Origin of the sequence: Agarivorans albus, assembly GCF_019670105.1 — a bacterium.
GTDB classification, from domain to species: domain Bacteria; phylum Pseudomonadota; class Gammaproteobacteria; order Enterobacterales; family Celerinatantimonadaceae; genus Agarivorans; species Agarivorans albus.
This window is the reverse complement of the sequence record NZ_AP023032.1, coordinates 90,172-146,109: the sequence shown is the minus strand read 5'-3', so window position 1 is coordinate 146,109 and position 55,938 is coordinate 90,172. Positions and strand designations below refer to the sequence as shown.

General features: G+C 44.5%; 62 protein-coding genes and 1 pseudogene (2 of these 63 cut by a window edge). 16 read left to right on the top strand and 47 right to left on the bottom strand.

Annotated elements, in window-relative coordinates:
• The 3 genes in view from K5620_RS00730 to K5620_RS00720 are tightly spaced (at most 31 nt apart) and all read right to left on the bottom strand, a layout consistent with a single transcriptional unit that may run on beyond the window.
• On the bottom strand, positions 1-831 hold the 5' portion of the coding sequence (locus K5620_RS00730) for a DMT family transporter (RefSeq protein ID WP_016399960.1). The gene continues 54 nt to the left of window position 1, outside the view; the window shows 831 of its 885 coding nt (coding positions 1-831); its start codon is at positions 829-831; its stop codon lies off the left edge, out of view.
• On the bottom strand, positions 824-1,180 hold the full coding sequence (locus K5620_RS00725) for a VOC family protein (RefSeq protein WP_016399961.1): 357 nt from the start codon (positions 1,178-1,180) through the stop codon (positions 824-826). The genes K5620_RS00730 and K5620_RS00725 overlap by 8 nt, the downstream gene beginning before the upstream one ends.
• A gap of 31 nt (positions 1,181-1,211) precedes the next feature.
• Positions 1,212-2,003 (bottom strand): PhzF family phenazine biosynthesis protein, encoded by a 792-nt coding sequence (locus K5620_RS00720; protein WP_016399962.1) that lies wholly within the window; start codon positions 2,001-2,003, stop codon positions 1,212-1,214.
• 305 nt (positions 2,004-2,308) lie between these two features.
• Here K5620_RS00720 and K5620_RS00715 point away from each other — a divergent pair, with 305 nt between their 5' ends.
• Positions 2,309-2,509, top strand: coding sequence for a cold-shock protein (locus K5620_RS00715; RefSeq protein ID WP_016399963.1), 201 nt, complete (start codon positions 2,309-2,311; stop codon positions 2,507-2,509).
• A 110-nt stretch (positions 2,510-2,619) separates the two neighbouring features.
• Here K5620_RS00715 and K5620_RS00710 read toward each other — a convergent pair whose 3' ends face one another.
• Genes K5620_RS00710 through K5620_RS00700 form a run of 3 tightly spaced genes read right to left on the bottom strand, consistent with a single transcriptional unit; the run spans position 2,620 to position 4,112 of the window.
• Positions 2,620-3,312, bottom strand: coding sequence for an aspartate/glutamate racemase family protein (locus tag K5620_RS00710; protein WP_016399964.1), 693 nt, complete (start codon positions 3,310-3,312; stop codon positions 2,620-2,622).
• Between the two features lie 18 nt (positions 3,313-3,330).
• Positions 3,331-3,579, bottom strand: coding sequence for a DUF2164 domain-containing protein (locus K5620_RS00705; RefSeq protein ID WP_016399965.1), 249 nt, complete (start codon positions 3,577-3,579; stop codon positions 3,331-3,333).
• Between the two features lie 2 nt (positions 3,580-3,581).
• Positions 3,582-4,112, bottom strand: coding sequence for a GNAT family N-acetyltransferase (locus K5620_RS00700; protein WP_016399966.1), 531 nt, complete (start codon positions 4,110-4,112; stop codon positions 3,582-3,584).
• 230 nt (positions 4,113-4,342) lie between these two features.
• Here K5620_RS00700 and K5620_RS00695 point away from each other — a divergent pair, with 230 nt between their 5' ends.
• Positions 4,343-4,831, top strand: a complete 489-nt coding sequence (locus tag K5620_RS00695; RefSeq protein ID WP_215426314.1) for a hypothetical protein — start codon at positions 4,343-4,345, stop codon at positions 4,829-4,831.
• Positions 4,832-4,972: 141 nt separating this feature from the next.
• The gene (locus K5620_RS00690) at positions 4,973-5,488 is read left to right on the top strand and encodes a hypothetical protein (RefSeq protein WP_016399968.1); all 516 of its coding nucleotides are present in this window, start codon (positions 4,973-4,975) and stop codon (positions 5,486-5,488) included.
• A gap of 65 nt (positions 5,489-5,553) precedes the next feature.
• Here the strand turns inward: K5620_RS00690 and K5620_RS00685 are convergent, their stop codons facing one another.
• From K5620_RS00685 to K5620_RS00665, 5 genes are all read right to left on the bottom strand, one after another.
• Positions 5,554-5,976: a GNAT family N-acetyltransferase gene (locus tag K5620_RS00685; protein WP_016399969.1), complete on the bottom strand. Its 423-nt coding sequence runs from the start codon at positions 5,974-5,976 to the stop codon at positions 5,554-5,556.
• A 20-nt stretch (positions 5,977-5,996) separates the two neighbouring features.
• Positions 5,997-6,482 carry a GNAT family N-acetyltransferase gene (locus K5620_RS00680; RefSeq protein WP_051147541.1) on the bottom strand — a complete coding sequence of 162 codons (486 nt, stop codon included), beginning with the start codon at positions 6,480-6,482 and terminating at the stop codon, positions 5,997-5,999.
• A gap of 76 nt (positions 6,483-6,558) precedes the next feature.
• Positions 6,559-7,776, bottom strand: a complete 1,218-nt coding sequence (locus K5620_RS00675) for a quaternary amine ABC transporter ATP-binding protein (RefSeq protein WP_016399971.1) — start codon at positions 7,774-7,776, stop codon at positions 6,559-6,561.
• Positions 7,769-8,668 (bottom strand): ABC transporter permease, encoded by a 900-nt coding sequence (locus tag K5620_RS00670; protein WP_016399972.1) that lies wholly within the window; start codon positions 8,666-8,668, stop codon positions 7,769-7,771. The genes K5620_RS00675 and K5620_RS00670 overlap by 8 nt, the downstream gene beginning before the upstream one ends.
• A gap of 63 nt (positions 8,669-8,731) precedes the next feature.
• Positions 8,732-9,724, bottom strand: a complete 993-nt coding sequence (locus tag K5620_RS00665; RefSeq protein ID WP_016399973.1) for an ABC transporter substrate-binding protein — start codon at positions 9,722-9,724, stop codon at positions 8,732-8,734.
• A 145-nt stretch (positions 9,725-9,869) separates the two neighbouring features.
• Here K5620_RS00665 and K5620_RS00660 point away from each other — a divergent pair, with 145 nt between their 5' ends.
• Positions 9,870-10,361: a MarR family winged helix-turn-helix transcriptional regulator gene (locus tag K5620_RS00660; RefSeq protein ID WP_016399974.1), complete on the top strand. Its 492-nt coding sequence runs from the start codon at positions 9,870-9,872 to the stop codon at positions 10,359-10,361.
• 23 nt (positions 10,362-10,384) lie between these two features.
• On the opposite strand, the gene K5620_RS00655 is transcribed toward K5620_RS00660, so the two are convergent.
• A complete protein-coding gene (locus K5620_RS00655) occupies positions 10,385-10,957 on the bottom strand; it encodes a pyridoxamine 5'-phosphate oxidase family protein (protein ID WP_040306607.1) in 573 nt (190 codons plus the stop codon).
• Positions 10,958-11,145: 188 nt separating this feature from the next.
• On the opposite strand from K5620_RS00655, the gene K5620_RS00650 reads away from it, so the two are divergent.
• Positions 11,146-11,991: a type 2 periplasmic-binding domain-containing protein gene (locus K5620_RS00650; RefSeq protein ID WP_016399976.1), complete on the top strand. Its 846-nt coding sequence runs from the start codon at positions 11,146-11,148 to the stop codon at positions 11,989-11,991.
• Between the two features lie 3 nt (positions 11,992-11,994).
• Entirely contained in the window at positions 11,995-13,473 is a 1,479-nt protein-coding gene (locus K5620_RS00645) for a methyl-accepting chemotaxis protein (RefSeq protein ID WP_051147543.1), read from the top strand.
• Positions 13,474-13,805: 332 nt separating this feature from the next.
• Here the strand turns inward: K5620_RS00645 and K5620_RS00640 are convergent, their stop codons facing one another.
• Genes K5620_RS00640 through K5620_RS00625 form a run of 4 tightly spaced genes read right to left on the bottom strand, consistent with a single transcriptional unit; the run spans position 13,806 to position 15,687 of the window.
• On the bottom strand, positions 13,806-14,261 hold the full coding sequence (locus K5620_RS00640) for a YaiI/YqxD family protein (protein WP_016399978.1): 456 nt from the start codon (positions 14,259-14,261) through the stop codon (positions 13,806-13,808).
• A gap of 52 nt (positions 14,262-14,313) precedes the next feature.
• A complete protein-coding gene (locus K5620_RS00635; protein WP_016399979.1) occupies positions 14,314-14,862 on the bottom strand; it encodes a GNAT family N-acetyltransferase in 549 nt (182 codons plus the stop codon).
• Between the two features lie 34 nt (positions 14,863-14,896).
• Positions 14,897-15,226 (bottom strand): TfoX/Sxy family protein, encoded by a 330-nt coding sequence (locus tag K5620_RS00630; RefSeq protein WP_016399980.1) that lies wholly within the window; start codon positions 15,224-15,226, stop codon positions 14,897-14,899.
• Complete coding sequence (locus tag K5620_RS00625) at positions 15,226-15,687, bottom strand: RidA family protein (RefSeq protein WP_016399981.1); 462 nt, start codon at positions 15,685-15,687, stop codon at positions 15,226-15,228. Before K5620_RS00625 ends, K5620_RS00630 begins: the two co-directional genes overlap by 1 nt.
• Positions 15,688-15,853: 166 nt before the next feature.
• Between K5620_RS00625 and K5620_RS00620 the strand changes: the two genes are divergently transcribed.
• Positions 15,854-17,203: a DEAD/DEAH box helicase gene (locus K5620_RS00620; RefSeq protein ID WP_016399982.1), complete on the top strand. Its 1,350-nt coding sequence runs from the start codon at positions 15,854-15,856 to the stop codon at positions 17,201-17,203.
• Positions 17,204-17,234: 31 nt separating this feature from the next.
• Here K5620_RS00620 and folE read toward each other — a convergent pair whose 3' ends face one another.
• The 10 genes from folE to nirB form a co-directional block, all read right to left on the bottom strand.
• Positions 17,235-17,915, bottom strand: coding sequence for a GTP cyclohydrolase I FolE (gene folE / locus K5620_RS00615; RefSeq protein ID WP_016399983.1), 681 nt, complete (start codon positions 17,913-17,915; stop codon positions 17,235-17,237).
• Between the two features lie 64 nt (positions 17,916-17,979).
• Positions 17,980-18,714 carry a dihydromonapterin reductase gene (gene folM / locus K5620_RS00610; protein WP_016399984.1) on the bottom strand — a complete coding sequence of 245 codons (735 nt, stop codon included), beginning with the start codon at positions 18,712-18,714 and terminating at the stop codon, positions 17,980-17,982.
• Positions 18,704-19,129, bottom strand: a complete 426-nt coding sequence (gene folX, locus K5620_RS00605; protein ID WP_016399985.1) for a dihydroneopterin triphosphate 2'-epimerase — start codon at positions 19,127-19,129, stop codon at positions 18,704-18,706. The genes folM and folX overlap by 11 nt, the downstream gene beginning before the upstream one ends.
• A gap of 103 nt (positions 19,130-19,232) precedes the next feature.
• Positions 19,233-19,784: a DUF3833 domain-containing protein gene (locus tag K5620_RS00600; RefSeq protein ID WP_016399986.1), complete on the bottom strand. Its 552-nt coding sequence runs from the start codon at positions 19,782-19,784 to the stop codon at positions 19,233-19,235.
• Positions 19,785-19,862: 78 nt separating this feature from the next.
• Positions 19,863-20,069 (bottom strand): DUF3565 domain-containing protein, encoded by a 207-nt coding sequence (locus K5620_RS00595; protein WP_040306610.1) that lies wholly within the window; start codon positions 20,067-20,069, stop codon positions 19,863-19,865.
• A gap of 8 nt (positions 20,070-20,077) precedes the next feature.
• Positions 20,078-20,503, bottom strand: a complete 426-nt coding sequence (locus K5620_RS00590) for an Lrp/AsnC family transcriptional regulator (RefSeq protein ID WP_016399988.1) — start codon at positions 20,501-20,503, stop codon at positions 20,078-20,080.
• 57 nt (positions 20,504-20,560) lie between these two features.
• Positions 20,561-21,334, bottom strand: a complete 774-nt coding sequence (gene cobA, locus K5620_RS00585; protein WP_016399989.1) for a uroporphyrinogen-III C-methyltransferase — start codon at positions 21,332-21,334, stop codon at positions 20,561-20,563.
• A 160-nt stretch (positions 21,335-21,494) separates the two neighbouring features.
• Positions 21,495-22,307: a formate/nitrite transporter family protein gene (locus tag K5620_RS00580; protein WP_016399990.1), complete on the bottom strand. Its 813-nt coding sequence runs from the start codon at positions 22,305-22,307 to the stop codon at positions 21,495-21,497.
• A gap of 32 nt (positions 22,308-22,339) precedes the next feature.
• Positions 22,340-22,666, bottom strand: a complete 327-nt coding sequence (gene nirD, locus K5620_RS00575; protein WP_246612326.1) for a nitrite reductase small subunit NirD — start codon at positions 22,664-22,666, stop codon at positions 22,340-22,342.
• On the bottom strand, positions 22,666-25,224 hold the full coding sequence (gene nirB / locus K5620_RS00570; protein WP_016399992.1) for a nitrite reductase large subunit NirB: 2,559 nt from the start codon (positions 25,222-25,224) through the stop codon (positions 22,666-22,668). The genes nirD and nirB overlap by 1 nt, the downstream gene beginning before the upstream one ends.
• A gap of 348 nt (positions 25,225-25,572) precedes the next feature.
• Between nirB and K5620_RS00565 the strand changes: the two genes are divergently transcribed.
• The 4 genes from K5620_RS00565 (at position 25,573) to K5620_RS00550 (ending at position 29,591) form a co-directional block, all read left to right on the top strand.
• The gene (locus tag K5620_RS00565) at positions 25,573-26,355 is read left to right on the top strand and encodes a substrate-binding periplasmic protein (protein ID WP_040306612.1); all 783 of its coding nucleotides are present in this window, start codon (positions 25,573-25,575) and stop codon (positions 26,353-26,355) included.
• A 104-nt stretch (positions 26,356-26,459) separates the two neighbouring features.
• On the top strand, positions 26,460-27,725 hold the full coding sequence (gene yjeH / locus K5620_RS00560) for an L-methionine/branched-chain amino acid transporter (protein ID WP_016399994.1): 1,266 nt from the start codon (positions 26,460-26,462) through the stop codon (positions 27,723-27,725).
• Between the two features lie 342 nt (positions 27,726-28,067).
• Entirely contained in the window at positions 28,068-29,006 is a 939-nt protein-coding gene (locus tag K5620_RS00555) for a DMT family transporter (protein ID WP_016399996.1), read from the top strand.
• 81 nt (positions 29,007-29,087) lie between these two features.
• The gene (locus K5620_RS00550; protein ID WP_016399997.1) at positions 29,088-29,591 is read left to right on the top strand and encodes a M48 family metallopeptidase; all 504 of its coding nucleotides are present in this window, start codon (positions 29,088-29,090) and stop codon (positions 29,589-29,591) included.
• Positions 29,592-29,611: 20 nt separating this feature from the next.
• On the opposite strand, the gene K5620_RS00545 is transcribed toward K5620_RS00550, so the two are convergent.
• Positions 29,612-29,965 carry a DUF805 domain-containing protein gene (locus K5620_RS00545; protein ID WP_040306614.1) on the bottom strand — a complete coding sequence of 118 codons (354 nt, stop codon included), beginning with the start codon at positions 29,963-29,965 and terminating at the stop codon, positions 29,612-29,614.
• Positions 29,966-30,319: 354 nt separating this feature from the next.
• Positions 30,320-30,451, bottom strand: a pseudogene (locus K5620_RS21860) (methyl-accepting chemotaxis protein); the annotation flags it as partial.
• 242 nt (positions 30,452-30,693) lie between these two features.
• Between K5620_RS21860 and K5620_RS00540 the strand changes: the two are divergent.
• The 4 genes from K5620_RS00540 to K5620_RS00525 are packed head-to-tail and all read left to right on the top strand — an operon-like array spanning position 30,694 to position 35,435.
• Entirely contained in the window at positions 30,694-32,091 is a 1,398-nt protein-coding gene (locus tag K5620_RS00540) for a TolC family protein (protein WP_016399999.1), read from the top strand.
• Positions 32,092-32,099: 8 nt separating this feature from the next.
• Positions 32,100-33,086, top strand: a complete 987-nt coding sequence (locus tag K5620_RS00535) for an HlyD family secretion protein (RefSeq protein WP_016400000.1) — start codon at positions 32,100-32,102, stop codon at positions 33,084-33,086.
• Position 33,087: 1 nt separating this feature from the next.
• Complete coding sequence (locus K5620_RS00530) at positions 33,088-34,269, top strand: ABC transporter permease (protein WP_016400001.1); 1,182 nt, start codon at positions 33,088-33,090, stop codon at positions 34,267-34,269.
• Complete coding sequence (locus K5620_RS00525) at positions 34,266-35,435, top strand: ABC transporter permease (protein ID WP_016400002.1); 1,170 nt, start codon at positions 34,266-34,268, stop codon at positions 35,433-35,435. The genes K5620_RS00530 and K5620_RS00525 overlap by 4 nt, the downstream gene beginning before the upstream one ends.
• Positions 35,436-35,918: 483 nt before the next feature.
• Here K5620_RS00525 and K5620_RS00520 read toward each other — a convergent pair whose 3' ends face one another.
• The 10 genes from K5620_RS00520 to ohrR form a co-directional block, all read right to left on the bottom strand.
• On the bottom strand, positions 35,919-37,319 hold the full coding sequence (locus K5620_RS00520; RefSeq protein WP_040306616.1) for a sensor histidine kinase: 1,401 nt from the start codon (positions 37,317-37,319) through the stop codon (positions 35,919-35,921).
• Complete coding sequence (locus K5620_RS00515; protein ID WP_016400004.1) at positions 37,258-37,938, bottom strand: response regulator transcription factor; 681 nt, start codon at positions 37,936-37,938, stop codon at positions 37,258-37,260. Before K5620_RS00515 ends, K5620_RS00520 begins: the two co-directional genes overlap by 62 nt.
• A gap of 56 nt (positions 37,939-37,994) precedes the next feature.
• Positions 37,995-38,558, bottom strand: a complete 564-nt coding sequence (locus tag K5620_RS00510; protein WP_016400005.1) for a PepSY domain-containing protein — start codon at positions 38,556-38,558, stop codon at positions 37,995-37,997.
• Positions 38,559-38,765: 207 nt separating this feature from the next.
• On the bottom strand, positions 38,766-39,437 hold the full coding sequence (locus tag K5620_RS00505; RefSeq protein WP_016400006.1) for a substrate-binding periplasmic protein: 672 nt from the start codon (positions 39,435-39,437) through the stop codon (positions 38,766-38,768).
• A gap of 119 nt (positions 39,438-39,556) precedes the next feature.
• Positions 39,557-41,224, bottom strand: coding sequence for a glycoside hydrolase family 5 protein (locus tag K5620_RS00500; RefSeq protein WP_016400007.1), 1,668 nt, complete (start codon positions 41,222-41,224; stop codon positions 39,557-39,559).
• Positions 41,225-41,368: 144 nt separating this feature from the next.
• The gene (locus tag K5620_RS00495) at positions 41,369-41,686 is read right to left on the bottom strand and encodes a hypothetical protein (protein ID WP_215426315.1); all 318 of its coding nucleotides are present in this window, start codon (positions 41,684-41,686) and stop codon (positions 41,369-41,371) included.
• Complete coding sequence (locus K5620_RS00490) at positions 41,676-41,996, bottom strand: hypothetical protein (RefSeq protein WP_016400008.1); 321 nt, start codon at positions 41,994-41,996, stop codon at positions 41,676-41,678. Before K5620_RS00490 ends, K5620_RS00495 begins: the two co-directional genes overlap by 11 nt.
• Positions 41,997-42,066: 70 nt before the next feature.
• A complete protein-coding gene (locus K5620_RS00485) occupies positions 42,067-43,338 on the bottom strand; it encodes an O-acetylhomoserine aminocarboxypropyltransferase/cysteine synthase family protein (RefSeq protein ID WP_016400009.1) in 1,272 nt (423 codons plus the stop codon).
• Between the two features lie 214 nt (positions 43,339-43,552).
• On the bottom strand, positions 43,553-44,890 hold the full coding sequence (locus K5620_RS00480; RefSeq protein ID WP_016400010.1) for an MATE family efflux transporter: 1,338 nt from the start codon (positions 44,888-44,890) through the stop codon (positions 43,553-43,555).
• A gap of 132 nt (positions 44,891-45,022) precedes the next feature.
• Positions 45,023-45,469: a transcriptional regulator OhrR gene (gene ohrR / locus K5620_RS00475; RefSeq protein ID WP_016400011.1), complete on the bottom strand. Its 447-nt coding sequence runs from the start codon at positions 45,467-45,469 to the stop codon at positions 45,023-45,025.
• A 121-nt stretch (positions 45,470-45,590) separates the two neighbouring features.
• Between ohrR and ohr the strand changes: the two genes are divergently transcribed.
• A complete protein-coding gene (ohr, locus tag K5620_RS00470) occupies positions 45,591-46,013 on the top strand; it encodes an organic hydroperoxide reductase Ohr (RefSeq protein ID WP_016400012.1) in 423 nt (140 codons plus the stop codon).
• A gap of 46 nt (positions 46,014-46,059) precedes the next feature.
• On the opposite strand, the gene K5620_RS00465 is transcribed toward ohr, so the two are convergent.
• The 9 genes from K5620_RS00465 to K5620_RS00425 form a co-directional block, all read right to left on the bottom strand.
• Positions 46,060-46,266: a hypothetical protein gene (locus K5620_RS00465; RefSeq protein ID WP_016400013.1), complete on the bottom strand. Its 207-nt coding sequence runs from the start codon at positions 46,264-46,266 to the stop codon at positions 46,060-46,062.
• A gap of 110 nt (positions 46,267-46,376) precedes the next feature.
• Complete coding sequence (locus K5620_RS00460) at positions 46,377-46,847, bottom strand: GNAT family N-acetyltransferase (protein WP_016400014.1); 471 nt, start codon at positions 46,845-46,847, stop codon at positions 46,377-46,379.
• Positions 46,844-47,479, bottom strand: coding sequence for a cold shock and DUF1294 domain-containing protein (locus K5620_RS00455; RefSeq protein WP_016400015.1), 636 nt, complete (start codon positions 47,477-47,479; stop codon positions 46,844-46,846). The genes K5620_RS00460 and K5620_RS00455 overlap by 4 nt, the downstream gene beginning before the upstream one ends.
• Before the next feature lie 7 nt (positions 47,480-47,486).
• On the bottom strand, positions 47,487-48,128 hold the full coding sequence (locus tag K5620_RS00450) for an FMN-binding negative transcriptional regulator (RefSeq protein ID WP_016400016.1): 642 nt from the start codon (positions 48,126-48,128) through the stop codon (positions 47,487-47,489).
• Between the two features lie 160 nt (positions 48,129-48,288).
• On the bottom strand, positions 48,289-50,538 hold the full coding sequence (locus tag K5620_RS00445; protein WP_016400017.1) for an alkaline phosphatase: 2,250 nt from the start codon (positions 50,536-50,538) through the stop codon (positions 48,289-48,291).
• A gap of 328 nt (positions 50,539-50,866) precedes the next feature.
• The gene (locus K5620_RS00440) at positions 50,867-51,346 is read right to left on the bottom strand and encodes a DUF3299 domain-containing protein (RefSeq protein WP_016400018.1); all 480 of its coding nucleotides are present in this window, start codon (positions 51,344-51,346) and stop codon (positions 50,867-50,869) included.
• 45 nt (positions 51,347-51,391) lie between these two features.
• On the bottom strand, positions 51,392-53,626 hold the full coding sequence (locus K5620_RS00435) for an alkaline phosphatase (protein WP_016400019.1): 2,235 nt from the start codon (positions 53,624-53,626) through the stop codon (positions 51,392-51,394).
• 318 nt (positions 53,627-53,944) lie between these two features.
• Entirely contained in the window at positions 53,945-55,888 is a 1,944-nt protein-coding gene (locus K5620_RS00430; RefSeq protein WP_040306620.1) for a methyl-accepting chemotaxis protein, read from the bottom strand.
• Positions 55,885-55,938: the end of a hypothetical protein gene (locus K5620_RS00425; protein ID WP_040306621.1), read on the bottom strand. 861 nt of this gene lie beyond the right edge of the window; the window shows 54 of its 915 coding nt (coding positions 862-915); the start codon falls outside the window, past its right edge; the stop codon is at positions 55,885-55,887. The genes K5620_RS00430 and K5620_RS00425 overlap by 4 nt, the downstream gene beginning before the upstream one ends.

Sequence of the window (55,938 nt, the reverse complement as noted above, 5' to 3'; positions counted from 1 at the left end):
CAAAATACCCCCTAATACTAAACCTGCCGAGAGCATAAAGCTAAATCCAAGCGGCTCGCTGGCAAAAGCCCAGCCGCCCAAAGCTGCAATAAGTGGCACCAATAACTGCAACACAGCAGCTTGGCTAGCCGACAATCCACCCAAAGCAATGTACCAAATCCAATAACCGAGTCCCGATGCTAGCGCACCAGAGCTAAGTGCCAGTAGCAAGCCATAAGTACTTAAGGCTGATTGGGTCACCAACCAAGGCAGCAATACCACTAAAAAGGGCAAACTACGCCAAAAATTAAAACAGGTATCCCTACTAGGGCTTAACGAACCGCGACCATTCAAGGTATAGATACCCCAGGCGCAGCCTGCCACCACCATGAGTATAAAACCTAGCACCGATACCGACGCTTGCTCACTGGGTGCTAGCAAAATAATCAAACCACAAAACGCCAAAACAATGCCTGCCAGCTCGCCCAAACGTAAGCGTGCACCTTTAACTATCGATATACCCACCATGCTTAGCTGCACCGCGGCAAACAATATTAATGCACCGATGCCGGTGTCTAAATAAAGGTAAGCAAAGGAGAAGCATGCCGCGTAGCTAAACAACATTAAACCAGACCACCAACTGCCTTTACTTTGAACCTTGCCAGAAGATGGCCTAAGGCTAAGCAATATTGCTAAGGTAACGGCGCCCGCTAATAAACGCACTGCGGTAAAACTAGCAGCATCAATTTGCGACTCGCCGAGTGCTAAGCGACATAGCACCGAGTTGCCTGCAAATGCAATTAAGGCCACCACGGTAGCCAACCAAGTTGTTACAGGGGATGCTTTATTCACTGTCTGACCATACCGCAAACTCATTACCACTAGGCTCGCAAAAATGAAAACGTCGACCACCAGGGAAACTAAAAATGTCTTTTACTATTCTCCCACCTGCCGCTTCGACTTTAGCCAAGGTTTGCTCAAGCTGTTCACTATAAAAAACCAGTAAAGCAGCACCATTTTCAGTACTAGAAGCTAAAGGAGCGTGGAAAAAACCGCCATCTAAACCTTGACCAGAAAAGGCCGTATATTGCTCACCAAAGTCTTCAAATTGCCACGCAAAGGCTTGGCTAAAAAACTGTTTAGTCGCCGCTAAATCACTGCTGGGAAACTCAACATAGTTTAATTTTTCGTGCTGATTCATTACGCGTTCCTTGGCTATTTATTTGAATAAATTACAAAAACACAGTGCCTTCAAAATAGGTTTTGGCATGACCCGCAATAGTGACTCGATCGCCAAGCTGCTGACAATGTAATACTCCACCACGCTTAGAAGCTTGGTAGGCCTGTAGCTCATCTTTACCCAAGCGCTTAGTCCAAAACGGTGTTAGGCCCGCATGAATTGAACCAGTGACCGGATCTTCAGCACCGCCATTGGCTGGCCAAAAATAACGTGAAACAAAATCATGTTCTTCACCAGGGGCTGTCACTACAACATCATAAGGCGCTAAGGTTTTGAGCAGATCTAGATCAACCTCAAGGGCCTCAACTTGGGCTTGTTGTTGGTAGACCAGAAAATAGGCTTGTTGATTTCGCCATACTTCACTGGGTTTAACCGATACACCATCAAGCAACGCCGACGGCGTTTCAAACTCCATGTGTGGCGGGCAACTCGGAAAGTCCATTGCAATTAAACCATTATCACCACGGCGCGCTTTTAGTTCACCCACTTGCAAGGTAGTAAAGTGGAGTTCTTGCAGCGTGGGTTGTTGATTAAACAAAACATGAGCTGCTGCCAATGTAGCGTGGCCACAGAAGTCAATTTCGCAGATGGGAGAAAACCAACGAATAAGGTAGGAGCCCGGTTCGTCGGCTACTAAAAAGGCTGTTTCAGAAAGGTTATTTTCGATAGCAATGGCCTGCATTACGCTATCTTCTAACCAAGCTTCTAAGACAATAACCGCAGCAGGGTTGCCGCCAAAAAGATCACGGGTGAAGCTATCTACCTGATGCATTTTTAAGTTCATAACAGTCCTTGTTGATTAAACTAAAGTCTAATAGTTAGCAAGCCCGCGGGTATGCTTGGCTCAAGAGAAGTCACCCAACTGATCTGAACAGTTGACGAAAGATCACGAATACACCTTTACATTACCCCAATATACGTTACACTTCGCTCGCTGGTAAAGGTTACAGCGGATATTTATGCCCCATACAAATACGTTGATTTTTCGCAATTTCACCCTGTTTGTTCGTAAGTAATTTCTGCATCTTTCGGCACCCTAGATTTATCTATTTTTGGATAAATTTTATTTATTATTTTTGGAGATTACTCATGGCTACAGGTCGCGTAAAATGGTTCGACGAGCAAAAAGGTTTTGGTTTCATCGAGCGTCCAGACGGTAAAGATGTATTCGTACACTTCCGTGCTATTCAAAGCGAAGGTTACAAAACTTTAGCTGAAGGCCAAGAAGTTACTTTTGAAGTAGAAGAAGGTCCAAAAGGTCCTCAAGCTGCTAACGTAAAAGTTGCTTAATCTGGCTTTTAAGGCATAAGTCTCCAATTAGTCTTCAGATTAATTAGACACTAGCTTTAAGCTTAAAAAAACGGTCCCTACGGACCGTTTTTTGTTTTTCAGTCACTAGCTTATTTAGCTAAAGACTCTGCCGCAGCGGCTGCAACATGAATGGCCGTGGTATCGTATAAAGGCAAGTCACAATGGTTTTGTTGCACTAGTAAACCAATTTCTGTACAGCCCAAGATCACCGCTTCGGCACCTCGCGCTGCTAGCTCAGCAATTTCTGCCAAATACCGTTCTCGAGAGTCAGCATTGATATTACCTAAGCACAGCTCTTGGTAAATAATCTGATGAACTGTCTCAATGCCCTTTTCTTGTGGAACCAAAACTTCTAAGCCGCGCTGCTCTAGTCGCCCTTTATAAAAATCTTGCTCCATAGTGAAGCGGGTACCCAGTAATCCCACTTTCTTAATACCATCCTCCAGCAGTTTATTAGCAGTGGCATCGGCGATATGTAACAAAGGGATCTGCAGCGCTTGCTCCACTTCTGCCGCAACTTTATGCATGGTATTAGTGGCAATTAGTAGAAAGTCAGCACCCGAAGCTTGCACCGATAACCCAGCGTCCACCATTTTATTGGCTAAGGCAGCCCAGTTACCTTGATGCTGCAGGGCCTCTATTTCAGCAAAATCTACGCTCACTAAGTGAATCTTCGCCGAATGTAATCCACCCTTTGCCTGCTTAATGGCTAAATTTAACTGCTGGTAATAGCTAAGACTAGATTCCCAACTCATTCCACCAATAATGCCAATAGTTTTCATCGCTAACAGTTACTCCTGTTACCACTTAGTGGGTTTCTCTATTTCATAGAGCTCGTCGGCAATACTATCGATACGATTTTGTACTACTGCCTGAGCATCTTGTAAGCCTTGATTGTAGTAAAAAGCCCCTATTTCTTCAGAGAAGAAGTCCAACAAAAACTCTGCATCAAATTGGCCTATCTCAATGTCTAATTGCTGCTCGCAATAGCCTTGAATTTTGTTTACCAACGCTGTTTTCTGCTCACTAGAAAACTCTATTTTTGACATGACTAGTCCTTATTCAAGCACTGATTAATCTGCTCTTCAGTTTTTATCTGTTGCTGCCAATAGCCCACATTTATCCAGTTGCCAAACTTAAAACCCACACGTTCAAACTCTGCCACTTTATGAAAGCCCAAATACTCATGCAGTTTAATGCTTGCTGGATTTGGTAACGCTATACCTGCAATTACCGTGCTTATAGGATAGTCGGATAATCGCTCTAACAAGGCTTGATACAATCTCTTACCAATGCCTTTACCTGCTGCATTATTGGCAATGTAGATTGAGCTTTCTACGGAGAAACGATAAGCACTCCTCGGCTTCCAAGGGCTCACATAGGCGTACCCGAGGATCTCTCCAGATTCTTCAAATACCAACCAAGGCAGTTGTTTCTGAATACTGGCTATACGCTCCGCCATAACACCTTGACTCACTAGCTGCTCTTCAAACGTAGCACCACTAGTCTCAACGTAATAATTATAGATTTGGCAAATCTGCTGACTGTCACCCTCTCGAGCATCCCTAATACATTCTGTCATAAGCTAAATATCCTTACTTCTGCTCAACAATTGCTCAACTCCAGTCAAACTTACAACCTAAATAAGCAACGGTTTTTCAACACAATTACCTTTTTACATATAGGAATGACCTAATTATCTTAACTGTCACAATTATTGGCTTTAATATTATTAAATACCATTTAAGCAAACGCTTTAACGGAAGTTAATCAATGAGTTGGAATATTACTCTAGAATTTCAAGGACTAGACATGCGACTCACACTAATGCTTATACTTATAATAAGCTCAAACCCCAGCCTAGCGTTCAATAGTTACAAACTTCATCCTTTGCCTAATGAGCGAATCAATGAAAACGCCCAAGTTAACTATTTATATCAAAACACCAGCAAAGGGCCATTTAGGGTACGTATTGAAGGCTTAGTTGGACATGTTGAGAACTACGCAATCTTAAAGATCAATTGTGCGGCAGATGGCGGCGTTCAAGTACACCATAACCTAGTTAGCAATAACAACGCTCGACTAAACAACCAACAAGCTTTTCCACCTTTTAATCAAGTGTTTAGCCCTAAACAAACTAATGCCTTAAACAATCAAAAGAGCTTTCAGCTTACTCACGCAAGTATTAACATCGGCAACCTTAGCATTCCAGCATCTACCATTTCACTTGCCGGTTTTTCCGAAACTTACCAACGAGTAGAAACACTCTGCTCAGAGCAAAAAATCGCCTCAAAACGTTAGCGCTAACACAGTTTAATTAAAAAGCTCACGAATTTGTCATACAAACTTGAATGCACTTTTTAGCTTCTGTATATTCCAATCAAAACGGAAAAACAGGCTAATAATTAAACGAATTATAAAGATATTTATCAAGGAACTTTCGTGAGAACATTAGCAACAATGATTGGATTGCTTAGCACGCTGTCTTTTCAATCATGGGCATTTAATAGCCATTTGGTAGAAACCACTCCTGCGGAGTTTATCAATGCCAATGCCCAAATAAACTATCAAAGCTATAGCACTAGTAAAGGTAAGCGCCCAGCGGGAATCCGTGGCTTAGTTGGTATCGTCGATGGCTATGCAGTTTTAAAACTAAGCTGCGCCAATGATGGTAGCGTTTCGGTTAAACACAACCTACTAAATGGCCCAAGCCAGCATGTATCTGTTGATAACCAAGCACTTAAAACTACTCTTAGCCAAGTTAACTATAGCTTGAGCTCGATGGAGCAAGTTGAGCAACTAAAACAAGGCAGATACTTGTTATTTAGTGAGCAAGCTATTACCACTGGAAACTTAAAACTAGATAGAAAGGCAATATCGCTTAAAGGCTTTACCGCCACTTATGATCGCATGCAGCACTTATGTACTACTGGCCATTTTGATTTGGCGATGCGCTAGATAAAAAAGAGCAGCTCTTGGCTGCTCTTATTATAGCTCTTACTACACTTACCCTTTCACTCAGCCTAAACTAATTGTTTAGTAAAATGATGGCTCTTAATATCAAAACCATTACGTAAGTAAAAGCGGTGCGCACCAAAGCGCTGCACACCAGAGCCTAAATGAAACTGCTCGCAACCCTGTTGTTTAGCGTAATTTTCCAACCACTGTAGCAACTGCAAACCAACACCTTTAGAACGTGCGTTTTCTATCGTGACTAAATCATCTAAATACAAATGTTTTCCCCAAGACAGCTTCCAGCCGATAACAAAACCAGCCACCGCAGCAACTTGCTCATCCATGGTTAAATAAGCCAATTGATAGCCCTGCTGCAGCTGTAAGCTAATTTGCTCAATCAACTGCTCCTTACTAAAGCAGGGGCGAAGCAGCAACATTACGTCGGCAAGTTTGGCTAAATCATCTTGAGGCGCGAATAATTGAATATGCATTACTTCTCTCAATTAAGTATTTACAGTGTTTTCATCATCCACACATTACAACCGCTGTGAATGCTATTAAAAAAAGGCTCTGACAAATGGTTAAAACCTAAAGACTGGTACAAGGCAATAGCCGACTCCATGGTGCTTAAGGTATCTAAGTAGCACTGCTTATAACCACGTTGTTTTGCTTCTTGTAAACAATGCTTGGCTAAGGCCTTACCAATACCTTGGCCTCGGTATTGTGGATTAACAAACAGCTTACGTAGCTCACAGGTTTTTGAAGCATCGTCTAATTCTGCAATACCTCCGCAGCCTACAACTTGATTTTGCAGCAATGCCACCCAATAACCCCGTTGAGGCTCACGGTAGTTCAGGCTCATTGCTTCTACTTCTGGATCAGAAGGTCCAAAGCCATCACCTATAGCGCCAAATTCACGGCCGCCACGCTGAATCAGCTGTTTAACTGCTTGATTATGAGAGGCATCAATGGGATGAATCGTAAAACTCAAAACCATCTCCTAGTATTAAGCTTTATACTGTAGAAAAATCAAAGCCTTGTTAGAAGGACTCTAACAAGGCTGTTTGACAATATTATTTCGAGGCTACGCTGGCAGTTTCTTCTTCAGTGTCAGGGTCTGCAAACACCTCGGCCACAGAGCTACGGGTTAACTCACCCTTAAGGTTGCCATCTTCATCTACCACCGGTAAAGAGAACTCGGTTTCTAAACTCTCGGTAAGTACACTTTCAATGATCGCATCAGGTGAAACCGTAGGCACATCTTGATACTCACAAGATTCAAACTGCTCATTATCTTTGTTGATTGAAGCTTCTTCTAAAGCATCTTGAGTAACAATGCCTTGATAACCTTCTTCGGTTACGTGGTAGGCATAATCCCCCTTGATTTTCTTCATCTGCTGTAAGGCTTCACTGATGGTATCTGCCGTAATCCGACGAGCAGGTGGCTGCATCACGGTTTCTACCGTTAAGGCGCGAGCTCTGTTCACGTCTTTAACAAAAGCTTCAACGTAATCTGTTGCTGGGTGCAACAAAATGTCATCTGGCGTGCCTTGCTGAACCACTTCACCGTCTTTAAGGATGGCAATTTTGTCGCCCAATCGTAGTGCTTCATCTAAATCATGAGTAATAAAGATAATGGTTTTGTGCAAGGTTTCTTGTAGCTCGATGAGCTGATCTTGCATTTCACTGCGGATCAGCGGGTCAAGAGCTGAAAAGGCTTCGTCCATCAACAGTATCTCTGCGTCGGTACACAAAGCGCGAGCTAAACCAACCCGCTGCTGTTGTCCGCCAGAAAGTTGCGCCGGATACTGCTGCTCATAACCATTTAAACCTACGGTATCTAACCACTCTTGGGCTTTAGCTAAACGTTGTTCTTTAGCCACACCTTGTACAGTTAAGCCATAGGCTACATTCTCAATTACGGTGCGATGTGGCATTAAACCAAAGCGCTGAAATACCATCGACATTTTATGACGACGAAAATCTTGTAACTCTTTAGAGCTCAACTTCATCACGTCGGTGCCTTCAATGCTAATCACCCCTTCGGTCGGGTCGATTAAGCGATTGAAGTGACGAATAAGGGTAGATTTACCCGAGCCCGATAAGCCCATGATGACGTAAATCTCACCCTGTTGAATCTCAAGGTTAATATCTTTTAGACCTAGAGTATGGCCAGTATCAGCTAAGATTTTGTCTTTGCTTTCTCCGGCTTTAACCCGCGGCATTACCTGTTTAGGGTTCTCACCAAATAGCTTGTACAAGCCCTGAATTTTAACGAGCGGCTCAGTCATGCTTTAGTCCTTGAAGGTGAGCTTGGGTGCGCTTGGCGTAGGCTTGCGACACACGGTCAAAGATAATCGCTAAAGCAACAATGGCTAAACCGTTAAGTAAACCCAAGGTGAAATATTGGTTAGTAATAGATTTTAATACTGGCTGGCCTAAGCCTTTTACCCCAATCATAGAGGCAATAACTACCATTGATAAGGCCATCATAATAGTTTGGTTAATCCCGGCCATAATAGTTGGCATTGCAAGAGGCATTTGCACCCCAAACAAACGTTGCCAGGTGCTAGCGCCATAAGCAGTGGCGGCTTCTAGTACTTCTTTATCCACTAAACGAATACCAAGATTAGTTAAGCGAATAACTGGGGGAATGCCGTAAATAACCACCGCAATCACACCCGGTATTTTCCCAATACCTAACAGCATCACTACTGGAATTAAGTACACGAAGGCGGGCAGCGTCTGCATAACATCAAGCATAGGCGTGATAATGGCTTGGGCACGATTGGAGCGAGCCATAATAATACCGATGGGTATTCCCAAGGCGATTGCCAGCATGGTACAGACGGTAATAATGCTCATGGTTCGCATCATGTCTTCCCACATCCCAAAGTAGCCCACCAACAACAGCGATACCACTGAACCAATTACCAATTTCCAAGATCGACTGGCTAAATACACTAATCCGGCACAAACAATGAGTACCAACCACCAAGGCGTGGTGATTAGCAATTTTTCAAACCAAACTAAAAACTGCAGCAGGGGGTCAAAAAACGATTCGATGGCCTCGCCATACTCGCGGGAAAAATTACGATAAGCACCATCTAAAGACTTACGAATAACGGTGAGATCGGCTCGACTCATTTGTGGAAAACGTTCCAACCATGACGAATCCGCCATAACAAACTACCTCTATATAAAAACGCGAAAGGCCAACCTAAGGTTGGCCTTTTTGTACTTAAACTACATACTGGCTAGGGCTTTACTTACCTTAGCGGCAACATCTTCTGGCACCCAAGCCTTCCAACTTTCTGGATTCTCGCTTAGGTAGTGATACATAGCAGCATCACCATCGGCTTGGTTATCTTCCATCCATGCCAATAACTCGTTCATTTGCGCATTAGTAAACGAACGCTTAGTAATGTATTCATAAGCAGCTGGTGCTTTGCTAGCAAAATCTTCAGTAGTAACCGAATGTACAGCCGAAGGTGGGTACATAGTTACTTTAGGGTTTTCACAGTCTTCTTGAGTAGTACAGGTCAAGAATTCCTGCTCGTCGATACCATTACCAGTATCCACTTTAACCATTTTGTATTTACCTAGCACTGCGGTAGGTGCCCAGTAGTAACCAAACCAACCTTGCTCGCGAGCGTAGGCTTTTGCAATTGAGCCAGACAAGCCCGCGCCTGAGCCTGGATCAATCAATTCGAAACCTGATTGTTCAAGTTCTAAAGCGTTAAAGAGATTGTTGGCAGAGATTTGGCAGTTCCAGCCAGCTGGACAGCCATAGAAGCCCGAAAGCTCTTTGCTTTCTGGGTGAACAAATAATTTAGAGTGTTTTTTAACACCTTCGATAGTGGCGATTTCTGGGTATTGGTCAACTAAGTATTGAGGAACCCAAAAGCCTTCTTCGCCGCCGTCAGATAATGATTTACCTGCAAAACGTAAGCGCTTTTCAGCTACACCACGTTCCAGCGTTTCTTTAGCAGAGTTAGTCCATAACTCGGGGGCAATATCTGGTTCGCCTTTTTCCATCATAGAGACGGTAGTTGGCATGGTATCCCCTGGCACCAATTCAGCGTCACAGCCGTAGCCATGTTCTAAAATAAATTTATCTACATTGGCAATAACTGTTGCAGAACTCCAGTTCATGTCGGCAATGGTTACACTGCCACAGCTGTCTTCTGCTTGAGCAAAACCGCTCACCAAAAGCAGTGCTGCGTATCTTAGCTTCATATCCCTATCCTTCCCTTTGTGTGCTTTCTTAGCGCCTAGGATCATACACTTCAAATAATTAGAGTTCAAATTAACTGCTGTGTATACCCTGCGCCTTAAGTATGGGATATACTCCCGAAAAAACCAATTTGGCCCGCTACCACTTATGCAAAAACCTGCTTACTGGCAAGACGTTCTCATTTCTTTGCGAAAAATTATTCGCGCGACCGATCTACAATCTAAACGGATTGTGAAAGCCTGTGGATTAACCATTCCGCAAGTTATGGTATTAAGGGCAATAGAAGATTTAGGAACCGTAACAGTGAAACACCTCTCCGATGAGGTATCGCTAAGCCAGGCTACGGTTACAACTATTTTGAATCGTTTAGAAGAACGCCAATTGATTGAGCGAATTCGCAGCGCAAGCGATCGACGCATTGTTAACCCGCGGCTCACCGAGCAAGGTATTGGTATTCTCACAACAGTACCGCCACTGCTACATGAAGAGTTTATTCAACGTTTTGAAAGCTTGCAAGACTGGGAGAAAACGCAAATTCTGTCATCTTTGCAGCATATTGCATCAATGATGGACGCCCAATCCATCGACGCATCACCTTTATTAGATATTAATGCACCACATAAAGATCTAAACAAATAAACCTAAAATAGTTATAGCTCAAACTAATTTTCAGTATCAGCAGCAAGACCCGAAAGGCTCAAAATGTCGGTAGCAACACCATCTAAACTATGTTGATTTTTCTTCGCCCAATACTGCTTAATACCCTGCTCTCCTTGTTTGCTTGCCCAATTGGCCAAATCGTCACGCTGTGCCACAAAGTCATAAAAGGGTACCGACATACCACAAGAGCTTTGCACCATATCAATGTCTAACAAGTAAAGTTGCCGCGCTCCTGCTTGCTCTGGAAACAATTCAATATATTGCTGCCACTCAGCATCACCACGGTGCAGTGCTTTAGCTTGGCCATATAATCGCAGAATCACAGGCTTGCCTTCAAAGGCGCAAAACATAATGGTCATACGCGAGTTTTGTTTTAGGTGGGCGGCTGTTTCATTACCGCTACCGGTTAAATTGAGCCAAACAATTTGCTGCTGGTTAAGCACCCGAAACGAGTCCATACCTTTGGGTGATAGATTCACCTTGCCTTCGGCCGCTGCCGTAGCCACAAAAAACATCTTTTGCTGTGCGATAAACTCAATATGCGGGGGAATCATCGCACTAAATTGCTTGCCCATTTTTACCTCAAAACAATAATCAAAACCTACGCTTACTTACTAAGGTAACAAGCAATGTTTAATTCTCACTACATTGCCCAGCAATTAATCATCAAAGAATTATAAATTTGATCTAAGTCACGCTTTACAATCTTATCGTATACCTCAAATGCTGCCCTATCTAAGCTATACAAAAGCATGGAGGCTATATGCACAAGACTCTCTTTTTGATGATATTTTTATCATCAATATGTTCTGCTAAAACCTTAAACATTCCCGGCTCGCCAAACGGTAATACCTTGCCCTTTGTGCTGGCCAAAGAAATCGTTAAACGCAGCGATATTTATGACTCTGTAGGTTACCCCTATGGCGATGCTGGCGAAATTTCCTTTGCTAAAACCGTTGCCGATTTAAATGATGGAGTACTTGACCTTTTTTGGACTGCCACCTCGGCCGACCGCGAGCAACAACAAAGTGCGGTGTATTTTCCGCTATACCGCGGCACCTTAGGTATGCGCTTAGGCATTGTTGAACAAGAGAAAAGTGAAACCTTTAAACAAGTGACCAGCTTTGCCCAAATGCGCCAATTTATTCCCTGCCAAGGTAAGTTGTGGGCCGATACGGCCATTCTTGAAGCTAACGGTATTAAAGTGGCTAAGAGCTTAGGTTACGGCAACATTTTTGCCATGTTAGAAGCTGACCGCTGTGACTACTTCCCACGGGGTATTTTTGAGCCTTGGAGTGAAGTTAAACGCGAAGCCAAATATAACCTAACAGTAGATAGCTATGTCATGTTGCGCTACAAAATGCCGTTTTTCTTTTTTGTTAAAAAAGACAATCAAAGCTTAGCCAAACACCTTAACGATATTCTTTATCAGATGTTTGAAGATGGCAGTTATCAAAAAATGTTTCTTAATGATCCAGATGTAAAGAATGCCTTAGAGCTAGGCAAACTAGAAAAACGTACCATTTTTGATTTAGAAAACCCCTACCTTACTGACAAAGTAAATGCCATTCCGCAGAAGATTTGGTTTGACCCACTGGCTGGACAATAATTTATGAAAACAATTACCGCAAAACTCGCCTCGCTACTTGTTGTTGTTATTCTTGTGTCTGGGGTCATTGTAATCAGCGCATTATATTGGCTTAGCAGCGCGTCGTTGAACCAGCAATACCAAAACGACAAGTTAGCCCTCACTAAACAAATGAGCATTATTCTTAAAGAACCGGTGTTTGTGTATGACTTCGATGTCATTAAAGCCACCATCGATGCCTTTATCGATGAGCCGATGATTGCAGGCATCAAGGTAAGTGATCAGCGTGGTAAGCTAATGGCCGAAAATCACGACTCTGGTTTTAGCCCAGATGAAACCATTAGCATTGATTTAGATTGGGATGGTAAGCCGCTTGGCACCATCGAAATTGGCGTCACCAAACAGGCCATTAACAGCGCCCTAAGCAATGAGTTAAGCGAAGACATCCTTACTATTATTTTCATGACGGCGCTAATTATTGTGTTGCTGATTCTAGCGCTGCGTAAAGTGATTATTGCACCGCTAGCCAATGTGAATAAGGTTCTTGCAGGCATTGCTCAAGGTGATGGCGATTTAACCGCGCGCATTCCCGTAACCAGCGAAGATGAAATTGGCCAACTTGGCCACAACTTCAATAGCTTTATCGAAACCGTACAAAGTATTGTTCAAGATATGGCCGAAGCCGCAACCCAACTAGAACTAGTATCTGAGAGCGTGCGGGTCATTAACGACAAAAACACTGCCAATACTTTTGAGCAAACAGAGCTAACGTCTACCTCATTAACCAACTTGCAACAGCTAGGCATCGCCACCAAAGAAATCGCTGGCAACGCTGAGAACACCGCTTCTCGCACCCAGCAGGCTTACCAATTATCCATGGATGGCCATAAAGCCATTGATGACAACATTGCTCAGGTAAGCGAGCTAGTGAAAAATCTTGATCGCACCGCCGATGAAGTCACCAGCCTCAAGCAAGTAAGTGACAACATTGGCAGCGTATTAGATGTGATTAAAGGCATTGCCGAGCAAACTAACTTACTGGCCTTAAATGCCGCCATTGAAGCGGCCCGTGCGGGTGAGTCTGGCAGAGGGTTTGCGGTAGTTGCCGACGAAGTACGTGCTCTCGCCAGTAAAACTCACGAATCGACCTCTGAGATTGAGTCGATTATTGGTGATTTACAAAGCCAGGCAGAAACCTCTTACCAAGCTACCCAAGCGGGTAAAGAAATGGTCAGTCAAACCATCTCATCAGCCGAAGGCACTGGCGAATCGTTAGTGCAAATTAACCAAGAAATGAACTCGGTAAATGACATGATCACCATGATAGCTAGCGCCAGTGAAGAGCAATCTAATGTTACTAGCGCCGTTACCGCTGACATGGAATCCTTGAGCCTTGGAGCACAATCTCTTAGTGAAGACAGCAAACAATTACAACAAGCCACCGAAGATTTATTAGAAGTGGGCCACCAGATGGTGACTCAAGTAAACCGCTTTAAGTATTAAGTTATTAGGGCCTGTTGATCTTTGGTGTTGAAATTTTATTCAAGATAAGCGGGCTTTAATCGCGACGAGCACTTTGAAACCTAGTGGGCTAAGTGAAAAGTGTTCAACGAAGAGTAAAGTTCGCTTATCCGAACCCTTCGGGGCAGCATTTCTTAGCCATTTATTCAGCGTTAGCGAGTGATTATTAAGCCCACTTAACTTCACACTCACTGCCTTGCCTAAATGGCTAATAAATTGCTGTAAAAACCATCAGCAAAGATCAACAGGCCCTAGCTACACGACTCAAAAGCTTAAGCCCTTGCTTAAGCTTTTTATTTTCTCGATTAGCAGGCTTATTTAGCTGACTGATGTTTGGCGAGAATAGAATCTAAATGGCTAGCAAAAGCTTTGCGATCTGCTTGGCTAAGTGCAGCAGGGCCACCGGTATGCACGCCGCTAGAGCGCATCGTGTCCATAAAGTCACGCATGTTTAGTCGCGACTTAATATTGCTTTTGGTATATAGCTCGCCACGTGGGCTTAAAGCCTGAGCTTGCTTGGTAATCACTTCATCGGCTAGAGGAATATCCGAGGTAATCACTAAGTCACCAGCAGCTACCCGCGCTACAATCTCATTATCAGCCACATCAAAACCCGCGCTAACTTGCAGACTGCTAATCACCTTAGAGGGTGGCGTTTTTATATATTGATTGGCCACTAACGTAAGCGGTATTTGGGTTCGTTCGGCGGCCCGGAACAAAATCTCTTTAATCACCACTGGACAGGCGTCGGCATCAACCCAAATTTTCATGGCATTCTCTCTTAAAACAATAATGCCGCTACTATGCCCAAGTGGCTGCTAATTACAAGCTAAGGCGCATATCAATGTTATACACATCGGTTTGAAAACCGCCATATTCAACAAAGCCGCAACGTTGATAAAAATGTCGCGCGCGATGATTACTTTGCTGCGTTCCTCCCATCAATACTAAGCTACGAGCCCCTTGCCGCTTAAACTCAGTCATCAAGGATTGCATCGCCGCCATGGCAAGCCCAGCGTTTTGATAGTCATCGGCAATGCAGGGGGCAAGTATCACATCAAGTTCTGCTTGTAAGCTAACTCCCTGCACATAATAGCGCTGGTATTCCGGCTCTAAGATTTTCCGCTCGAAGATGAAATAGCCGACAATTGCGGCACCTTCGGCAATAACCCAACGCTGTGCGCTGTCATCGGCAAGCGCTTCACACAAATGCCGAGCATATTCACTGCTTAAAGGATGAGGCCCAAAGCGACTGCGACTGGCTTCACTTAATGCGACAAAAAACGCTCCTAGTGACACTGCATCTTGCTGATTGAGCAGCCTGAGCAAAAAGTCTTGACCATCTTTAGCTTTTATTGGGAACTGCTGCATATCATCTCTAGTAACTAAATTGCGTGGAATAAGATTACTTTGGCGGCAAACTATGCACAAAGTTGAGGCAATATTGCAACCACTGCTCACGTTGCTTAGGCTCAAGTAAACCTTCTGGCGAAACGTAGATCATTCCTTTCATTGGTTTTCCAGTAAAGGTCATTTCGGAAGCAAATTCTAAGTGTAAGCAGTCTTGATATTGATTTGGTCCAACCCGCGCCATGAGTTGCTTATCAACAATGCCACAACACATGTGGCCAGCCACCATAAAGCACAAGCCACCAAACATCTTACGTTCACTAAACTCAACTTGGCTGGCTAGCGCTTGGCGAATTTTTTCAGCCAATTCCAAATCGTAGGCCATTATTCACTCACCTCAAAAATAGAATCAATCACCAACGGCAAATTGGCGCGCAGCGACGTAGCACCAAATACTGAGCGAGCATGTAAACCCTTGTCACCAAATACTTCCACCATCAATTTAGAGCAGCCATCTAGCACAGCTGGGTGTTGCTCAAATTGCTCGGTGGCATTGATAAAACCCTGTAACTTCACAACTTGGCTTACTCTATCTAATGAACCTAGATGTTGCTGCACGGCAGCTAAAATATCTAAGCCAGCCAAACGGGCAAACTGCGCCCCTTGCTGGTGAGTAAACTCTCTGCCAATTTTACCCTTTGGCGGCTCTTGTAAACCGGCAACCGGCCCCTTCCCCGAGACATAAAGTAAATTGCCTGTTTGTACACAATTACTATAACTGGCTGCAGGGCCTGTTGGTTTAGGTAAACTAATTCCTAGCTCTAGCAAACGCTCGGCTATACTCATTAAGTGACTCCCTAACGAAATATCGTTAATACCCTTTATTGCCTTCAGACTAGCACGATTTCAGCAGCCCGCTTTTGCTAGCTCAATATTGGCGCTTAACCCTAACTTACTGTAAGCTGCACGCCCGCCACTTAGCGGCAATACTTACTATCACAAGAGACCAACTATGAGCTTTGACTCCCTGGGTTTATCTAAACCTTTATTAGACGCCGTAGCAGCACAAGGTTACGACACGCCCTCTCCTATTCAAGCCAAAGCCATTCCTGTGATTTTAGAAGGCAAAGACATCATGGCCGCCGCGCAAACCGGCACCGGTAAAACAGCAGGTTTTACCTTGCCATTGCTTGAGTTGCTAAGTAAAGGACCCAAAGTGCGCGCCAATCAAGTTCGCGCCCTTGTGCTTACCCCAACACGTGAGCTAGCTGCGCAGGTTGGCGAAAGCGTGAGTACTTACGGCAAGAACATGGACCTAAGCTCTACGGTAGTATTTGGTGGAGTGAAGATTAATCCGCAAATGCAAAAGCTGCGTCGTGGCGCTGATGTGCTGGTAGCAACCCCTGGCCGTTTATTAGATCTTTACCAGCAAAACGCCTTTCGTTTTCAGCAGTTAGAAGTGATTATATTTGACGAAGCTGACCGCATGTTAGACATGGGCTTTATTCACGACATTAGAAAGATTTTGGCCTTGCTGCCAAAACAGCGCCAAACCTTAATGTTCTCGGCTACCTTCTCAGAAGAAATTAGAACACTGGCCAAAAGCTTGGTTAAAGACCCCGTTGAAGTATCGGTAACACCACCAAACGCAACTGCCAAAACCGTAAAACAGTGGATTGTACCGGTAGATAAAAGTAAAAAGTCTGGCCTGCTTACTCAGCTGATTAAAGATAATGATTGGCAGCAAGTATTGGTATTTAGCCGCACTAAACATGGCGCTAACCGCCTAGCCAAACATTTAGAACAGCGCAAGATTTCAGCCGCTGCGATTCACGGCAATAAAAGCCAAGGCGCACGTACCCGGGCGCTGGCTGAATTTAAAAGTGGTGATGTACGAGTATTAGTTGCCACCGATATTGCAGCACGTGGCTTAGATATCGATCAATTGCCACAAGTGGTGAACTTTGATTTACCTAATGTGGCCGAAGATTACGTGCACCGCATTGGCCGTACTGGCCGAGCGGGTTCAACAGGTCAGGCAGTGTCTTTGGTATGTGCTGATGAAGTGGGAGATTTAATTGGCATTGAGCGACTCACTGGCCAGTTATTAGAACGTAAAGAAGTAGCCGGTTTTGAACCAAGCACCCAGTTACCAGTAACCCGCGATACTCGCCCCTTAAAAGCTAAAAAGCCGAAGAAGCCTAAAAGTCCACGTAGCGAACATAAAGATGGTCAGCGCTCTAGCGAAAATGCACGTGGTAACAAACCGGTCGGAAAAAATCGCCGCCACACCGGGGGTGGCACCAATAAGACCAGCCGCCGCTTTAGCAAACCCAAAGCTGCTAATTCGGGTAACAAATAACTAAAAAGCCGGTGTAATCACCGGCTTTTTTCTAGGCTAAAAACTCTCTTCTAGCCGATTTACTGGTTTTAAACTTGCCGCCGTAGGCCGAAGTTTGGGTGCTTGAGCTTGCGTCCATCACCCCGCGAGCTTTCACGCAGAAATGGGTTGCCTCGATGCTAATAGCTACATCTTCGGTTCCCAATAAACTTTGTAAGGCCACCAGCACTTGTTGAGTTAAGCGCTCTTGTACCTGCGGACGCTGCGCAAAGAAGCGCACGATGCGGTTAATTTTTGACAAACCAATAATGTGGTCTTTAGGAATGTAAGCCACCTTCGCCAAGCCGTCGATGGTGACAAAATGGTGCTCACAGGTGCTGGTAAAGGCGATATCTGACACCTTCACCATCTCTTCCACGGCCATTTTATTTTCAATGATGCTGATTTTCGGGAAGCGCGAATAATCTAAACCCGAGAACACCTCATCAACAAACATTTTTGCAATGCGGTGTGGGGTTTCAGCCAAGCTATCATCACTTAAATCTAAACCCAAGGTAGCCACTACATCAGTCAAAGAGGCTTTTATCTTATTGTACTTCTGCTCATTGCTTAATTGATTGTCCACTAAGGGAGTTTCTATCCCTTTCTCAATCAACGCTTGGCGTACTTGAATTGCCTCTGGTGACAAGCAAGCGTCTTTTCTAAATTGTTTTTCAGCTAACGCTACTTTCATAATCACTTCCTTTAGATAGTTTCTTGGTTCACCCGCTACGGTTTAGTTAACAACACTATTAACCCTAGACCAGATGGCGACCACCGTCTAAGCCGATGGTGCGACCGGTTATATATTTGCTAGCCAGCAAGTAGTTAACCGCTGCTACTGCTTCACTCGCGCCCGGCTCAAGCGCCATTAATGACTTTGCCAAGGCCTTTGTCCGATACTCCGGAGGATCATCTTGGTTAAACATTAACAACGAGGGCGCAATACTATTCACTTTTACCGCTGGTGCAAGCTTAGCGGCAAAAGAATGGGTTAAATTAGCTAAACCCGCTTTACTGGCCGCATAAGCAATATGCTTACTACTGCCTTTATCTGCGACATAATCCGTCATATGAATAATGTCGCTAGCTTGTTGATCTTGATGATTTTTTAGCAGCTCTTCAAAGGCGATATTGAGCTGATAAGGCGCACTCACATGCACACTCCACATGGCTTGCATTAATTGGTGCTGATTATCTAGCGCGGTATTGTTTAACCACTGCGAAGCATTATGGATAACAGCACGTAAGGCAGAGTAGTTATCTAGTACGTAAGCAATAAACTGGCAAATGCCTTGCTCGTCGCTAAAATCGGCAATGATGCAATCTGCGCCTTTATCGCGTAAGGCTTGTACCGCAGGTTTGTCACTACGATAGGTCACAATCACCGAGTAACCTTGCTGCAGCAAATCTTCGGCAATCGCTAAGCCTAAGCGCTGGGAGCCACCAGTAATTAGCACTGGTGCACTGCTGTTAGCTGGCTTACTCGGCATTACGCGAACCTGATAAAGTCACCGATACCGAATCTGCAAATCGTAAGGCATGCGGTTTATCTACGGTGATGCTGGCGTTAATTACCCGCGGTTCTTCCATTGCTAGGGTAAGCAAGTCGGCACACAGTTTTTCCAGTAGGCGAAAGTGGCCTTGCTCAACGTGGGCGATCATCGCTTTGGTAATTACTTTGTAATTGAGTGCTAAATCCTCACTATCTGCTTCGCAGGCTTTGCTTGCTTGATAACGAATTTCGGCATTTATCACCACGTCTTGCTGCTTACTAAGCTCTTCTTCGTTAAAACCTATATACGTTCGCAAGCGCAAATTGGTAATCGTAATTAAAGCCGGTTCGAGCCGGAAACTATTGGCTAGTGGCGCCAAGTTTGAAACATTTGTTTTAGAAACGTTGCTCATTGAGCTCTCTCTTCATATTTAAATTGCTTACTACATACCTAGCCCAGTTTGCAGGGCTTTAACAGCTGAAACGTTTTTTTGCTGTCGTTTGTGTGAAGGCAAGCTAAGACTGTTTTTGAATCACCAAACTTACCGAGCCCACTTTAAATCCAAATTTTCGCATCACCGACTCATTCACAATGGTGGTTGAGTTAACCAAATACATTCTGTCTTCAACCACCACATCTAGCGGTTTGCCTTTATATTGCAAAGTGAGCACATAGTCCATAAACAAGGCATTGCCTGCTAAGTGCATCTTGGCGGGTTGGCTAACATCGTTAGCACTGGCTAGGTAGCTACCATCGTCCTGCTTAACCAAAGTCCAAATGCGTTGCTGCTTCTCGCCATCGTCAAAAACAAAATGCTCATCAAGAGTGCCTACCCCTTGTTCGTCCCAGCTAGCATCGATGGTTACGTTAAAATAACGAATCAATTCTCCCGAACGGTTTTTAACAATGCCATGCGCGCTAAGTTGGCCATCAAAAAAGTCTTCCAAAACCAAAGTGGGTTGGTTGTCTGCATAACTGGAAACATCGGCACTAGAACAGCCCCACAAACCTGCCAGTAGGCTAATTAATAAGAGGTATTTTCGATGTACGCTAGAGGCTAGTTGCATATCTATCTACGCCAGTTTTAACAATTACTCTTAAAACGGTTAGTGAGTGGGAATAGATCTACAGGCTTGAATTATTTGTTAATTCCAATCGCGGGGGGCACTTTCTAGGCATTTAACACAGGAGAGTTCTTTACCAAGCATGCTAAAACGCCCCTGGTAATTAAGCACCCACGGTCGGTTTTGCCATGGCGGCTGGTGACGAACATGCTGGTAATGACCACAAGCTAACCGAGCGACCCAATGGCGCTCTTCGTCTAACTGAAAGCCAATTATTATTTGTAGCATTGCTATCCTTAGCGGCTAAACATTTCCCTTAACACCATGTGCGTACGCACCATTACCATTTTTTCCATTTGCTCTAGCTGCAAACGAATGTCTTCTAGGCGAGCCATTGAAGCCACTTCAACGTACAGCAACATATCAACGTCACCTGAAATGGCCTGACAGCGTTTAATCTCCGGAATGCCGCGCATAATCTCTGCATAAGCTTCACAATTGTGCTCTTTGTAACGCAGCTCTAAATGCGCAGCAATCGGCGCTTGCTCGCTATGGGTGCCCAAGCTAGCGTGATAGCCACTTATCTGCCCACTGCTCTCTAAATTGGCGATGCGCTCGGCGGTAGCCGATCGCGAAAGATTTACCTGTCGAGCAATTTGACTCACCGGAGTACGCGCATTGGCCACTAACATAGCGACAATTTTTTGATCAAACTTATCCAAGCACTTACTTCCCTTTAATCACCCTATTTAACATGACCAAGCTTTTTACGGATTAAGCTAAACCGACTCTGGCGCGAACCACGCCAGCTCTTTGTGCAACTCTGTAACGCTACCAACAACAATTAAAGACGGGCTTTCGGCTTGCTGCGCCAAGTCTGGTAGTTCAGCTAAACTGCAGGTTAATACGCGCTGCTGCGGCGTGGCACCACGCTCAATAATGGCACAAGGAGTGGTATCGGCTAAGCCATTTTTAATCAGATTTGCCTGAATGGTTGGACACTGCTTAAGGCCCATATAAAACACCAAGGTGTGATTAGAATGCGCTAAGGAAGGCCAATCAATATCTTCACCATGTTGTTTTAAATGGCCAGTAATAAATTGCACACTTTGCGCATGGTCGCGATGGGTAAGTGGAATACCAGCATAAGCGGTACAACCCACCGCGGCAGTAATGCCAGGCACTACTTCAAAAGCTAAGTTTTCGGCTGCTAATGATTGCAACTCTTCACCGCCACGGCCAAAAATAAACGGGTCACCGCCCTTTAACCTAACCACGTGTTTGCCTAACTTGGCTTGGTCTACCAAAATTTGGTTAATTTCATCTTGCGGTACAAAGTGATGATCAAGTTTTTTGCCAACGTACACCATCTCTGCGGTAGGAGAAGCTAAATCGAGGATCTCTTGCGACACCAAACGGTCAAATACAATGACATCGGCCGTGCGGATGCGCTTCACCGCCTTCACGGTAAGCAAGTCTGGATCACCAGGCCCTGCACCAACCAGCGAAACAAAACCCAGCTCGTTAATAGCGGTAGATGAAGAGTGGGGCATTGTCTGTTTCCTTATTACTTGGTAGAGCGAATATTATATTTAGTGTAGCGGGCCTTAGGGCCAAAACCGTAGAGTATCAGTTCATAAGCTTCAAATACAAAAAAACCCCTAGCAACAGCAAGGGGTTATCATTTTGAGGTAAAACTACTGTGTATTGTGCTTAAGCAGCTTTACGTTGTGGCAAGGTTTTACCGTGAGTAACGTAAAGGCTTAAGCCAGTTACCAATAAGCCACCAACCAAGTTACCAAGAGTAACTGGAATTTGGTTCCATACTAACCAATCGGTGATAGTGAACTCGGCACCTAACATCATGCCTAATGGGAATAGGTACATGTTTACTACGGCGTGCTCAAACACCAAACCAAAGAAGATGAAGATTGGGAACCACATCGCCAATACTTTACCACCAACGGTTTTAGAGGTCATAGCGCCTACTACACCTAAACACACCATCCAGTTACACAAGATGCCTTTAACAAACACCGTAATCCAACCGTTTAAGCCATGCTCGGCAAAGCCTAGAGTACGGGCAGTTGAAGCTTTAACAAAGGCTTGGCCTACTGCGCCAGGCTCAACACTAAAGTTCATGGTAAAGGTTAAGGCAACCAAAAACGCTACCGATACCGCACCAATAAGGTTACCTAAACCCACTAATAGCCAGTTACGAAGCACACCTTTGGCGGTGACACCTTGGCGTTTTTCAAACAGCGACAATGGCGCTAATGCAAATACACCAGTTAGTAGGTCAAAACCCATCAGGTTCAAAATACAAAAACCAACTGGGAATACTAAAGCACCCACAATAGGCATACCGGTTTGCACTGCTGCGGTAATAGCTACCGCTACTGCAATCGCTAAAATTGCACCGGCCATAATGCCGCGCACAATGGTATCGCGAGTAGACATAAATACTTTGCTTTCACCGGCATCGATCATGGTTTGAACGAATTCAGCGGGTTTTACGTAAGACATAATGCTTCCTTAATTTTCTAAAATAAAATCTGTTATGCACTCACCGCAACGCTGTCGGCTTTAATCTGCACCTTATAGCTCGCTACCGAGACCATTGGGTTCTCTAGGCAGATGCCGGTTTCAAGATTAAAACGTTGCTTTTTAAGTGGGCTTGCTACCCAAAGCTGACCTTGATGCTCACAAATCAATCCGCGCGACAATACGTTCGAATTAGCAAAAGGGTCCATGTTATTAATGGCAAATACTTGCTCATTGTTACGTGGGCGAAAAAGGGCTACTTGCTGGCCATTTACTAGCGCGCAAATACCGGTACCTGGGGTAATATCGTTTAACTTACAAACGGTTTCGAAACTCATGATTATGCCTCCAACTCAACGTGTAGAATGTCGCCTTTTGCCTGTGGGTGTTTCTCGGCAAAAGTAGCCGGGCGATGCTGTTCGCGCTCGCTAACAAACACTACGTTTTCATCACGTTGGTCGCTATTAATGAAATGAGCAAAACGTTTAAGTTGCGCTTCGTCGTTTAGAGTGTCGCTCCACTCACAGCTATAGCTCGCAACCAATTTAGCCACGTCGGCTTCTAGTTGTTGGTTAATGCCAAGCTTGTCGTTTACAACTACTTCACGCAGGTAATCAACACCGCCTTCTAGGTTCTCTAACCAAACCGAAGTACGTTGTAATTTGTCGGCGGTGCGAATGTAGAACATCATGAAACGATCTACGTATTTAATCAGGGTTTCTTGGTCTAAGTCTGCAGCCAGTAAATCACCGTGGCGCGGCTTCATACCGCCGTTGCCGCCTACGTACATATTCCAGCCCGCATCGGTGGCGATAATGCCTAAATCTTTACCTTGGGCTTCGGCACACTCGCGGGTACAGCCCGATACACCAAACTTCATTTTGTGAGGAGTACGAATGCCTTTGTAGCGGTTTTCTAGCATTACGCCCAAACCAACACTGTCTTGCACACCAAAACGACACCAAGTGCTGCCCACACAGGTTTTAGCCATGCGTAAGGCTTTACCGTAGGCTTGGCCGGTTTCGTAACCAGCAGCAATTAACTTGCGCCAAATATTTGGAAGGTCATCTTTTTGCGCACCAAACAAACCAATGCGCTGGGCACCAGTCACCTTGGTATAAAGGGCATATTCTTCAGCTACTTCAGCCAGTACGCCAAGTGCTTTAGGGGTAACTTCGCCACCCGCCATGCGTGGAATCACCGAATAGGTGCCGTCTTTTTGCATGTTGCCAAGGAAGTTATCATTGGTATCTTGCAGGCTTACTAACTCTGGCGCCAATACGTGGTCGCCCCAGCAAGAAGCTAAAATAGAGCCAACGGCTGGTTTACATACTTCACAGCCGTAACCTTTACCGTGTTTGTTTAATACCTGTTCAAAGCTTTTATGGCCTTCAATTCGAACTAGGTGGAACAACTCTTGGCGTGAGTATTCAAAATGTTCACAAAGGTGGTTATTAACTTCTACGCCGGCTTTAGCCAACTCTGCATTTAGCACTTGGCCAATTAGCGGTAAACAACCACCACAGCCAGTGCCTGCATTAGTAGAGGCTTTAATTTCGGCCATCGTCGTTTGGCCATCGGCCACTGCTGCAGCTATCTTACCTTTGGTAACATCGAAGCAAGAACAAATAACTGCTGAATCAGGTAAAGAGTCTGCACCCATTGCAGGTTTTTCTGCACCCGCATGAGCAGGCAAGATAAGCGTGTCTGGATGCTCAGGTAAATCAATGTCGTTAAGTTTAAGCTGGAGTAAGTTGCCGTAATCAGCGGTATCGCCCACTAACACTGCCCCTAATAGCTTTTTGCCGTCTTCTGAAACGATCAGGCGCTTATACACACCCTCTTCATCGTTTTGGTAAACAAAACTCTTACAGTTTGGCGTGCGACCATTGGCATCACCAATGCTGCCTACCTTTACTCCCAGTAACTTAAGCTTGGCACTCATGTCTGCGCCTTCGAAAGCACTGTTGTTACCTAACAGGTGATCTACCGCTACCTGCGCCATTTTGTAACCAGGTGCCACTAAACCAAAGAAACTCTCGTTCCAAGAGGCACACTCACCAATGGCGTAGATGTTTTCGTCTGAAGTTAAACATTGATCGTTAATCGCAATACCGCCGCGAGGTGCAATGCTAAGCTCTGATTGACGTGCTAGCTTATCTTGCGGACGAATACCGGTAGAGAACACAATGAAATCAACTTCTAGCTTGGTTTCATCGGCAAATTGCATGGTATTACGAGCATGCTCACCTTGCGCTTGGATTTCTAAGGTGTTTTTGCTGGTGTGCACTTGCACACCCATGCGCTCAATTTTGTTGCGCAGTAATAAACCACCTTGCTGGTCGAGCTGCTCGGCCATTAATACTGGAGCAAACTCAATCACATGGGTTTCAACGCCCAGTGCTTTTAAAGCACCCGCCGCTTCTAAACCTAATAGACCTCCACCTACAACGGCACCGCTCTTACTCTTTTTAGCAGATGCTTCAATGGCTTTTAAATCTTCAATGGTACGGTAAACAAAGCAGTCTTTATTTTCGCTACCTTTAATCGGTGGAACCCAAGGGTAAGAACCCGTAGCCATTACTAGTTTGTCGTAAGCAATCTCACGGCCAGTGCTTGAATACACCACTTTTTGCTCACGGTTGATATTGATAGCACGCTCGCCAAGCAATACCTCAATGCCGTGTTTTTCGTAGAAGCCATGTTTAACAAGAGACAGCTCTTCAGCGGTGTGATGAGAAAAATATGAAGACAAGTGAACACGATCGTAGGCAACTCGAGGCTCTTCACAGAAAACTGTTACGTCGAATTGGCTTAAGTCAGCCTTCTCGACCAAATCTTCTAAATAACGGTGCCCCACCATACCGTTACCAACAACTACTAGCTTCAGCTTGCTCATAGATTTTCCAGCGACAAAATAAGATTAATGCGCGGATAATAAGATGTAACAAAAATAAAAGAATGATGTAGATCAATAACAACTTTAAACTACCCTAAAGAGGTATATTGAATATCTAACCATCAAAATCTGTAATATAATTACACTTGGGTAATAAAGTGACGCTAAAACTCACGTACTCCGGCAATCTTGATTTTGTGAAATCGCGGAAATAATTTTTACAAAGCTACTCAAAATAGGTAGTTGGTTTGAAAATTAAGCACCGTTATTTAGCCCTCGACTACACTTGAAAAAGACAAAAGTTAATAAACTAAAAAGATAATGATAAGAAAGTTAAGTAAATGTTATTTGGGTATATTTTGTTTACTGGTGAGTTTGCTAAGCGCATTTTCGCACCCAGCATTTGCTGTTAAAAACATCAATTTAACCAGTGGTGAATGGCCACCTTATCTTTCAATAGACTTGGCAAAAGGCGGCATAGCCGCACAAATTGTTAGCGAAGCTTTTGCCCAACAAGGTATCAAAACGTATTACGGTTACTACCCATGGAAACGCTCATATGAATATGCTCGACGTGGCTATGGCGCAGCAAGCTTTAAGTGGCACGGCAGCTTAGCCTGGATTAAAACCGAGCAGCGCGAACGACATTTTTGGTTTAGCGATCCCATCGTAAGTGGTAATGAAGTTTTGTTTTCCTTGAAGTCGAAACCAGTGCATTGGCAAAAAATAGAAGACTTAGAAGGCATTACAATAGGCGGAACATTATTCGCCGCTTACCCCACCTTAGAAATAGCAGCGCGCAGCAAACTGATTACCTTAGATAAAGTGGGAGATTACCAAAGCCTATTTGAACGCTTGTTGTATCAACGCATCGATGCAATAGCGCTAACCAAGACCGTTGCCTTGCACTACATGACCAATCATTTGAGCGAAGCAGAGATCCAGCAAATTACCTATTCCGAAACTCTTGTAGAGCAACGCCACTTTCGACTTATGCTCTCTAAAAAACACTCGGAAAATCAACACTATTTGCAGCAATTTAACCAAGGTTTACAAAAGCTCAAAACAAGCGGCCGCTACGCAGAGCTTTTAGAGCAGCTAGAGTCTAAGTTGGGCTCACCGTTAAATTAACGGCAAACACCGACTATTTAGCGTTAGTTTCCGCTATTTTTACAGCTTTCAAGTGAGTTGATTGGCGCTATGCTTTAGCTTTGTTATTCATCCTGTGAGCATTCATGAGCCGCTTAAATCAACAACTTGGCATCAGCCAAGGTATCGCATTACTTGCCACCTCTTTGCTTGGCACTGGCATCTTTGTTGTTCCTGCTATTGCCGCCAGCATTGCCGGACACAGTTCTTTAATAGCCTGGCTATTACTCATTAGCTTGGTATTGCCAATTGCCTTTACCTTTGCGGCATTAGGCAAGCGCTATCCTCACGCCGGCGGGGCCGCTCACTTTGTAGCCAAAGCCTTAGGGCCTCGAGCCGAAAAACTCACGGCCTTATTATTCATTTCGGTGTTACCAGTTGGCTTGCCTGCTGCGCTAATGATGGCGACCGGATTTTGGCAGGCGATGTTTTCTATTACGCCAAATACCGCCTTAATCATTCAACTTGGTACGCTGCTAAGCATGTGGCTATTAGGCATGGGAGGCGCAAAACTCTCAGGCAATATTCAAGGTTTAATTGCGATTGCGATTGTATTGCTTGTAGCGGCACTGTGGTGGCAGGGCGATGTGCAAGCAGGCGATTATCAGCTTCCTGAACAGTTCGATGTTCCTAGCATTGCCCCTGCATTAGCTGTGATGTTTTGGTGTTTTGTAGGCATTGAAGCCTTTGCCCATATGGGCGAGGAGTTTCGTCGGCCAGAACGAGATTTCCCCATTGCCTTATTATTGGGTGTGTTTTTGGCAGGCGCCGTATACTGGGCGGCGTCGGTAGTGGTGCTTAAATACGGCAGCTACGGAGACCAGCTTGCCAATACCCAATCACTGCCTCATTTAGTTGCCATTATCTTTGGTCAAAAAGCCAAGTGGCTAGCCGCCATTGTGGGCTATTTAGCTTGTTACGCTAGCATCAATATTTATATACAAGGCTTTTCGCGCTTGCTCTGGAGCATGGCCGATGAAGGACAACGGCTAAAACCCTTAGCGCGTTTATCCAAAAATAAAATTCCACAACATGCACTTAGCACCATTGTTTTAGTTTGCGCGCTTAGCTGTGTTGCAGCCTGGTTATTTGAATTACCGCTGGACGAGTTAATCCGTTATGCCAATGGTAATTTCATCATGGTTTATCTGTTGAGTATGCTAGCTGGCGCCATTTTATTGCGTGGTTTTTTTAAGGTACTCGCCATAGTAGGCGTGCTGCTTTGTTGCTTGCTGTTAGTTGCCTTAGGTCAGCAGAGCATTTACGTATTGCTTCTCTGTGCAGCTTTCTTGCTGTTGCAAGTTGGTTTTAAACAGCTACAAACGCGAATCAAGGTGGACGCCAATAGCTGATGAACAACTACAGCCCTAGTAGCGTGTTTGCTTCTGGGCTAAACCAGCCACATAGATTGAATCTAACAGGCGTCTATTTTGCTTAATCGCTTGCGGCTTCAACTCAATTACCGTAGGCTAAAAATTCATCATCAAGGAAATGATATGACCGCATTTTTAACCACAAATCAGCTAAGTCGCATACTCGCACTCAGTGCAGGTATTTGCTTGGTTAAACTGTGGCTGCTGCTTATTTCTAGCAGCGGTGAAATGTAGATATTTTTTCACTGGCTGCGAAGTGCAGCCAGACCTTATTTGCCCTTCGTAGCCTTATCCAACTCCTAAAACAAGGCTCGCAAGGACATGACTATCAGTAAAACTAGCAACATCTTCGCTTCCATTCCGCACTTTTCTCAAGCAGCTAAAGGGCTCTGTTTGGCCTTGGTTGCCACCGCTTTGTTTTCTCTTAAGGGAATTTGGATCAAGCTGGCGTACCAGTTTGGTATCGACCCCGCCAGTCTAATGACGCTGCGCATGGCTTTTAGCCTGCCGATTTACCTATTGTTAGCATTGTATTGGTGGAGGTTAGGCCGCTTAGAACATCAAAAACTGAAAGGTAACATTCTGCCGGCTGCGCTGGTTGGCATAGCAGGGTATTACCTAGCTAGCTTTTTAGATTTAAGTGGCCTGCAATTCATCTCGGCACCGCTTGAGCGCGTGGTATTGTATGCCTACCCTGGATTTACCATTTTACTCGCGTGGTTAGTTTACCGCCAAAAGCCGCAGTTAATTGTGGTGCTTGCCCTGCCCCTTAGCTGGTTAGGCGTGGGGTTAATGATGTGGAGTGAAACCGGCCAACAGCTTGATCCCCAACAACTTATCTGGGGAACCAGCTTGGTTATCGCTAGCGCCTTTAGTTTTGCTTTTTACTTGGTCTTTAGCAAAAACATTGTTGCCAAGATCGGCAGCCAAGCCTTTACTCTTATTGCAATGATTGCCGCCAGCATTGCTATTTTCATCCACTTTAGCTTGCACGGGGACTTTACCGCGCTGCTCAACTATCCCGGTCAGGTTTATTGGTATGCGGCTTATATGGCGCTGTTTTCTACGGTAATTCCCTCATTTTTATTTAGTGAGGCTATCCATCGTATCGGCGCACAACGCACTGCAATTAGTGGCAGTGCAGGCCCGGTTTTTACCTTAATAATGGCCGCTTGGATACTGGGCGACAGTATTGGTGTACTGCAAATTGCTGGTATTGGCCTAGTTGTGGTGGCCGTGGCGCTATTAAACAAAAACTAAGCAAACAAGGCATAGCCTAAGGCTATGTCTTGTTTTATTCTCATCTTACACTGCTGCATCTGGCCATTACCTTAAAATACAATGACAACGCTTAAATATTTAGCCGCTTACCCCGAGGCACTCACCAGCAAAATTGAAGATCTGCTTAAACAGCAGCGTTTAGCCGAGTTTCTATTAAATAAGTACCCTACAAGGCATGACATATATAATGATAAAGCCCTGCGCGACTATTGTTTGTCACTAAAAAACCAATATATGCGTAAATCGGCACCGCTGAGTAAGGTAGTTTTTGATAAGAAAATTCATGTGGTAAACCATGCTTTAGGTTTACATACTTATGTATCGCGAGTTCAGGGAAGTAAATTAAAGAGTAAAAATGAAATAAGAGTGAGCAGCTTGTTTCAAAACGTACCTGAGCCGTTTTTAAACATGATCGTGGTACACGAACTCGCTCATCTAAAAGAAAAACAACATAACAAAGCCTTTTACCAACTGTGCCAGCATATGCTGCCTAATTACCATCAGCTTGAGTTTGATACGCGGGTTTACCTTACTCAACTAGAAGAAGTTGGGCCAATTTACTAGCCCAACTATTTGTTTTTAACCTAAGCCACTGCACCAGCGCCTTTAGGATTAGCGCCATAGTTGTTGTCTTCGTGGCTATCTGACGCCAAGAAAATCAACAGTATAATCGCACCAATCAGCGGAATAAGCGCAATAAGCTGCCACCAACCGCTGCGACCAGTATCATGTAAACGCCTAGCGGCGATACTAATACTTGGGATAATTAGACCTAGCGTTAGCACTAGCGAAAGCAACGGCAAGCCAATAATGGCATCGATAATGTTCGCTGCTATGCCAAAAATGAAGTAGAACAAGATGAACATCCAGTACTCTTTTCTACGAGCTCGTCCTGAAAAATCTGCGTATTTTTTTAACGCCCCAATAAAGTATTCCATTATGTTCCTTTTATATCTTTTACTGAACCAATCCAAAACTGGTGCTCGTAGCACCAGTTGAAAATAAAGTTAAGCCATTGTTATAAAAGAAACTATGATATAAGTCACTTGATCATCAATAAGCTATTTTAAGTATTGCCAAACTTAGCTACTTACCATCCTGCTACCACCTTTGGTGCGATAGCCTTTTAAGGTTGACGCTAACCCCGCAGCTACTTCACTCTATTGTTCAACCGCTGGCACTGACGAAGCATTGACTTGTTTAATCACCTAAGATTGCATGCGCCGATTGCGAAATAACATTAAGGTCTTGGCCTATTCACCCATTAAACGCTCACTAGTTTCGGCCTGTTACACAGTTTGTTCAGTTAAGCCCGTTAGCTGCTTAGTCCCCGGTTGTAGATCTTCAATCAAGCTTTGAATTTCCACCGTAGCGTCTTGGGTTCGCTGGGCTACGCTGGGTACTTCATCGGATACAACAGCAAAATCATCTAGCTTTTATATGCAACTTGCAAAGCACCGCACAATTGGCGAATAGCACCGTTGGGAAAATGGTGGGCACCAGCTTCAACAGCTTGTTTCGCCAAGTAATTACTACGAAATAAAACATCTTACAGTAATCTGTCCTAGGCTTAACAAATAGCAAAAATGCTCGCTGCAAAGCACTTGTATAATGCACCTAGCATACTGTAGAGTATTTACTCTAATATCATAAGGACTGTGTTAAAGTGATAAGACACTTTTGGGGTTTAAACGTAGCTAGCCTTGGCTGCATAGTTAGCCTATTGCTGCCAGTAAATGCTAATGCCATTAGCTTCGAGCAAGCATGGCAAGATGTGCTAGAGAAAAACCAAAGCCTCGCGGCCAACAAGGAAAACGTAGCCCGCAGCGAAGCGCTGCGCGACGCGGCAAAAGATCTCTACTTCCCCAAAGTAGATTTAACCGGTAATTACACCCGTTTAGAAAAACCCGTTTCACTTGATTTAAAAGACTTAGAGCCTTTGGCATCACTCGATTTAAGTGGTTTGGACCCCGCGCTAGGACAGATTTTAGCGCCACTTTTAAACTTACCAACGGTAACTAACTTCACTGAGCAAGACATTACCACAAGCTCCATTCGGGCAATTTGGCCGCTGTATACTGGTGGCCGTCGCGGCGCCGCCATCGATATCGCGCGTGAGCAAAATATTGAGGCTGGAAAAGTACTCGCCATGCAACAGCAAGCTAAATTTGAAGACCTCGCCAAAGTTTACTTTGGGGTGGTGCTGGCTGCACAAGTGGCAGAAACTTATAAAGAGGTGGAAGACGGGCTTAAGAAACATCAACGTAATGCGGTAAAGCTAGAGCAGCAAGGACAAATCGCCTTTGTAGAACGATTGCAAGCGGATGCCTCTTACGATAAGGCCAAAGTTGATACCAGAAAAGCCCTGCGAAATTATGAAATTGCCCAGTTAGCCTTAAAAGAATTACTGCATGCCCAACAGGCTATCCAACCCAGTACTCGCTTATTCACTCAAGCAGACATCCCCGAGCTAGAAAGCTATATGTCGCAAACCCTAAACAGTTATCCGGGTTTAGCGATATTGGACAGTAAATCAGAACAAGCTAAAAAGATGGTGACCATAGCCAAAGGCGGTTACATGCCAGAGGTATACATGTTTGGTAACTATGACATCTACAAAGGCGACAGCTTAGCCGCTAAATACGCGCCCGACTGGATGGTGGGTGTTGGTGTGTCGGTGCCAATTATTGATAACTCTGGCCGCTCCGGCAAAGTAAATGCCGCCAACAGCACCGTGCTGCAGATTTCTTATATTCGTGCCCAAGCAGAACGCGACCTTGGCTTGCTGGTAGAAAAAACCTATCGCGAAGCCGAGTTAGCATTAGAAGAATACCAAGGACTAGAATCCACCTTGGCGCTAGCAAAAGAAAACTTACGTATTCGACTAAAAGCCTTTAGCCAAGGTTTAGCGACATCTCTCGACGTTGTGGATGCCGAGATGTACCAAGCAAGCGTGAAAACTCAGCGTCAATCTGCCGCTTATAGCCATGTAATTGCATTGGCTAAACTCACTGCCTTAAGTGGTGAAATGGCCAATTTTTCTCAATATTATCGATTTAACTAGGGTCTATTATGCGTAAATTTTCCGCGGTGTTACCCATTGTGCCCTTGGTGGCGATTATTGCTTGGGTTGCTTATTCGTTTTGGCAGGCTTACCAGCCGCAGCCCTATACGCTGCAAGGCCAGATTGAAGCTCAGCAGTACAATATTTCATCCAAAGTAGCTGGGCGGATCGACCAAGTATTAGTGAGAAAAGGCGACCAAGTAGAGCCTGGGCAACTAATCTTTTCCATCACTAGTCCTGAATTAGATGCCAAATTAGAGCAAGCCAAAGCCGGCCAACAAGCAGCATCAGCCATGGCAGAACAAGCTGAAAACGGCGCTAGAGCACAAGAAATAGCCGCTGCTAAAGACCAATGGCAAAAAGCCTTAGCGGCCGCTAACTTGGCAGAAAAAACCTACCAACGGGTTGATAACCTATATAAAGATGGCGTAGTTGCCGAGCAAAAACGCGACGAAGCTTACACCCAATGGCAAGCAGCGCGTTATACCGAAAATGCCGCCTCGCAGATGTATCAATTAGCCAAAGAAGGTGCCCGTGACGAAACTAAGCGCGCAGCCTTAGAACAAGCCCGCGCAGCAGCAGGCGTAGTAGCAGAGGTAGAAGCCTTCACCAGTGACACCTTAGTGACAAGCTGGCACTCTGGCGAGGTAAGCCAACTGCTGCTGCAAAGTGGCGAGTTAGCGCCAACCGGCTTCCCGGTGGTATCTATTATTGATATGCAAGATGCTTGGTTGGTATTGCACGTTCGCGAAGATCAACTTAGCCAATTTCAAAAGGGTCAACAGTTTAGTGCCATGCTACCGGCCCTAGATAATCAAAGTTACAAGTTTGAAGTAGCCCATGTGGCAGTAATGGGCGATTTTGCCACGTGGCGCGCCACCGATAGCCGAACAGGCTTTGATTTACGTACCTTTGAAGTAGAAGCCCGACCCTTGCAGCAGATAGAGCAATTACGTGTAGGCATGAGCGCCATTGTTGAGCTAGAGCAACCTTAAGATGAATGCCACCAGCGAACCGCTGCTTAGTCTAAGACAACTGTATCAACAACAGTGGCTTTTGCTGCGTGACAATCGCTGGCTAATGGCCATGCTCACCTGGTTGCCATTGTTCGCCTTTTTGGCCGTTTGGTGGGTCTTTTCTTCAGGTTTAACCCGTGAGCTACCGATTGCCGTGGTTGACCACGATCATAGCCAGTTATCGCGCAGCCTAATTAATCACTATGATGCTAGCCCAACACTAAAAGTACACAGTGTTTACGGAGAACCACAAGCCCGTTCTATGTTACGCACCGGGGAAGTATCGGCTTTAGTAATAATTCCAGCCGATATGGAAAAGCATACCAAGCTGGCACAAACACCTAGCGTTGCGGCTTATTACAACAGCCAGTTCATGGTAATTGGCAAACAAATTAACTCTGCTTTGCAACAAGCTCACGGTACTTTTAGCGCCAAAGTTGCTGTGGCAAAAGCGCTAAGCCACGGCAATACCCAAACTTTACAAGCATTGGGTAGTGCTGTGCCTATTCGCAATCAAATCAGCGCCCTATATAACGGCAATAGCAACTATGCCCAATTTATTGTATCGGCAGCATTACCTGCATTTTGGCAAATTTTGATTATGACGGTGATGATTTTGGCGTTGGGTTCAGAGCTAAAAAACAATAGCTTTAAGAGCTGGCTAGCCAAGCAAGCTTGGCAAAAGCTAACCATAAAGCTTAGCTTTTTTGGCGCTTTGTTGTGGCTGCAAGGCATATTACTGTGCACCTTAATGTTCCACGGTTTTGACTGGCCAATGCGAGGCTCTTGGAGTGTATTACTACTGGCCTTACTGTTGTGTGTGGTTGCTTCTCAAGCCATCGCCTTAATTTTTATGCTGCTGTTTGAAGATGTAGCACGGGCACTTAGTTTTGCAGGCGCTCTTACTGCTCCTAGCTTTGCGTTTATGGGGGTAACGTTTCCGGTCAGCGACATGCCTTGGTTCGCCCAATTTTGGCGGCAACTTATTCCAATAACCCATTATATTGAAGTGCAAATAGCCCAAGCCAACTACGGCGCTAGCGCTTTACAATCATTACCTAACTTATCGGCTTTATTACTATTTGGCATCGCCTTTATCAGCGCAGCGTGGCTGGTGAAAATACGCTTTAGTAATCCACACAACGTGGAGCTAAACACATGAACACTTGCTTGTTATTGCGTATAGAACTGCGCAGAGTTCTTAGTAATCGGGCACTTATACTCACGGTATTTGGCGGTTTACTGCTGTACGCTTTTTTGTATCCTCAGCCCTACTTAAACCAAACGCCATTACAACAACCTATTGCAGTAATTAATGCTGATGGCAGCCAACTAAGTCGCCAGTTAATTCGTATGGTAGACGCCAGCCCTTTGCTAAAAGTGACCAGCCAAGTTGCTAGCATTGAAGAAGCTCAGCAACAGTTGGTGGAGCGTGACGTAGGTGGATTATTGGTGATTCCCGAGCATTTCTATCGAGATGTATTAATGGGCCGCTCACCCACTTTATCCTATGCTGGGGATGCGTCTTACTTTTTGGTTTATGGAACCATAGTGCAAGGCTTAGCCGGTACCTCTGGCACCTTAGCGGCACAAGTGAAAGTAGTCAAGATGGTAGCCGATGGCATCCCGCTAGCACTAGCCAGCACCTTACATTCACCCATTCAGCTAAATGCCAATGCAGCCTTTAATGCCCACCAAGGCTATCTGGATTATGTCATTCCTGCAGTGTTTATTGTGATTTTGCACCAAACGCTACTCATCGCAGTTGGGCTACATGCTGCGCCAGCCTCTACCTCACAATCAACATTATTAAGGCGAGCCAGCCCTTGGCAATTAGTGCTGGTTCGCAGCTTACTATTTAGCTTGATCTATAGTTTGATGAGCAGCTTTTATTTCGGTGTAGTATTAAATTTTTACGGGGTACATCACTGGGCGAACATTGCCCATATCTGCCAGCTGCTATTGCCTTTTTTAATCGCTACTGCAGGCTTAGCTCAATGTATTGCGGCGATGCTACCTAAGCGAGACTACGCCACCATAGTTGGTTTAATGACCTCGCTACCAACAGTATTTGTATGTGGTTTTATCTGGCCGCTTAGCTCTATTCCACCTGCAATTAACATTATTGCCGATCTAGTACCTGCTAAACCAATGGTATTAGCGATGTTAAAACTCAACCAAATGGGCGCCAGCTTTAGCGAGATTCAAGGCCACTTTGCTCATCTATGGATACTGGCGATTACCTTTAGTAGCTTAGCGCTAGCCATACTCCATATGCAAAAAGCCAAAGCGACTCCTTCTCTCAACAAGGTCGAAAAGCTACTTTGATAAACTGACATTTATTATGCAGAGCTAAACATTCGTTAAATCATTACCTTAATCGACAATAACAAAAACAGTTTTCATAACTTCGATTGGCTCACATCTTAGATACACAAAAACAACAAGCTATCAATATTTGTCACAATTCTATCTGCTCATTAAGTAAACAAATTTGTGCAGTGCTAAGTTGGAGGTGTAGAGCAATTTGCTCGCACCTTGCAACCTTGGTTTAGGCCGGTTGTGCGTGTGATTAGGCCGTTTGCCTGACACATCAGTGATTAACATTGGATGGTGGGAATACTATGGAACAGTTTTATTTTACTTATTACGTAAACTACTTTGCTCGAAAAGCTAACAAGCTTAAAAAGGTAAAAGTACACTCATAAGTTGCTCTCGGTAACATAGGCCTTCTCTGCGGTATCTGGAAAGAATTGATAAGACCTAAAAGCCAGCTTTGCTTGCAAGGCTGGCTTTTTTATTTCTAGCGGCTTAAGTTAGCTTCACAACAACATGTAAGCCTGGCTGTTGGTTCTGCAGTTTAATCTCGCCTCCATGCAAACGAACAATCGCTCTCACTAGTGGCAAACCCAGACCGTAACCAGGGCTATTGCGGCTACTTTCTAAGCGATATAAACGCTGAAATACTTTGTCTAATTCAGCCTCTGGAATACCAGGGCCATTGTCGCTCATGGCAAAGCCATTAGCCTTAACGCTTAATTGAATTTGCGCTTTCTCACCGGCATATTTGCTGGCGTTTTCTAGTAAGTTATAAACCGCCCGAAACAATAAAGTGGCATCGCCTTTTAAATAACACGCTTGCTCCACATGTAACGAAACAGTTTGCTGGCGCTCGGCGCATAAGGGCTGAATCAGCTCCACGGCATCTTCAGCAATCTGCTCCAACTCTACTTCACTAAAGCTAGATTGCTGCTGATGTTCTAAACGGGTAAGCTCCAGCATCGAGCTAAACGTCGTCAATATACCATCCAGTTCTTGCAGCATACTCCCAAATTGTTCAGGACTTACTGCTTGCTGTTCGCTATCGAGTAACGCTTGCTCTAGCCGCAAACGCAAACGGCCCAAAGGGGTGCGTAAATCATGCGCAATGGCATCGGTTACCCCGGCAATGGCATCAAATGAATGCTCGACCTGCGCCAACATTTTATTGATGTGTGTTGCCATGTGATCAAACTCATCGTTACGCGGACTCAACGCTACTCGAGCACTTAACTCACCCGCTTCCACTTGTTGAACAATACGATTAATACTGTTTACCCGTCGCAATACTTGCGCCGAGAAAAACCACCCCGTCACAATACCTAGAACCAAGGCCAAACTTAATGCAACAATACTGGCCTGGATAAAGTGTTCACGTAAATCAAACAGCGCTTCGTCGTCGCTGGCCACCATCAGCCGACCACCTTCCAGAGTTTGCACGCAGCCAGAATAAAGACGAATTTTGTTGTAGTTGTAGACGGGGAAACGTTTTAATGCCGGGCACTGAGCCAAGCGTTTGGGAATAGCATCTAAGCGCCCATAGGTTGTTTGGCCATTGTCAAAGGCCAATACAAATTGGCGAGATTGCTCAGCCTGCAATAAAAATTGGCTGATAAAGTCTTGCGAGTTTAACTCTTTAGCTAACAAGCTTTGTTGTTGAATCAACTGGGCCAGTTGCTGATCTTGACTCCGACTTAGCTGGCCAATGCTTAGTTGATACAGTACCCACAACAAAATCCCCACTACTAGCATCAGCAGTGCGGTATACATTCGAGTTAATCGCCAAATTGAGCTAGTGCGGGTTAACCGCCACATATAGCCAGTTTGACGTTTACTTTTCCACCATGCGGTAACCCACGCCACGCACGGTTTCAAGTAAGGGGCTATGGCCATCCAGCTCTACCTTTTTTCGTAAACGTGCCACATGCACATCAATAACATTGGTTTGTGGATCAAAATCGTAATTCCACACCGCTTCAAACAACAAGGTGCGGGTAACAACCTGGCCAGCGTGCTCCATTAAATAGCGCAATAACTTAAACTCTTTTGGCTGTAGCTGGATTTCTTGCTGCCCTCGCCATACCCGCCTTGCTAATAGGTCCATGCTCAAGTCAGCAACTTGTAGCTTATTTAAACTTGGCTCTGTTTGACCACGTTGACGCTGCAGCAAAATCTCGATACGCACCAACAACTCAGCTAGAGCAAAAGGCTTAACTAAGTAATCATCGCCGCCCTCTCGCAAGCCTTTGACTCGCTCATCTACGCTGTCTAAGGCACTAAGTATTAGCACGGGTAAGTGCTTGTTAGCATTACGCAAAGTAGACAACACCGTTAAACCATCAAGTTTAGGCAGCATGCGGTCTAAAACAATTAGCTGGTAGTCCTGCTCTAAAGCCAGAAATAAACCCTCTTGCCCATCACTGGCCGCATCTACTTGATAGCCCTGCTCACTAAGCGCACGCTGCAAAAACTGCTGAGTAGTGAGATCATCTTCTACGATTAGTATTCGCACATTACTTACCTTAAAAATGCCAAGAGGCAACACATTGGCTGCCTCTATTTTTGCGCTTAATGTTTTAAAACCGGAATGGTTTCACCACTTGCCACATCAACAATCACTCGCTGCTTGCCTTGCTCACCCAGTAGTTTGAATTTGTAAAAGGTAATGCCTTTTTCATTCTCTAATTCAAACTCAATAACCTGCGCTTGGTATTTGCTGTTCAGCATGGCCACTGTTTGTTGCAAGGACAGCTCAGACTCTGCTAGCTGCTCAAGCGCGATACGCTCGTCTTCATCTAGTTTGCTTACACCCAATATGCTTAGCTTACTGCTTTCGTTTTTAAGCATTTCGCCGTCGGCTAAGCTTAGCTTGAGTTTATGCTTTTGCTCTTGAGCAAGGTTTACTACATCTACTTCATAAACAGCTTGGCCGCGGTAATCGTCTAACTCTAGCTCGGTAATTTGTCCTGGATAAGTGTTGTGCACTTTTTCAATTGCTTGCTCTAAGCTAAAACCGGCTTTTTTGATTGCTAAAGCAGAAAGCGCATCATCATCGGCCATCACCGCTGAAGACGTTAATGCAACCGCAGCAGCAACACAGATTTTTTTCGATAATTTAATTGGAAGTTTCATTTGGCTAATCCTCGTTGTGTAATCGACATGTGCAGATTACTAGAACCGCCCTTACCGCAAGGTGGCCACAACATTACATTTTGTTCATCTTAATAAAAACAGAGACTAACTGCGCAATAAGTACCTAGCTATTGCTCAAATGGTAGCGTTTATAAGAATAAAATAAACGATTAATCAAATAGTTCGGTGCTTGTTTTAGCGGTATTTTTAGTACTGCGCCAAAGGCTCGGTAGTAAATTTTCGCAAGACTTCGGCTAAATGTTCCGCTTTGTCTTGGTGTTTGTTGTGCAGAAAATGATAAAGCGGTACTTGGTCGAGCGCAGGACTCACCACCGTGATTTGTTTATGCCAATACTTTTTTATGACGTATTCGCCAAGTGACAGGGGCAATATAACTACATCAACGCGCTCTCGGCCCAGCATAGTGAGCGCTTGATGGGCGGTATTAAAAAACTGAGTACCGTTGTGCTTACGCATCTTTTCTTCTAGAAACAAATGCCCCCGCACCCCTGCTACTCTGTATTGCTGCAGGCTTTGCCAATCGGTCACTACTGCCTTATCTTTTTTAACAAAGGCAGCAATGGTGATATGACCTACCGGCACCGGAATTAAAATATGATTAGGTAAGTAACTGCTGGCATAACGGGTTCTGGCCAACTCGGCATCAATGTCATGATTGTCTCTGGCGTGATGTAAGGAGCGTTTGGCTGGCATAGGCACGATGTCCACCTGATAACCAAGTTCTGCATAGGCAGCGCTTACCGTATCGCGCACCTCCGGAAAAGCAGCGATAGTTTCAATCGTAGAGATACGTAAACTAGGCTCAGCACTCAAATAACCACAACAGAGTGTTAGCATGATCAAACAAACAGTTCGCATGCTATTTCCTTAATCTCAAAAGAAAGTAATAACTGACAATCTACTTTTTAGTGTAGTTGATTACTTCTCAAATCAAGTCACAACACTGACAAATTTGTTTATTTATTGACCTAGCTTAATTAAGGCTCATTCAACCGCTGCTTAAACAGTTGAATTAACGGCTGATTGGCATTGCTCTCGGTTGGCAAGCTGCCATAGCCGTAATACAGAGCAAAGGCGTCTTCATGGTAGCTATGAAAGTTAAAATGGGTTTGGTACTGATCAACAACGTCTAACACGTCACTCACCCATTGCAAGCCACCGCGTTGCTGTTCAAAACAACCGTGAATGCAGCCAAACTCACCAAGATAAAGCGGTACTTGGTGCTGCTCGCCCCATCGCTCCATGGGCTCAATCATTTTCTCAATGAGTTGTTTGTCCCAAGCAACAATATCTTTAAGCCCATTTTGAAAATCTAAACGCAACTGCACACGGCTAGCAGCGCCGGTTCCACGGGTTTTCACCCAACCAGAGATTTGATAGAAATGACCAACTTTAGGCACAACAAACTGTTGCGAGCTGCCATTATTAGCATCGCTGGTTGTCGCGCTAATCTGCAATATATCTTCACCTCCCTGGCGAAGGTGTTGCGAACGACCACGCTGATTAGCCGACCACAAGTACCAATCGGCTTGTTTGCTTAAGTCTATTTTCACTTCACGCAGAAGTTGCTTACCATCTGGTGCATATTCATTAATCACCACCTGCTTAAACCAGCTATCACCAGCATTATTTGCCGACACTAGGGCTGGATAAATCAAATCAACTTTTGGGTCTTGGTGCTGTAGTTTCTTTCCTTCTACAAACTGCCAGTCGCTGTCGGCACTTATTATTGGGTTATCAAACTGGGCGCCATACCAACTGGGAGAACCAATCACTTTTAGCCTATCGGGATCAGGGTAAGAGGTCGGAACTTGGTATTGGCGTAACCATGAGGCTTGCTGATGGCTAAATGCCATTGGTTCATAAAAGTGATATTGGTAGACAACGTTGGTGTCGTCTAGTTTAAAGAAATTTTGCTGCTCATCGATTTGCCATTGGTTTTTCACAGCCAACAAGCGCTCTACAAAAATCATTTGTTGCTGGTTAACTTGTCGAATTGCCGTTACTAACTCGTTAGCAAGATCTTCCCACTGCTGTTTACTGCGTGTAGTGACCGGTTCGTTAAGTAAATCTAAGGCAGCTACATTGGGGTGGCCTTGGTAACGCTTGGCAATGGCTTGCCACAGACTAATTAGTCGCAGCTGATTTTCACGCTTATCCCACAAGGCATCGCCCGCACCATTAGATTGAAAACCGCCTTGGGGAACATGAATATTGAGCACAAGATAAATGCCATGCTTTTCTGCCCACTGCACATTTTTATCTAACCAATCCCAACCCGACTGGTGGTATTTATAGGGCGCACTGTCGCTCTCAAAGGTTTGATAATTTAGGTAGAAACGAATGCTATTAAAGCCCATTTCTTTTAGGCGAATATAATCTTGCTCGTTGTGATGTTGGCTTGGAATGCGAGTATTAGCCCATACCTCATTGCCAAAGGCCACGCCTTTTAAACGTACTTTTTCACCTTTGCCATTTACAATAAAACGGCCATCAACTCGCAGACGCAAGTTGTCATCATAGGGTTTAGCGGATTGGTAGACTTGAACTTGTTCGAGAGCCATATCGGGCTTGCCCCCTGCAGCACTGCAGGCCAGCAAATTAAGTAAAACCGTTGCAACTATTACTGATAAAACAAGCCGCATGACTCTTTCCTTTTAAGGCTAGCGAAACCACATTACGATTATAAGCAGCGCTACAAAGAGAAACTAAAGCCAAGTTCAACTAATTGAAGAATATGAAAAATCGTTACGAGAGATAAAAAAGCGACATCAATTACAAGTTAAAAACTAAAAGGCAGGGCAGCTTGTCGTATATATGCCGTAAGTCATTGACGGTAAAATAGTATATTTTTCTTGCCGGTACTCAGTAACTTGCCTTTCACACCAAATAACAGCGTCTTCGTATTCCTCATAGCCATTGCCATTTGCGTTCCAGCATTGATTCTCATCTTCATAGCTGTCCCATGGAAGCAAAGCTTTTGATTCAGTAATTCGACATGACGAATAGGTATTTGGATCGTCTCCACCACCTTGGTCTAAACAAGCAAACAATAAAGGGCACATTACTAATACTGAAAGGGACTTATTTAGCCAACTAATAGACATCTAACTCAAAGCCCTCGTTAAAGACCACTAAACTGCTACACGGCACACTAAAAAACACCGTTTCAGATTCTACAAATTTAATCTCTAGTTCAGCAAAAGCTTGGCAGTCGATGAGCGAACCTGATTTGGGTGCCAGCTTTATATTTTGCCCATAGATATCTAAATGCAGACTATCCGATGAATGATTTCTTAATTTAAGAAAGCGTTCGTTATGCTCCGTCACCACAATACCGAATAACGGTTCTGATAGTTCCAAAGCATGAGAGCTAAAACACCCAAGCAACAACATTCCCAAAGTAAACTTACCCAAATCGTTGTTCCTTAACAAAAAAAGCCACTTTAACAAGTGGCTTTTGACATTTCAATCAACAGTTTATAGCTTAAGCTTTATCGAGCGCTTGGCTGACGTCGTTGATGATGTCGCCGATGTTTTCAATGCCTACCGAGATACGGATTAAATCGGCACTTACACCTGCTTTTGCTAACTCTTCATCATTTAACTGACGGTGAGTGGTGGATGCTGGGTGACAAGCAAGCGATTTAGCATCACCAATATTCACCAAACGCAGAATCATTTGCAGGGCATCAATAAAGCGACCACCAGCTTCTTTTCCACCTTTAATGCCAAAGCTCAAAATGCCTGAGGCTTTACCACCAACAATCTTTTCACACAGCTCATTGTATGGGCTGGTAGGCAGTGCAGCGTAGTTTACCCACTCCACTTTAGGGTGTTGCTTAAGGTAAGCCGCTAAGTTTTCGGCATTTTCACAGTGGCGCTCCATTCGTAAACCCAGCGTTTCCAAACCTTGTAAAATTTGGAAGGCGTTCATCGGTGAAATAGCCGCGCCAGTGTTACGCAGTGGTACTACGCGACAGCGGCCAATGTAGGCCGCAGGGCCTAGCGCTTCGGTGTATACCACACCATGATAAGATGGATCTGGCTCGTTTAAGATTTTAAAGCGCTCTTTATTCGCCACCCAGTCAAACTTGCCAGAATCAACAATAATGCCGCCAATAGAGGTGCCATGTCCGCCAATGTATTTAGTTAATGAGTGAATAACGATGTCGGCACCCAGTTCAATCGGCCGACATAAAAACGGCGTAGCAACAGTATTGTCGACCATTAAAGGTAGACCGTGTTTGTGGGCAATTTCGGCTAACTTAACCAAGTCCACTACGTTGCCTGCTGGGTTACCAATAGACTCACAGAAAATTGCGCGAGTATTTTCATCAATAGCTGCTTCAAACCCAGCGTAATCGTCTGCCGATACCATGCGCACATCTATGCCTTGTTTAGGGAAACTATGCGCAAACAAATTATAGGTGCCGCCATACAGCTGGCTAGTGCTTACGATATTAGTGCCCACTTCACAGATACACTGAATCGCGTAGGTAATTGCTGCCATACCAGAGGCCAAAGCAAGGCCAGCAATGCCTCCTTCCATAGCTGCAACCCGCTGCTCTAGCACGTCAGTCGTTGGGTTCATAATACGGGTATAGATATTACCCGGAACCTTTAAATCAAACAGATCGGCACCATGCTGAGTATCATCAAAAGTGTAAGACGTCGTTTGATAGATAGGCACCGCGGCCGCTTTAGTGGTAGCTTCCGATTGATAACCATGATGAAGTGCTAAAGACTCTAATTTCATTACTGTTCTCGCTGCTAAAGGAATAAAACAACCCTGTCTGCCGCTTCAAGTATTGCGGCAATTCCATTTATTGCTGGCCACCAGCAATAAACCGAGGATCAACGTAAAGTGTTAGTTGTAGCCTAAACTACGCTACAAAAGATAATAGAAGTATCGCGCTTTGTGATCCATCACTAGGGGCTGTTTATCTTTCGAGCTAATTTTTGTCAGCGACTTAGGTTATGCCCATGTTGTGCCAACGGTAGGTTTTCCAGCGCCAGTGATTAATCAGGCCACGGATAACTTCGTCTAAAGCAAAACAGGCCCAAGCGCCAATAATGCCAAGCTGCCAGGAGATAGAACAAAGGTAAATAATGGGCACCACGCCCCAAATAAAAGCAACCCCAACGGTGGCGGCAAACCTGCCGTCGCCCACCGCTTTTAAGCCCATTCCAGCAACGATATTGATCGCCCGAAACGGCTCCATCACGATACAAATAATCAGCAACCATTTGGCATAAAATGCAACTTGTGGGTCGTCACTAAACAAGCTAATCAAAGGCTGGTAACACCACGCAAACAAGCTCATGTTGGCAAAAGCAAACAGCATGGCCAGCTTAATACAGCGATTGTATGTGGCGTCTACTTCATCTAGTTTTCTCGCTCCCATGTGGTGAGCCATGATGATTTGCCCAGCGGCTGCCAAAGACCAACTCACCGCCATAGAAATAAACAAAAAGCGCAGAACAAAAGTATAAGAAGATACGGCAAGCACACCTAAACTCGCCAATATTCCCGCCACTACGATTTGTTGCAAAGTGTAGTTAGCAGGCTCGGCTGCTGAGGGAATAGCAATTTTCATCAATGGTTTTATCACCGCTCGCATGCGCGGCAATATCGCCCACGTAAACTCAAAGCTTACTTGCGCTTTTATGTGCACAATCAGCATCACAACCACACAAGCAAAGGCATAAGACAACACGGTACCCAAAGCGATACCTTTTAAGCCCATAGGCTCAAGCCCAAACCAACCAAAGAAGAACGTCGCATTTAGAAATATATTCATCACATTGGTGAGCAGCGAGGCCAACATGTTCCAGTTGGTCATTGCTTTAGCCGCTAGAATTGAGCCATAGGCACAACGCAACCCAAAGAAGCCAAAGGTGAAGGCCATAATGGCTAAGTACTCTTCCGCGTAAGTTTGCATCTGCACAGGGAAGTTAAGCCAAAGTGCTATATTGTCGAAATTAAGGTAGGTAAACAGACTAAATGCCAGACCAGCCAGGCCCAGCAACACCACATTAGTCATAAATACCGGCACGACTTTATCAAGCTTATTCGCCCCGTAATATTGAGAGGCCGCAGCCGTGCCGCCAGTAGAGAGCATGGGCAGTACAAAAAAGCCAATCCATAGGTAAGGCATTAATAAACCCGCTGTCGCGGCGGCCTCTTCCCCTAACAGACTAAGAAAGTAAATATCGGCCATTACAACAATGCCGCTGGTAAGCTGCTCAATTAAAATAGGCCACGCCAAACTAAACAATTTGAGTTTATTTACTGAGGCTTGCGGCATACTTCGGCTCCGGTGTTGGGCAACACTACATTGTAACCAGCTAAAGCACTTATAAGCTTACGATTTTCACTTTAATTGTTATTTTTCTTAAATTTGCAGCGAAGCCTCAATAAACCTTAAAAGCTGTGCATGTTATTTCATTAACTTCGCTAACAAGCGATCACAACCCGCTTTAAGTGCTTGTAACTCTTCTAGGGGTAAATCAGCTTGGCATAACATGGCTTGAGGGATTGCTTCGGCTGGCTCACGCAGTGCCACACCTTGCGGTGTAAGGCTAATAACTCTTACTCGCTCATCTTGCTCAGACCTGGCTCTAAGCACTAAACCTTTAGCCTCTAAGCGCTTTAATAACGGGGTTAAGGTGCCTGAATCCAAGTGAACGCGTTCTCCTAAGCTCTTCACACTTACGCTATCGTGCTCCCACAGCACCATCATTACAATGTACTGCAAATAAGTAAGATCCAGCTTATCCAGCAATGGGCGATAAGCCCGTCCCATTGCGTTCGAAGCACTGTACAGGGAGAAGCACAATTGCTTATCTAAACTCAGGCTAGCTACATGGTTTTGCTGTTTACTCATCACTGCGCTCTAATGTTTAACTAAAAATAAATTGTGCACAATATACTTGCATTTCGTTTTCGCCTCAACTAAAGTTGCAAACAATTAAATTGCACACAACTTAAGTTAAAAGGTAACGATGATGACAACTCTATACACAACTTCAGCAACTGCATTCGCCGGCCGCAATGGACAAGTGAGTACCGACGATAAAAAACTAGATCTAGCATTAAGCTATCCAAAAGAGATGGGCGGAAGCGGCGAAGCCACTAATCCAGAACAGCTTTTCGCCGCAGGTTATGCAGCGTGTTTTTCTAACGCTATTTTACATGTGGCTCGAGAAGGTAAAGTGGCCATTAAATCTGCCCCTACAACCGCTACCGTAGGCATTGGCCCTAACGACAACGGCGGCTTTGCGCTAACCGTTTCGCTAGCGGTAGAGCTTGAATTAGAACAGGCTGCAGCAGAAGAGTTGGTAAAAGTGGCCCACCAAGTTTGCCCGTATTCAAACGCGACTCGCGGCAACATTGATGTAAAACTGTCAGTAAATGGCGCTGCCTTATAAGCAGCTGCTCAATAAAAAAACCAAGCTTAGGCTTGGTTTTTTTTCACTATTTGTCTTTGTCTAACAAAGCCTGTCGCTGCCGCTGATATTCTTCATAACTCACGTCTGCTTCATCCATGCAGCTTAAATAATCTTGATGATTAGTTTGCTTGTCACACTGTCGTTGCTGGTTGCCCTGCATAGCATGGTAGGCCTGCTGCTGGCTGCAAGCACTGGTTATCAGTAAACTAAGAATGGTTAGGGTACTTCGCATTGCTAAACTCTCCCTCACACTGCGCTTAAGCAAATATATTAGGCAACTTTCTCAACAAACTCCTTATGAGAATTGTCAGCAAGTCAATTCGTCAATGCTTAGCTGGTTGCTTAAGAATAGAACCCCTTGTACATACTAATATTTTGCAGCCTTATCCCCAGCCGAACCAGCTGATTATGCGACACAACAGCAAAGCCTTGTTTGACAAAAAAGTCTTTGGCCACCAATGAGGCATCTACCCGCAGCCCAGCAAGCTTTTGTTCTCGAGCAATGCTTTCAACATGTTGATAAAGCGCTTGGCCCACTGCTTTTCCTTGCTGCTCTGGCGCAATATAAAAGCAATCAATATAGTCTGCTGCTAATTCTATAAATCCTATCAACTGCTTATCAGCTAAGGCTAAAAAGCAATGTTTGGTTTTCAAGCGCTGTTGCCAGCGAGAATAGTCTATATCTAGCGGCGCCCACGCGGCTTTTTGTTCCTTAGAATAAAGTTCATCATCAATGGCATGCACAGCTTGGGTGAACAAATCTGCCACTGCTTGGCAATATTCATCGGTGTAAGCCGTGATAGTGACCGTCATGGCAATAAACTCGACAAAGCTTGATTAATATCTAGCAACATCGGCTCGCCATTGGGACTAAGCAAATAAGCTAAAGCCGCTATGTTGAGTAGCACTGTACAATAATAACCCCAGCGAAAAGACTGCTTTTGAGTTTTATGCCGCAACGTTTGTTGGGCGAGCATCGCACCTGGCCAGCCACCAATAAGCGCAAACACATGCAGCTTGAGCTCTTGAACCCGCCAACGACCCGCTTGTGCTGCCGATTTATCTAGGGCGTATAAAACAAAAGTAACCACACTCATAACTACATAGAACACTAACAAAGCCAGTGGCAGCTTTTGCAATAGCACCAAACTAAGCAATAAAACAAAGAAAGCCAACGCAGTCATGCCAGCCCGCTTGGCTAAGCCATTTGGCTTAGTAGAAAATGCCGGCTTACTACCCACTAAACGCAGCTGCTTAGCACAGGGGCGGCCTTGTTTATCCTTCGCTAAGGTGTAGTTAAACCAAAGGCCAACTAACTTTTCTGGGTCGAGTTTTTTATCGGCAAAGCTGCTTATATGCACAAACAACTGCTTAGACTCACCATTCAAGCTGAGAAAGCCAAAACCCTTAGCCCGATTCCACGAGGCCAATTTTGCTTTAGCCATTTTCACCTCAGCCTTTACTCGCCAAGTTTTGGGCAAAGCATTCAATCTGTTTTGCCATTAGCGGATTAGTATTAGCGAGCCCTTTAGCAACGCCAAGCTGATTTTCGACACTATGATTTTGGCTCTGTTTAAACTGCGCTTGCCAGCTATCAATGCTTATTTCAAAACCAATAATGGCTTTATTTAGCTGTTCAATAAACTTATCGGGTGCATCGCTCACTTGCCAAGGCTGACTTTGGGCTCGCTCGTTTTGCTCAGTTAGCCTTTGCAACAAGCTTAGTTTCCAAGCAAGGTCATCTTGTGTAGTCATGGTCCCATTAATATGCACAGCTTGGTAATTCCAAGTTGGCACCACTTTAGGGTTACTTTGTTTTGAAGGGTAATAATTAGGAGAAACATAAGCATCTTCCCCTTGAAACACCACCAAAGCAGCTAGGGGCTTAAGTAAACGCTTTGCTAAAGGATGAATACGAGCAATATGCCCCTGCAAACACCAGTTATCATCAGCATTTTTAGCCAGTAGTAGAGGTACGTGATCGGCCACTAGACCCGCTTCACTAACGGTACTTATACAGGCTAGAGGATATTCGCTAACTAGCGTAGATACTTGATGCCAATCTTGTTGCTTAAAATGCGTTGGTATATGCACGTAGTGTTGCTCCCTGGTGTTTACTCTAAAAATACAGTAACAAACCCAAGTAAATACGCTACAGAAATTCCTTTCGCCAACAGTAAAAAAGCGGCCGAAGCCGCCAAAAACATAGGAAAGAATCTCCTACACCCAATGGTGCAGGAGTTTTGGATAACATCTATTGAGCGTCAAAAGCTCCTTGCATAATGTTGTAAATGGAAGTGTTATCAATCACTCGTCCGTTAAATGCTTCCTTGTTTACGCCCCAGCTAAAGATAGGCACATCAGCATTAGTATGATTACCCCATTTCCACGATACATCAGGAATAACACCTTTACCTTTATTGCGAATTAGCTCTAAGCCACCGGTTTCATGGTCCGCAGTAACAATAACCATTGTATTCCCGTCTGCTTTGGCCCACGCAACAACCGCTTCAACAGCACTATCAAAATCAATAGTTTCTTGAATAGTCCGCTTGATATCATTGTTGTGAGAGGCAAAATCGATTTGCGAGCCTTCGATCATCAAGAAGAAGCCTTCTGGGTTTTTAGACAAGATATCAATGGCAGTTAAGCTCATTTCAGTCAAACTTGGAATATCTAAACTTTCATAACTCCAGCCTTTTTCACGCTGATAGCTATTTGGCTCCAAGTAAGGGATCTCATCTTCGCCAAAAATGCCCGCAAACAAAATGCTTCCATCATCAGACGCAGGTAAGTTAGGTAATTCAGCTAACATGTCTGTTCGATTATTTACTACGGTGTAACTGTTTAATCCAGCTTGCTGGCTAATTACATCAACACCACTAACCTGCTTACTGCCACATAAAGTAACATTTGGTTTAACATCACCATACATACTGGCCGACAGCTGAACAAAATCGTTACGGTTTGGACCATGACTACCGAAACCCGCTGGCGTTGCATGTACACAATGAGAGGTTGCCACAACACCCCCAGAGCGGCCAGTTTCTTGAGCATATTCTAGAATCGTTTTCAGTGGAGAACCGTCACCTGGGTAGGCTAGCGACAATACGCCATTGTTTACTTTTCTCCCAGTAGCCAAAGCCGTGGCCGAAGCTGCTGAATCAGTGTAGTAGTTCTCCCCTATACCACTTAACAGTTCTAAACCAAGGCTATCAGCACTTGCTGTCTTCGCTCGACCGTGAACAGTGCCTCGCTCCATAAATAAGGTCTCGCCATGATAGGCGCGAGCCACATCTAGAGCTGGGTAGCCCATGCCGTCACCAATGAGCAAAATTACATTTTTAGTTGGCATCAAAGGTAATACATCAACATCATGACTATCACTTTGCTCAGCAACGGTACCGGCATTAGTAGTCAAAGTAACTTTATAATTTCCTTCAGCGTCTACAGTAGCTAACTGACGTGAATTAACAGGCGTTTGAGTTTCATCGTCAGCCAAACTCACAGCCATATCACCGCTAGCATCCCATTCATAACTATCTACAAAATTACTGCCATCTGCGCCAATGCTAGTATCAACACCAGCAGCGGTAATTTTGTTATGTCCAGATACAGTGCGCACCTTTGACATAGAAACAGGTACTGCAATTTGTCCATCACCAAGCATAGAAATAGCAAATACATATGTCCCTGCTTCAACAGAAGCATGCATCATTCCGCCAGGATAAGTAGTTAACGCTGACGCTCCCTCGCTGATGTTAACTAGCTGATCTTTTAAGGCCCCGTAAACGAGCGGGTTTTCCAAGCCTTGTTGAACATTAAACTGAATAGCGGTAGGAGCTTCAAAAGAAATCGAAGCGTGATAATTACCCGCCCCCTTATAACTAAACTTGTAGTCTTCTTTCGCTTCCCAATTACTAAAACTACCGACTAAATAAACAGGCTTGGTTAGATTATCAAAGTCTGAATCAGTGATGTTCTCAATTAACATGCTTGGATTATCAATACCTGTTGAAGCATCCAGCCTGAAACGAAATACTTGCTCTTGGGCATCATCTACAACAAATGTCATATTTTGATTTAAGTAATCATCAAACTTTCGTTGCAACACATACAATTCATTAGTCACGACTTCAGCATCAAACTCTTTACCAATTGCTAAGTCTCGTTCGGCACTCCACTCAGGATCCGAGAGTTTAAACTCGTAAGACCCTTGTTCCATGCCAAACAGCGCAATGTGCATCCCTTCACCTTGGTAGTGCATTTGAGCTTCAGGCCGAGCAGACCAACCATTCATTGACCCTTTGATATACAAACGACAATCTTTATTAGGGTTTGCAGCTAATTCTGCATCACTGCAAGCATAGGGACCTGTATCAATGCTTGTAGCAATATCATCATCTCTGTCTACATAAATATATTCAGTATCATCTGAACAACCACCTAATGCGGCCAGTGCCGCAACCAATATGGTTACCTTGTATTTTTCTTTTACAATCATTAGCATTCCTTTCTGCTGTAAATGAGATTAGGCTTACTTTTTAATTAATGTGTAAGCTCTTCTCGTAATTAAGTTCCCTTCTTAATCCGTTCAAAACAATTACCAAATAGCTTTTGTTATAAACGTCTCTTTTTAGAAGAGATAGAAAACTTATATTAATAAAAAGAAATGAATTGCTAGCTAAATCACACAGTTACGAAACTAAAATGATTAACAGCTCAAATTTTAAATGATTGAAAATAAAGGTAAAATCAGAATAAACATCAAATAAACCATTTAATTAATAATGGTGAAAAATGTTTATTTATATTATAAATACCCGCATTATCTAAGGAGTGTAAAACTCAACGTTTTTATTTAGAGTCATTGAATAACCTGCACTAGCCAGGCCCTTAACATCGGTAGCTTTTACCTGCATTTCTCCGCTAATCCAAACCACTTCCCATGGTTCTATCATATCTATTCCCTTGGGATGACTAACGTGAATAATTTGATTAGGTGGTGGCGGTGGTAAATGCAAACACGCGCCAAAAAATGGCACTAAAAAGAACTCGGTGATTTTGTTGCCATCACTTTCTAATGGCACAATAAAACCGGGCATACGCATGTTTTGTCCATCTAGAGCATGAACTAAGCCACCAGTTTTAATTTGTGGGGCACGTTCATCTAACTGCACCTCATGATTGATGGGAGCCTGTACAATTTGGCCACGCTCTAACTCAGGAATGAGTGTTTGCCATGGGTTCGCCGCAGCTAACACACTCGGGCTAAACAAAACCAGTAAACTTAAATATATAATACGCAACATAAAAAGACCTTTAAGCCCGACTTGCGCCGGGCTTAGCATAGAGATTTAGTTGGCGTCTAAAGCGCCACGCATAACATTGTAAATAGCGGTATTGTCTACCGTACGACCCACAAAGGCGTGTGAATTTAGGCCCCAAGATGCAATAGGCACATCTACGTTAGTGTGGCTTCCCCACTTCCAACTTACCTCTGGTACAACACCGATACCGTTGGTTTTCTCAAGCGCCAAACCACCGGTCTCGTGGTCTGCGGTTACAACTACCATGCTGTCGCTGCGTAAATCAGACCAATTAACCACTTCTTCCACTGTCTTATCAAAAGCAATGGTTTCGTGAATTAAGCGCTCTTCATCGTTGAGGTGGCCAGCAAAGTCGATTTGTGAACCTTCGACCATCAATACAAAGCCATTTGGATTTTTCGATAAGATTTCAATCGCTACTTGGGTCATTTCATTCAACTGTGGAATGTCTTGCTCTTCGTAACTTTTTTGATCTCCCAAAGGCAATATGTAAGGAATTTCATCTTCACCAAAAATACCGGCAAATAGAATTTCTGCATTTGGGTCGTTAGCAGGTAAAGCCGCTACTGCAGGAATCATATCGGTTTTGTTTTTCACGATAGTGTAGCCACCCAAGTCAGCTTGCTGGCTAATCACATCTACGCCATCAACTTGCTTGCTACCACATAAGGCTACGTTAGGTTTTACATCGCCAAACATGCTTTTTGAAAGCGTCACAAAATCATTTCTATTTGGACCATGCGAAACAAAGGCCGCAGGCGTTGCGTGAACACAGTGTGACGTTGCCACAATACCTACCGATTTACCCTGTTTTTGCGCATATTCCATGATGGTTTCTAAATCAGAGCCATCTCCCGGACGAGCTTGTGCAATGGTGCCAGATATGGCTTTACGACCAGTAGAGATTGCCGTGGCTGCCGCCGCTGAATCGGTGTAGTAGTTCATGCCTAGCTCTGCCAAATTCTCGTAACCCAAGGTATCGGCACTGGCAGTTTTAATATCGCCGCGATGCTTACCAGATTCTAGGAATAAGGCTTCACCCATGTAGGCGCGAGTGATATCAATTTGCCCATAACCCATACCATCGCCAATCATCAACACAATATTGTTGGCTGATTCAAGATCAATGACATCAATCTCTTGGCTAGAACTGGTTTGAGTCGCTAAACCTAGATTGGTGGTTAAGTTTACTTGGTAACGGCCTGTCGAATCTGCACTGGCCAGTTTGCGAATGTCGCTAATGGTTTGGCTATCATCGTCAGTTAGGGTAACGCTCATGTCACCTTCTGTGTCCCAGTGGTAACTTTGCGCAAAGGTGCTGCCGTCTGCCGTTAAGCTGGTAGGCAAATTAGCCACAGTTACGGTGTCGTGGCCAACCACTGCACGTACTTCTGCCAAGGTAAGTGGCACAGCTTGCTGACCATCACCCAAAGTGGACAGTGAAAATACGTAGCTGCCCGCTTCTACCTGTGCCGACATTTTGCCGCCTGGGTAAGTTGTCAGTGAAGATTCACCTTCGGTTAAGCTAATTGGCTGATTATCTAAAGAGCCATAAACCAATGGTGAATCGATGCCTTGGTGTAAGTTAAAGCTAATGGTACCGGCTTCTGCGAAGTTCATTTGTAGCTGATAGTTACCTGCACCAGCATAGCTGAATTGGCTGCTTTCGTCGGCGGTCCAATCATTGAAGGTGCCAACTAGGTACATAGCTTGGCTTAAATTATCAACGTCACTGTCGGTGATGTTTTCAATCAACAATGTTGGATTGTCGATGGTGGCCGAAGCATCAAGGGTAAAACGAAATACCTGATCTTCATCGTCGGCAACGGTGATATCCATGTTTTGGTTACCAAAGTCATCGTACTTGCGTTGCAATTCCATTGGGATATCAAATACCACTTCAGCATCGGCATCTTCACCAATCGCTAAGTCGCGCTCGGCACTCCAGCTTGGGTCAGAGATTTTGAAGGAGTACTCACCAGGCTGCATGCTAAATAAGGCAATGTATTCACCGTCGCCTTGGTAGTGTAACTGAGCTTCTGGGCGCGAAGACCAGCTATTCATAGAGCCCTTGATATACAAGCGACAATCTTTGTTGGCGTCGGCAGCAATTTCTTCATCGCTACATTTAAACGGCCCTAAATCAATACTGTCGGCGATGGGTGGATCCAAATACACATATTCGGTATCACTATTACAACCGACTACAGCAGATGCGATAGACACCCCTGCAACTACTTTTAATACTTTCCCTAAACGCATTACATTTCCTCAATAAGTACTGATTAACTTGCGGATACATCGAAATAAATACCGCGGGAAAGCTAGCTGCGAATAATGACACTTATATTAAGCCTATGAATCAAAAGCGGTTTACCATCAAAGCAAATGAGCAATTAAGCTCACTTAAAGATCAAAAAGAGAAAGATTAAACTAGCGAGAAGATCAGAAAGGCTTTTCAAAATGAATCGAAAACATTTTCATAAAGTAGGAAATAAAAAATAAGAAATAATTGTGACAGACCAGGTTAATAGTAAAAACCAAGGGAGACGCTAAACCAGCTTCCCTTGGTTTACACTCTTACACTTTAAAGTTAGCAATACTGGCTTGAATGAGGCTACTTAGTTGGCCTACTTTTTTGGCTTGCTCTGCGGTTTGTTCGGTACCTTCTAAACTCATTTGAGCTGCCGATTCAATATCTTGCATCTCACTAACCACTGTTTCAGAAGTTGATAATTGCGCATCACAAGCCGCACTTACATCATCAAGCAAACGGGTGATGTCGCTTACCAATTGATGGGTTTTCTCTACTGAGAGCTGCATTTCTGACATCAGTTCGAAACTGGTGTTAGCTTGCACTTTGCCTTGTTGCATTTGCCCCTCGGTTTTCTCAGCGCCTTTCACTAAGTCACTCATCATCTGTTCGATTTGATCGGTTGAACCACGGGTTTGCTTAGCTAAATTGCGCACCTCATCGGCAACTACCGCAAAGCCACGGCCATGCTCACCAGCGCGCGCAGACTCAATCGCAGCATTAAGCGCCAGCAGGTTAGTTTGTTCGGCAATGCCGTTAATCACTTCTAAGATTTTGCTGGCGTCTTTACTGTTTTGCGCTAATTCACGCATATCTACTGAGGCTGTATCTACTTGACTCACCAAGTGCTTAATTTCATTGGTAGCCGATTGAGTCAGGGTATTTCCTTGCATAGACGCTTCATCAATCGCAATTGCCGACTGATCGGCATTACGTACATGATTGGCCACTTCATTAAAACCTTGCGACAAGCTGCCAATATGCTGGCTTACTTCGGCAACAACTTGTTGCTGTTGACCGACTTGCCCCTTAGATTGCTGGGCCAACTGGTTCAGCTGATTGGCCGCTTCATTCAAGGTGGCAACATGCTGGTTAATGCTGGTAACCGTGCCCTGCAGCAACTCAATAAATTGATTAAATGCCGCCGCCAGCTGCGCTAATTCATCTTTACCTTTAACTTTTAAACGCTGAGTTAAATCCCCATCTCCTTGGGCAATCGCCTGCATGGCTTGCACCATGGTAACCACCGGTTGGCGAATAAATCGGGTAATCACCCATGCTAGCAACAATGAAATAAATACAATTGATACACCAAAAGCCAAGCTTGTGCGCGCAGTTTGGTGCAGCTGCTGGGCAATGGCTTGGCTAGACTCTCCCAAAATCTGCCATTGTGTTTGCTGGCTATCTCCTGCCCCTTTTACCACTTGCTCTGCGGCGGGATTAAGCAAATCGTCCATCAGTAGTAGTTGTTCTTCCAGCAATTCAAAAATGCTGTTGGCAGCAACAGAGAGCTGACCTACATACTTTTCTACTTCAATAATCCAGGCTTTGTGGTGCTCTCTGTTTAAGCCCTTTTTCAAGTCGATAAGATCATTTTCTGCACCAAACAACTCCAGGTAAAACTGATCTTTACTGCGGCTATCACGGCGATTTAAGTGACTCATTAATCCTATAGATGCTGCTTGAATATGATTCGCTAAACTCACGGTTAAGGCAGGTAAACGCCCTGAGTTAAGAAGATCTAAGGTGGCATGAATATCCGATGATTTAGCTAAGGCTTGCGGTACTAACTGGCGCAGCACGGTGTTCTCGAGGCTACTCACCTCGGCTAACAGCGGCACCAGTTCATCAGCAAAGTGCTGATCCAACAATTGGCTGTTGTTAGTTATTTGCTCGGCATTATTAAAGACTGCCAAATATGGGCTCTTAGCCAAAGCTTGGGCTTGCTCTGCCAACTGCTGGTATTGCTGCAACAAGCGCGGATCTTCTGTTTGACTATAGCGCGATTGCAGAACCAGACGCTGCAAGGCATTCACCGACAGCTCACCAGCTAAGCGGGCGCTAGGCTCAACAGTATCGGAGAATTCTACCGCTTGTTGCTCTACGCCACTAAGTGAGTAATGGCTATTCCACAGCATCAACGCTAGCAGCAACACTATGCCCATAGGGATAAGCGCAATTTTTTGGCTTAGGTTTAATTTGTCCATCATAAGGCTGCCGCCCCTACCATTACCAACAAGCCACTGCGCAAGCTTACAAA

What these genes read in the sequence shown, in the direction of transcription:
- K5620_RS00725 (WP_016399961.1), bottom strand. Translation starts at nt 1,180, where the DNA reads ATGAATCAGCACGAAAAATTAAACTATGTTGAGTTTCCCAGCAGTGAT.
- K5620_RS00720 (WP_016399962.1), bottom strand. Translation starts at nt 2,003, where the DNA reads ATGAACTTAAAAATGCATCAGGTAGATAGCTTCACCCGTGATCTTTTT.
- K5620_RS00715 (WP_016399963.1), top strand. Translation starts at nt 2,309, where the DNA reads ATGGCTACAGGTCGCGTAAAATGGTTCGACGAGCAAAAAGGTTTTGGT.
- K5620_RS00710 (WP_016399964.1), bottom strand. Translation starts at nt 3,312, where the DNA reads ATGAAAACTATTGGCATTATTGGTGGAATGAGTTGGGAATCTAGTCTT.
- K5620_RS00705 (WP_016399965.1), bottom strand. Translation starts at nt 3,579, where the DNA reads ATGTCAAAAATAGAGTTTTCTAGTGAGCAGAAAACAGCGTTGGTAAAC.
- K5620_RS00700 (WP_016399966.1), bottom strand. Translation starts at nt 4,112, where the DNA reads ATGACAGAATGTATTAGGGATGCTCGAGAGGGTGACAGTCAGCAGATT.
- K5620_RS00695 (WP_215426314.1), top strand. Translation starts at nt 4,343, where the DNA reads ATGCGACTCACACTAATGCTTATACTTATAATAAGCTCAAACCCCAGC.
- K5620_RS00685 (WP_016399969.1), bottom strand. Translation starts at nt 5,976, where the DNA reads ATGCATATTCAATTATTCGCGCCTCAAGATGATTTAGCCAAACTTGCC.
- K5620_RS00680 (WP_051147541.1), bottom strand. Translation starts at nt 6,482, where the DNA reads ATGGTTTTGAGTTTTACGATTCATCCCATTGATGCCTCTCATAATCAA.
- K5620_RS00675 (WP_016399971.1), bottom strand. Translation starts at nt 7,776, where the DNA reads ATGACTGAGCCGCTCGTTAAAATTCAGGGCTTGTACAAGCTATTTGGT.
- K5620_RS00670 (WP_016399972.1), bottom strand. Translation starts at nt 8,668, where the DNA reads ATGGCGGATTCGTCATGGTTGGAACGTTTTCCACAAATGAGTCGAGCC.
- K5620_RS00665 (WP_016399973.1), bottom strand. Translation starts at nt 9,724, where the DNA reads ATGAAGCTAAGATACGCAGCACTGCTTTTGGTGAGCGGTTTTGCTCAA.
- K5620_RS00660 (WP_016399974.1), top strand. Translation starts at nt 9,870, where the DNA reads ATGCAAAAACCTGCTTACTGGCAAGACGTTCTCATTTCTTTGCGAAAA.
- K5620_RS00655 (WP_040306607.1), bottom strand. Translation starts at nt 10,957, where the DNA reads ATGGGCAAGCAATTTAGTGCGATGATTCCCCCGCATATTGAGTTTATC.
- K5620_RS00650 (WP_016399976.1), top strand. Translation starts at nt 11,146, where the DNA reads ATGCACAAGACTCTCTTTTTGATGATATTTTTATCATCAATATGTTCT.
- K5620_RS00645 (WP_051147543.1), top strand. Translation starts at nt 11,995, where the DNA reads ATGAAAACAATTACCGCAAAACTCGCCTCGCTACTTGTTGTTGTTATT.
- K5620_RS00640 (WP_016399978.1), bottom strand. Translation starts at nt 14,261, where the DNA reads ATGAAAATTTGGGTTGATGCCGACGCCTGTCCAGTGGTGATTAAAGAG.
- K5620_RS00635 (WP_016399979.1), bottom strand. Translation starts at nt 14,862, where the DNA reads ATGCAGCAGTTCCCAATAAAAGCTAAAGATGGTCAAGACTTTTTGCTC.
- K5620_RS00630 (WP_016399980.1), bottom strand. Translation starts at nt 15,226, where the DNA reads ATGGCCTACGATTTGGAATTGGCTGAAAAAATTCGCCAAGCGCTAGCC.
- K5620_RS00625 (WP_016399981.1), bottom strand. Translation starts at nt 15,687, where the DNA reads ATGAGTATAGCCGAGCGTTTGCTAGAGCTAGGAATTAGTTTACCTAAA.
- K5620_RS00620 (WP_016399982.1), top strand. Translation starts at nt 15,854, where the DNA reads ATGAGCTTTGACTCCCTGGGTTTATCTAAACCTTTATTAGACGCCGTA.
- folE (WP_016399983.1), bottom strand. Translation starts at nt 17,915, where the DNA reads ATGAAAGTAGCGTTAGCTGAAAAACAATTTAGAAAAGACGCTTGCTTG.
- folM (WP_016399984.1), bottom strand. Translation starts at nt 18,714, where the DNA reads ATGCCGAGTAAGCCAGCTAACAGCAGTGCACCAGTGCTAATTACTGGT.
- folX (WP_016399985.1), bottom strand. Translation starts at nt 19,129, where the DNA reads ATGAGCAACGTTTCTAAAACAAATGTTTCAAACTTGGCGCCACTAGCC.
- K5620_RS00600 (WP_016399986.1), bottom strand. Translation starts at nt 19,784, where the DNA reads ATGCAACTAGCCTCTAGCGTACATCGAAAATACCTCTTATTAATTAGC.
- K5620_RS00595 (WP_040306610.1), bottom strand. Translation starts at nt 20,069, where the DNA reads ATGCTACAAATAATAATTGGCTTTCAGTTAGACGAAGAGCGCCATTGG.
- cobA (WP_016399989.1), bottom strand. Translation starts at nt 21,334, where the DNA reads ATGCCCCACTCTTCATCTACCGCTATTAACGAGCTGGGTTTTGTTTCG.
- K5620_RS00580 (WP_016399990.1), bottom strand. Translation starts at nt 22,307, where the DNA reads ATGTCTTACGTAAAACCCGCTGAATTCGTTCAAACCATGATCGATGCC.
- nirB (WP_016399992.1), bottom strand. Translation starts at nt 25,224, where the DNA reads ATGAGCAAGCTGAAGCTAGTAGTTGTTGGTAACGGTATGGTGGGGCAC.
- yjeH (WP_016399994.1), top strand. Translation starts at nt 26,460, where the DNA reads ATGAGCCGCTTAAATCAACAACTTGGCATCAGCCAAGGTATCGCATTA.
- K5620_RS00555 (WP_016399996.1), top strand. Translation starts at nt 28,068, where the DNA reads ATGACTATCAGTAAAACTAGCAACATCTTCGCTTCCATTCCGCACTTT.
- K5620_RS00550 (WP_016399997.1), top strand. Translation starts at nt 29,088, where the DNA reads ATGACAACGCTTAAATATTTAGCCGCTTACCCCGAGGCACTCACCAGC.
- K5620_RS00545 (WP_040306614.1), bottom strand. Translation starts at nt 29,965, where the DNA reads ATGGAATACTTTATTGGGGCGTTAAAAAAATACGCAGATTTTTCAGGA.
- K5620_RS00535 (WP_016400000.1), top strand. Translation starts at nt 32,100, where the DNA reads ATGCGTAAATTTTCCGCGGTGTTACCCATTGTGCCCTTGGTGGCGATT.
- K5620_RS00530 (WP_016400001.1), top strand. Translation starts at nt 33,088, where the DNA reads ATGAATGCCACCAGCGAACCGCTGCTTAGTCTAAGACAACTGTATCAA.
- K5620_RS00525 (WP_016400002.1), top strand. Translation starts at nt 34,266, where the DNA reads ATGAACACTTGCTTGTTATTGCGTATAGAACTGCGCAGAGTTCTTAGT.
- K5620_RS00520 (WP_040306616.1), bottom strand. Translation starts at nt 37,319, where the DNA reads ATGGCCATAGCCCCTTACTTGAAACCGTGCGTGGCGTGGGTTACCGCA.
- K5620_RS00510 (WP_016400005.1), bottom strand. Translation starts at nt 38,558, where the DNA reads ATGAAACTTCCAATTAAATTATCGAAAAAAATCTGTGTTGCTGCTGCG.
- K5620_RS00505 (WP_016400006.1), bottom strand. Translation starts at nt 39,437, where the DNA reads ATGCGAACTGTTTGTTTGATCATGCTAACACTCTGTTGTGGTTATTTG.
- K5620_RS00500 (WP_016400007.1), bottom strand. Translation starts at nt 41,224, where the DNA reads ATGCGGCTTGTTTTATCAGTAATAGTTGCAACGGTTTTACTTAATTTG.
- K5620_RS00495 (WP_215426315.1), bottom strand. Translation starts at nt 41,686, where the DNA reads ATGTCTATTAGTTGGCTAAATAAGTCCCTTTCAGTATTAGTAATGTGC.
- K5620_RS00485 (WP_016400009.1), bottom strand. Translation starts at nt 43,338, where the DNA reads ATGAAATTAGAGTCTTTAGCACTTCATCATGGTTATCAATCGGAAGCT.
- K5620_RS00480 (WP_016400010.1), bottom strand. Translation starts at nt 44,890, where the DNA reads ATGCCGCAAGCCTCAGTAAATAAACTCAAATTGTTTAGTTTGGCGTGG.
- ohrR (WP_016400011.1), bottom strand. Translation starts at nt 45,469, where the DNA reads ATGAGTAAACAGCAAAACCATGTAGCTAGCCTGAGTTTAGATAAGCAA.
- ohr (WP_016400012.1), top strand. Translation starts at nt 45,591, where the DNA reads ATGACAACTCTATACACAACTTCAGCAACTGCATTCGCCGGCCGCAAT.
- K5620_RS00465 (WP_016400013.1), bottom strand. Translation starts at nt 46,266, where the DNA reads ATGCGAAGTACCCTAACCATTCTTAGTTTACTGATAACCAGTGCTTGC.
- K5620_RS00460 (WP_016400014.1), bottom strand. Translation starts at nt 46,847, where the DNA reads ATGACGGTCACTATCACGGCTTACACCGATGAATATTGCCAAGCAGTG.
- K5620_RS00455 (WP_016400015.1), bottom strand. Translation starts at nt 47,479, where the DNA reads ATGGCTAAAGCAAAATTGGCCTCGTGGAATCGGGCTAAGGGTTTTGGC.
- K5620_RS00445 (WP_016400017.1), bottom strand. Translation starts at nt 50,538, where the DNA reads ATGATTGTAAAAGAAAAATACAAGGTAACCATATTGGTTGCGGCACTG.
- K5620_RS00440 (WP_016400018.1), bottom strand. Translation starts at nt 51,346, where the DNA reads ATGTTGCGTATTATATATTTAAGTTTACTGGTTTTGTTTAGCCCGAGT.
- K5620_RS00435 (WP_016400019.1), bottom strand. Translation starts at nt 53,626, where the DNA reads ATGCGTTTAGGGAAAGTATTAAAAGTAGTTGCAGGGGTGTCTATCGCA.
- K5620_RS00430 (WP_040306620.1), bottom strand. Translation starts at nt 55,888, where the DNA reads ATGATGGACAAATTAAACCTAAGCCAAAAAATTGCGCTTATCCCTATG.